62 protein-coding genes and 2 tRNA genes (1 of these 64 cut by a window edge) are annotated in these 54139 nt (G+C 60.3%); 32 read left to right on the top strand and 32 right to left on the bottom strand.

Features of this window, described 5'->3' with window-relative positions; translation table 11 throughout:
* The 4 genes from V5A26_RS05370 to V5A26_RS05355 form a co-directional block, all read right to left on the bottom strand.
* Nucleotides 1–115, bottom strand: partial view of a 50S ribosomal protein L15e gene (locus tag V5A26_RS05370; protein WP_332320144.1) — the 5' portion only. Its footprint begins 464 nt before the window's first position; 115 of the gene's 579 nt are visible here — the first part of the coding sequence; it begins with the start codon at nt 113–115; its stop codon lies beyond the left edge, outside the window.
* 145 nt (nt 116–260) lie between these two features.
* Nucleotides 261–1349, bottom strand: coding sequence for a restriction endonuclease (locus V5A26_RS05365; protein WP_332320145.1), 1089 nt, complete (start codon nt 1347–1349; stop codon nt 261–263).
* 93 nt (nt 1350–1442) lie between these two features.
* Nucleotides 1443–2417, bottom strand: coding sequence for an MBL fold metallo-hydrolase (locus V5A26_RS05360; RefSeq protein WP_332322259.1), 975 nt, complete (start codon nt 2415–2417; stop codon nt 1443–1445).
* Nucleotides 2414–4096, bottom strand: a complete 1683-nt coding sequence (locus tag V5A26_RS05355) for an ATP-dependent DNA ligase (RefSeq protein WP_332322258.1) — start codon at nt 4094–4096, stop codon at nt 2414–2416. Before V5A26_RS05355 ends, V5A26_RS05360 begins: the two co-directional genes overlap by 4 nt.
* Before the next feature lie 95 nt (nt 4097–4191).
* On the opposite strand from V5A26_RS05355, the gene rmuC reads away from it, so the two are divergent.
* Complete coding sequence (gene rmuC, locus V5A26_RS05350) at nt 4192–5115, top strand: DNA recombination protein RmuC (RefSeq protein ID WP_332322257.1); 924 nt, start codon at nt 4192–4194, stop codon at nt 5113–5115.
* Here the strand turns inward: rmuC and V5A26_RS05345 are convergent.
* Nucleotides 5112–5537: a hypothetical protein gene (locus V5A26_RS05345; RefSeq protein WP_332320149.1), complete on the bottom strand. Its 426-nt coding sequence runs from the start codon at nt 5535–5537 to the stop codon at nt 5112–5114. The two genes, rmuC and V5A26_RS05345, sit on opposite strands and share 4 nt — an antisense overlap.
* Before the next feature lie 134 nt (nt 5538–5671).
* On the opposite strand from V5A26_RS05345, the gene V5A26_RS05340 reads away from it, so the two are divergent.
* Nucleotides 5672–7081, top strand: a complete 1410-nt coding sequence (locus tag V5A26_RS05340) for a helicase HerA domain-containing protein (RefSeq protein WP_332322256.1) — start codon at nt 5672–5674, stop codon at nt 7079–7081.
* Between the two features lie 139 nt (nt 7082–7220).
* Here the strand turns inward: V5A26_RS05340 and V5A26_RS05335 are convergent, their stop codons facing one another.
* Nucleotides 7221–7346, bottom strand: coding sequence for a hypothetical protein (locus V5A26_RS05335; RefSeq protein ID WP_332320151.1), 126 nt, complete (start codon nt 7344–7346; stop codon nt 7221–7223).
* 61 nt (nt 7347–7407) lie between these two features.
* The gene (locus tag V5A26_RS05330; protein ID WP_332320152.1) at nt 7408–8310 is read right to left on the bottom strand and encodes a serine/threonine-protein kinase RIO2; all 903 of its coding nucleotides are present in this window, start codon (nt 8308–8310) and stop codon (nt 7408–7410) included.
* 192 nt (nt 8311–8502) lie between these two features.
* Here V5A26_RS05330 and V5A26_RS05325 point away from each other — a divergent pair, with 192 nt between their 5' ends.
* From V5A26_RS05325 to ncsA, 4 genes are read left to right on the top strand one after another with little or no spacing between them, the layout of a single operon-like run.
* Nucleotides 8503–9333 (top strand): deoxyribonuclease IV, encoded by an 831-nt coding sequence (locus V5A26_RS05325; protein ID WP_332320153.1) that lies wholly within the window; start codon nt 8503–8505, stop codon nt 9331–9333.
* Between the two features lie 24 nt (nt 9334–9357).
* Complete coding sequence (locus V5A26_RS05320) at nt 9358–10155, top strand: class I SAM-dependent methyltransferase (protein ID WP_332320154.1); 798 nt, start codon at nt 9358–9360, stop codon at nt 10153–10155.
* A gap of 33 nt (nt 10156–10188) precedes the next feature.
* Nucleotides 10189–11283: an aminopeptidase gene (locus tag V5A26_RS05315; RefSeq protein ID WP_332320155.1), complete on the top strand. Its 1095-nt coding sequence runs from the start codon at nt 10189–10191 to the stop codon at nt 11281–11283.
* 46 nt (nt 11284–11329) lie between these two features.
* Nucleotides 11330–12289 (top strand): tRNA 2-thiolation protein NcsA, encoded by a 960-nt coding sequence (gene ncsA, locus V5A26_RS05310; RefSeq protein WP_332320156.1) that lies wholly within the window; start codon nt 11330–11332, stop codon nt 12287–12289.
* Between the two features lie 38 nt (nt 12290–12327).
* Here ncsA and ftsZ read toward each other — a convergent pair whose 3' ends face one another.
* Nucleotides 12328–13500, bottom strand: coding sequence for a cell division protein FtsZ (gene ftsZ, locus V5A26_RS05305; protein ID WP_332320157.1), 1173 nt, complete (start codon nt 13498–13500; stop codon nt 12328–12330).
* A gap of 2 nt (nt 13501–13502) precedes the next feature.
* On the bottom strand, nt 13503–13676 hold the full coding sequence (locus V5A26_RS05300; RefSeq protein ID WP_332320158.1) for a ribbon-helix-helix domain-containing protein: 174 nt from the start codon (nt 13674–13676) through the stop codon (nt 13503–13505).
* Between the two features lie 409 nt (nt 13677–14085).
* On the opposite strand from V5A26_RS05300, the gene V5A26_RS05295 reads away from it, so the two are divergent.
* Nucleotides 14086–14159: transfer RNA gene (locus V5A26_RS05295), tRNA-Tyr, on the top strand.
* Between the two features lie 313 nt (nt 14160–14472).
* Here the strand turns inward: V5A26_RS05295 and V5A26_RS05290 are convergent.
* The 5 genes from V5A26_RS05290 to V5A26_RS05270 form a co-directional block, all read right to left on the bottom strand.
* Complete coding sequence (locus V5A26_RS05290) at nt 14473–14763, bottom strand: GYD domain-containing protein (protein ID WP_332320159.1); 291 nt, start codon at nt 14761–14763, stop codon at nt 14473–14475.
* 225 nt (nt 14764–14988) lie between these two features.
* Complete coding sequence (locus tag V5A26_RS05285) at nt 14989–15339, bottom strand: VOC family protein (protein WP_332320160.1); 351 nt, start codon at nt 15337–15339, stop codon at nt 14989–14991.
* A 40-nt stretch (nt 15340–15379) separates the two neighbouring features.
* On the bottom strand, nt 15380–15802 hold the full coding sequence (locus tag V5A26_RS05280) for an OsmC family protein (RefSeq protein WP_332320161.1): 423 nt from the start codon (nt 15800–15802) through the stop codon (nt 15380–15382).
* Nucleotides 15803–15869: 67 nt separating this feature from the next.
* A complete protein-coding gene (locus tag V5A26_RS05275) occupies nt 15870–16628 on the bottom strand; it encodes a ZIP family metal transporter (RefSeq protein WP_332320162.1) in 759 nt (252 codons plus the stop codon).
* 95 nt (nt 16629–16723) lie between these two features.
* Nucleotides 16724–16921 carry a DUF7535 family protein gene (locus V5A26_RS05270; RefSeq protein ID WP_332320163.1) on the bottom strand — a complete coding sequence of 66 codons (198 nt, stop codon included), beginning with the start codon at nt 16919–16921 and terminating at the stop codon, nt 16724–16726.
* 228 nt (nt 16922–17149) lie between these two features.
* Here V5A26_RS05270 and V5A26_RS05265 point away from each other — a divergent pair, with 228 nt between their 5' ends.
* Both V5A26_RS05265 and V5A26_RS05260 read left to right on the top strand, forming a co-directional pair.
* Nucleotides 17150–17923 (top strand): nucleotide-binding protein, encoded by a 774-nt coding sequence (locus tag V5A26_RS05265; protein ID WP_332320164.1) that lies wholly within the window; start codon nt 17150–17152, stop codon nt 17921–17923.
* Nucleotides 17920–18507, top strand: coding sequence for a hypothetical protein (locus V5A26_RS05260; protein ID WP_332320165.1), 588 nt, complete (start codon nt 17920–17922; stop codon nt 18505–18507). The genes V5A26_RS05265 and V5A26_RS05260 overlap by 4 nt, the downstream gene beginning before the upstream one ends.
* Here the strand turns inward: V5A26_RS05260 and V5A26_RS05255 are convergent.
* Together V5A26_RS05255 and V5A26_RS05250 are read right to left on the bottom strand one after the other, a co-directional pair.
* The gene (locus V5A26_RS05255; protein WP_332320166.1) at nt 18442–20286 is read right to left on the bottom strand and encodes a hypothetical protein; all 1845 of its coding nucleotides are present in this window, start codon (nt 20284–20286) and stop codon (nt 18442–18444) included. The genes V5A26_RS05260 and V5A26_RS05255 overlap by 66 nt on opposite strands.
* Complete coding sequence (locus tag V5A26_RS05250) at nt 20283–22388, bottom strand: hypothetical protein (protein WP_332320167.1); 2106 nt, start codon at nt 22386–22388, stop codon at nt 20283–20285. The genes V5A26_RS05255 and V5A26_RS05250 overlap by 4 nt, the downstream gene beginning before the upstream one ends.
* A 207-nt stretch (nt 22389–22595) precedes the next feature.
* On the opposite strand from V5A26_RS05250, the gene V5A26_RS05245 reads away from it, so the two are divergent.
* Nucleotides 22596–22680 (top strand) — tRNA-Ser (locus V5A26_RS05245).
* Between the two features lie 124 nt (nt 22681–22804).
* Here the strand turns inward: V5A26_RS05245 and V5A26_RS05240 are convergent.
* Together V5A26_RS05240 and V5A26_RS05235 are read right to left on the bottom strand one after the other, a co-directional pair.
* Nucleotides 22805–24322 (bottom strand): 2-isopropylmalate synthase, encoded by a 1518-nt coding sequence (locus V5A26_RS05240; RefSeq protein WP_442908729.1) that lies wholly within the window; start codon nt 24320–24322, stop codon nt 22805–22807.
* Between the two features lie 108 nt (nt 24323–24430).
* On the bottom strand, nt 24431–24784 hold the full coding sequence (locus V5A26_RS05235; protein ID WP_332320169.1) for a DUF192 domain-containing protein: 354 nt from the start codon (nt 24782–24784) through the stop codon (nt 24431–24433).
* Between the two features lie 53 nt (nt 24785–24837).
* Here V5A26_RS05235 and V5A26_RS05230 point away from each other — a divergent pair, with 53 nt between their 5' ends.
* The 3 genes from V5A26_RS05230 (at nt 24838) to V5A26_RS05220 (ending at nt 27844) form a co-directional block, all read left to right on the top strand.
* Nucleotides 24838–25347: a DUF7097 family protein gene (locus tag V5A26_RS05230; RefSeq protein ID WP_332320170.1), complete on the top strand. Its 510-nt coding sequence runs from the start codon at nt 24838–24840 to the stop codon at nt 25345–25347.
* Nucleotides 25348–25427: 80 nt separating this feature from the next.
* A complete protein-coding gene (locus V5A26_RS05225) occupies nt 25428–25979 on the top strand; it encodes a GMP synthase subunit A (RefSeq protein ID WP_332320171.1) in 552 nt (183 codons plus the stop codon).
* 2 nt (nt 25980–25981) lie between these two features.
* Complete coding sequence (locus tag V5A26_RS05220) at nt 25982–27844, top strand: DUF2070 family protein (protein ID WP_332320172.1); 1863 nt, start codon at nt 25982–25984, stop codon at nt 27842–27844.
* 72 nt (nt 27845–27916) lie between these two features.
* Here the strand turns inward: V5A26_RS05220 and V5A26_RS05215 are convergent, their stop codons facing one another.
* Together V5A26_RS05215 and V5A26_RS05210 are read right to left on the bottom strand one after the other, a co-directional pair.
* Nucleotides 27917–28156 carry a DUF3194 domain-containing protein gene (locus V5A26_RS05215; protein WP_332320173.1) on the bottom strand — a complete coding sequence of 80 codons (240 nt, stop codon included), beginning with the start codon at nt 28154–28156 and terminating at the stop codon, nt 27917–27919.
* Between the two features lie 2 nt (nt 28157–28158).
* Nucleotides 28159–28539: a prefoldin subunit beta gene (locus tag V5A26_RS05210; RefSeq protein WP_332320175.1), complete on the bottom strand. Its 381-nt coding sequence runs from the start codon at nt 28537–28539 to the stop codon at nt 28159–28161.
* Nucleotides 28540–28697: 158 nt separating this feature from the next.
* On the opposite strand from V5A26_RS05210, the gene V5A26_RS05205 reads away from it, so the two are divergent.
* Nucleotides 28698–29783 carry a S1C family serine protease gene (locus tag V5A26_RS05205; protein ID WP_332320176.1) on the top strand — a complete coding sequence of 362 codons (1086 nt, stop codon included), beginning with the start codon at nt 28698–28700 and terminating at the stop codon, nt 29781–29783.
* On the opposite strand, the gene V5A26_RS05200 is transcribed toward V5A26_RS05205, so the two are convergent.
* The 4 genes from V5A26_RS05200 to V5A26_RS05185 are packed head-to-tail and all read right to left on the bottom strand — an operon-like array spanning nt 29784 to nt 31274.
* Complete coding sequence (locus V5A26_RS05200) at nt 29784–30050, bottom strand: KEOPS complex subunit Pcc1 (RefSeq protein WP_332320177.1); 267 nt, start codon at nt 30048–30050, stop codon at nt 29784–29786.
* Nucleotides 30050–30184 (bottom strand): DNA-directed RNA polymerase subunit P, encoded by a 135-nt coding sequence (locus tag V5A26_RS05195; RefSeq protein ID WP_332320178.1) that lies wholly within the window; start codon nt 30182–30184, stop codon nt 30050–30052. Before V5A26_RS05195 ends, V5A26_RS05200 begins: the two co-directional genes overlap by 1 nt.
* Nucleotides 30184–30489: a 50S ribosomal protein L37ae gene (locus tag V5A26_RS05190; protein WP_332320179.1), complete on the bottom strand. Its 306-nt coding sequence runs from the start codon at nt 30487–30489 to the stop codon at nt 30184–30186. The genes V5A26_RS05195 and V5A26_RS05190 overlap by 1 nt, the downstream gene beginning before the upstream one ends.
* Before the next feature lie 59 nt (nt 30490–30548).
* On the bottom strand, nt 30549–31274 hold the full coding sequence (locus V5A26_RS05185) for a DUF2103 domain-containing protein (protein ID WP_332320180.1): 726 nt from the start codon (nt 31272–31274) through the stop codon (nt 30549–30551).
* 104 nt (nt 31275–31378) lie between these two features.
* Here V5A26_RS05185 and V5A26_RS05180 point away from each other — a divergent pair, with 104 nt between their 5' ends.
* Nucleotides 31379–32440 (top strand): hemolysin family protein, encoded by a 1062-nt coding sequence (locus tag V5A26_RS05180; protein WP_332320181.1) that lies wholly within the window; start codon nt 31379–31381, stop codon nt 32438–32440.
* On the opposite strand, the gene truD is transcribed toward V5A26_RS05180, so the two are convergent.
* Nucleotides 32441–33760, bottom strand: a complete 1320-nt coding sequence (gene truD / locus V5A26_RS05175) for a tRNA pseudouridine(13) synthase TruD (RefSeq protein ID WP_332320182.1) — start codon at nt 33758–33760, stop codon at nt 32441–32443. It abuts the gene before it with no gap.
* Between the two features lie 45 nt (nt 33761–33805).
* Nucleotides 33806–34144: a peptidyl-tRNA hydrolase Pth2 gene (pth2, locus tag V5A26_RS05170; RefSeq protein ID WP_332322255.1), complete on the bottom strand. Its 339-nt coding sequence runs from the start codon at nt 34142–34144 to the stop codon at nt 33806–33808.
* A 114-nt stretch (nt 34145–34258) separates the two neighbouring features.
* Between pth2 and dcd the strand changes: the two genes are divergently transcribed.
* Both dcd and V5A26_RS05160 read left to right on the top strand, forming a co-directional pair.
* Nucleotides 34259–34858, top strand: a complete 600-nt coding sequence (gene dcd / locus V5A26_RS05165; protein WP_332320184.1) for a dCTP deaminase — start codon at nt 34259–34261, stop codon at nt 34856–34858.
* Complete coding sequence (locus tag V5A26_RS05160; RefSeq protein ID WP_332320185.1) at nt 34855–35772, top strand: thiamine-phosphate synthase family protein; 918 nt, start codon at nt 34855–34857, stop codon at nt 35770–35772. The genes dcd and V5A26_RS05160 overlap by 4 nt, the downstream gene beginning before the upstream one ends.
* Nucleotides 35773–35808: 36 nt before the next feature.
* Here V5A26_RS05160 and V5A26_RS05155 read toward each other — a convergent pair whose 3' ends face one another.
* From V5A26_RS05155 to V5A26_RS05135, 5 genes are read right to left on the bottom strand one after another with little or no spacing between them, the layout of a single operon-like run.
* Entirely contained in the window at nt 35809–36564 is a 756-nt protein-coding gene (locus V5A26_RS05155; RefSeq protein ID WP_332320186.1) for a 4-phosphopantoate--beta-alanine ligase, read from the bottom strand.
* 35 nt (nt 36565–36599) lie between these two features.
* Nucleotides 36600–37436 carry a pantoate kinase gene (locus V5A26_RS05150; RefSeq protein WP_332320187.1) on the bottom strand — a complete coding sequence of 279 codons (837 nt, stop codon included), beginning with the start codon at nt 37434–37436 and terminating at the stop codon, nt 36600–36602.
* 3 nt (nt 37437–37439) lie between these two features.
* Nucleotides 37440–38744, bottom strand: coding sequence for an aspartate--tRNA(Asn) ligase (gene aspS, locus V5A26_RS05145; RefSeq protein ID WP_332320188.1), 1305 nt, complete (start codon nt 38742–38744; stop codon nt 37440–37442).
* Nucleotides 38745–38800: 56 nt separating this feature from the next.
* Nucleotides 38801–39499, bottom strand: coding sequence for a phosphoglycerol geranylgeranyltransferase (locus tag V5A26_RS05140; protein WP_332320189.1), 699 nt, complete (start codon nt 39497–39499; stop codon nt 38801–38803).
* Nucleotides 39500–39550: 51 nt separating this feature from the next.
* Entirely contained in the window at nt 39551–40510 is a 960-nt protein-coding gene (locus V5A26_RS05135) for a transcription initiation factor IIB (RefSeq protein WP_332320190.1), read from the bottom strand.
* Nucleotides 40511–40682: 172 nt separating this feature from the next.
* Here V5A26_RS05135 and rnhA point away from each other — a divergent pair, with 172 nt between their 5' ends.
* A complete protein-coding gene (gene rnhA, locus V5A26_RS05130; RefSeq protein WP_332320191.1) occupies nt 40683–41279 on the top strand; it encodes a ribonuclease HI in 597 nt (198 codons plus the stop codon).
* A complete protein-coding gene (locus V5A26_RS05125) occupies nt 41272–41841 on the top strand; it encodes a DUF7108 family protein (RefSeq protein ID WP_332320192.1) in 570 nt (189 codons plus the stop codon). Before rnhA ends, V5A26_RS05125 begins: the two co-directional genes overlap by 8 nt.
* A gap of 32 nt (nt 41842–41873) precedes the next feature.
* On the opposite strand, the gene V5A26_RS05120 is transcribed toward V5A26_RS05125, so the two are convergent.
* Nucleotides 41874–42224, bottom strand: coding sequence for a PadR family transcriptional regulator (locus tag V5A26_RS05120; protein ID WP_332320193.1), 351 nt, complete (start codon nt 42222–42224; stop codon nt 41874–41876).
* A 131-nt stretch (nt 42225–42355) separates the two neighbouring features.
* On the opposite strand from V5A26_RS05120, the gene V5A26_RS05115 reads away from it, so the two are divergent.
* The 13 genes from V5A26_RS05115 (at nt 42356) to V5A26_RS05055 (ending at nt 54095) form a co-directional block, all read left to right on the top strand.
* Complete coding sequence (locus V5A26_RS05115) at nt 42356–42889, top strand: inorganic diphosphatase (protein WP_332320194.1); 534 nt, start codon at nt 42356–42358, stop codon at nt 42887–42889.
* Between the two features lie 181 nt (nt 42890–43070).
* The gene (locus tag V5A26_RS05110; protein WP_332320195.1) at nt 43071–43199 is read left to right on the top strand and encodes a hypothetical protein; all 129 of its coding nucleotides are present in this window, start codon (nt 43071–43073) and stop codon (nt 43197–43199) included.
* Nucleotides 43200–43331: 132 nt separating this feature from the next.
* A complete protein-coding gene (locus V5A26_RS05105) occupies nt 43332–44678 on the top strand; it encodes an alkaline phosphatase family protein (RefSeq protein ID WP_332320196.1) in 1347 nt (448 codons plus the stop codon).
* Between the two features lie 60 nt (nt 44679–44738).
* Entirely contained in the window at nt 44739–45173 is a 435-nt protein-coding gene (locus tag V5A26_RS05100; RefSeq protein ID WP_332320197.1) for a DUF7310 family coiled-coil domain-containing protein, read from the top strand.
* Complete coding sequence (locus V5A26_RS05095; protein WP_332320198.1) at nt 45170–45643, top strand: DUF7311 family protein; 474 nt, start codon at nt 45170–45172, stop codon at nt 45641–45643. The genes V5A26_RS05100 and V5A26_RS05095 overlap by 4 nt, the downstream gene beginning before the upstream one ends.
* A 22-nt stretch (nt 45644–45665) precedes the next feature.
* Nucleotides 45666–47501, top strand: coding sequence for an ATPase, T2SS/T4P/T4SS family (locus V5A26_RS05090; RefSeq protein ID WP_332320199.1), 1836 nt, complete (start codon nt 45666–45668; stop codon nt 47499–47501).
* Entirely contained in the window at nt 47494–49011 is a 1518-nt protein-coding gene (locus tag V5A26_RS05085) for a type II secretion system F family protein (RefSeq protein WP_332322254.1), read from the top strand. The genes V5A26_RS05090 and V5A26_RS05085 overlap by 8 nt, the downstream gene beginning before the upstream one ends.
* A 26-nt stretch (nt 49012–49037) precedes the next feature.
* Entirely contained in the window at nt 49038–49505 is a 468-nt protein-coding gene (locus V5A26_RS05080; RefSeq protein ID WP_332320201.1) for a DUF7283 family protein, read from the top strand.
* The gene (locus V5A26_RS05075; protein WP_332320202.1) at nt 49486–49857 is read left to right on the top strand and encodes a DUF7285 family protein; all 372 of its coding nucleotides are present in this window, start codon (nt 49486–49488) and stop codon (nt 49855–49857) included. Before V5A26_RS05080 ends, V5A26_RS05075 begins: the two co-directional genes overlap by 20 nt.
* Nucleotides 49854–50351 carry a DUF7284 family protein gene (locus tag V5A26_RS05070; protein ID WP_332320203.1) on the top strand — a complete coding sequence of 166 codons (498 nt, stop codon included), beginning with the start codon at nt 49854–49856 and terminating at the stop codon, nt 50349–50351. Before V5A26_RS05075 ends, V5A26_RS05070 begins: the two co-directional genes overlap by 4 nt.
* On the top strand, nt 50348–53221 hold the full coding sequence (locus V5A26_RS05065) for a DUF7286 family protein (protein ID WP_332320204.1): 2874 nt from the start codon (nt 50348–50350) through the stop codon (nt 53219–53221). The genes V5A26_RS05070 and V5A26_RS05065 overlap by 4 nt, the downstream gene beginning before the upstream one ends.
* A 6-nt stretch (nt 53222–53227) precedes the next feature.
* Nucleotides 53228–53725, top strand: coding sequence for a DUF5791 family protein (locus tag V5A26_RS05060; RefSeq protein ID WP_332320205.1), 498 nt, complete (start codon nt 53228–53230; stop codon nt 53723–53725).
* A 25-nt stretch (nt 53726–53750) separates the two neighbouring features.
* Nucleotides 53751–54095: a hypothetical protein gene (locus V5A26_RS05055; protein ID WP_332322253.1), complete on the top strand. Its 345-nt coding sequence runs from the start codon at nt 53751–53753 to the stop codon at nt 54093–54095.
* Nucleotides 54096–54139: the final 44 nt, after the last annotated feature.

Here is a 54139-nt window from a genome sequence, read left to right as displayed (position 1 = left end):
CGATGGCGCCCTGGTCTCGCCACTCCTGTTTCCGTTGCCACTGCAGTTCAGCGAGTTTCCCGTTGCCGGGATCCCGCCATGCTTCCTTGATATACGAATAAGCGCTTCGTGTCATGCTGGTTGCCGCGGGCGTTGGTGGTTCAACCCGTGAGGGTCACATTCCGTCCCGATATCTCGGGAGCCCGCTGGCGCCCGCCTGCCAGCGAGTTATGAATATTTCTTTGTGAACGGCTAAAAACACTTCGAAGGCCGTTTTCCACTCACGCGTTCTCGATTTGGAATTCGAGGCTCCGATCCCGTTCGAAGGAGATGGGCGTTCTGTTGGCCCCTGGTAAGGCCAACAGTGTCCCAGATTCCGTGTCTTCGGGGACGGTGAAGACGAGATAGCCCGCTGTCGAGGAGCGTGCCGGAACGGTGATCGGCAATTGGCCCTCCGCACCGTCGAGTGGCTGTGGTCCGTACCGCTCCGCGCCACTTGCGAACCCGAAGGCCTCCGGTTCGAGAACGACTGTCTCGGCGGTTGGATTCGTCACGTTCAGTTGCGCGACGGCGAAGCTGTGGTTTTCAGGGGCGTCGAAAGCTGTTCCGTTCGGGCCGACGACCTCGTCTTTGGGTTTGGCATTCCAGCCAACACCAACCGGGTCGGTTTCCCCATCGACCAGGGAGACGGCCGTCACGCTGTAGCCGCCGCCTCCAAGGCCGATGTCGGGTATCGGGAGCCCACCCAGAACCCCCCCGATCGCATCGATGAGTCCGAAATCCGGGATCGGCAGCCCGGCAATGAGTCCGCCCAGACTATCGCCAAACGTGAATACGGTGAGAAGGCCGATAATTACCACCATGACGCCGAGTGCAACACTCAGTCCCGTGTTTCCACTGCTGAGACCGATCGACGGGCTACCAATACGTGGCGTTGGAATGCTACTGAGGCCTGGCATCGGAAGAGTCTGCACGAACTTTTGAACGATACTCCCACCCGAATACTGCTTGAGCAGATCTTCGAAGCCTTCCGCCGAGGCCGTTTCCTCGAGGGTTTCGGGGTCCACTAAGTGGATACCATTGACCTCGGCCATTTCCGTGGCCCCGTCGTCGAAGGAACTTCGTGTGGCCGCAACCGGCACATCGACCCCTTTCTCGGATTGGAGCGACTGGATCGTCTGCAGTTGGCCTTGGTCGACCGGACCATCGTCGCCTGGGGCAACGAGAATCGCCCCCCGTCGACCGTCGGCCATTTCCGCTGCGACCATGAACTGACCGCTTTGGTTGGTGACTTCAGCGTCCCAACCGTGGCGCTCCCAGACGGCCGCGAGCATCTCGGCGAATTCCCGGTCGCTTAGGTCGGCGACCATGTCAGCGTCCCCCGCCGGGAGCGATGACGGGACTCCGTTCCATCACGGTACACTCGGGGACCGTCCCGTAATAAATCATCCCACGTGGAGCCGTCAAAAATCACCCAAGGTGGTCTGGTTCGGTTTTACTGCGCGGGCCTGAATACCTAGTCGTGACTGAATGGCGCCAGCGAAGTCGTCGACGAAGCCATGGACTGTATACACCTGGTCTGGGTTGACTCTCTCGACGACTCCCAGCAGTTCCTCGAAATCGCAATGGTCCGAAAGGGGGAAGGCCACGTCGAGATCCCGGGCAAATCGATAGCTCTTGTCGATCGCCCAGCCGGAAAATCCGGCGAGGATGGCGCCTTGCTTCTCCCGTAAGCCATCGATGAATGACAGCGAGCCGGTTTGGGCGGGGAGCACCAGGGCGTCACCCGGCTCGGGGGTGAATTTCGATTCGACTGAGCCCGGAAACGGCTTGCCCCTTGCGGCCTCAATTGGGTCGTTGATCGCGTCGATGCTTGGTGTGTATCGAATCCGGTCTCGACCGGCCCGCGCTGCCAGTTCGATGAGTTCTTGGGCGCGTCCGAGTGCATAGCCGAGCAGGATGACGGGTCGATCCCGGGTGTCCTCTAGCCAATCCACGATTTCGGCTTCGATGTCTGACTGTGCAGGGAACGTGTACTCCGGTTTGCCGTATGTCGATTCGATGACTAACACGTCAGCTGATACCGGGTCAAACCCCTCCATTTCGAAGCGGTCGCGAGTCGAACAGTCGCCGGTGTAGAGGATCTGTTGGTCGCCATTCATTACGAAGGCCCTGGAACCGGGCACGTGTCCTGCAAACAGCTGTTCGATCCAGTCGACGTCGAGGCGGTCTGGGACCGGGCCATCGCGTCTCACGGCGGCCAGTTCCCGGGTTAGATCCGACGCGACGACCTTCCCTGGTGGGCTGTCGTAGAGATGGTCGCCGTGTGCATGACTGAGGAGCGGTACGTCACTAGCCGGGTCACCGGCGTCAGCCGCGATTGCACGTTCGTCATCGGTTTTGATTCGGATGCCGTCGTTCAATCGAACCTGTGTCATTGGGAGTGATAGATGTCTTCGACGCGCTCGAGCGTATCTACGCCCCGAACCGAAAGGTCATCACGGAAATCCACGAAGCGAGGGAATCGCATGGCATACCCCGAATCGTATTCCGGGGACCCCTGGAGTTCTTCGAACTCGACTTCGAGCACGAGTTTTGGTTCGAGAGTCACGTCCCGACCGTCGGTTTCGTGAATAAGTGGTTCAAGTCGCTCGGTGACAATTGCGAGTTCTTCGTCCGTAAAGCCGGTCGAAAGCCGGCCAACCTCCTCGAATTCACCTGTCTCCTCGTTTCGACAGCCGAGGTAGAGTCGGCCGAGTTGATTCGACCGCCGGCCTTCGCTGTAGGTCGCCCGCACGACTACCAGGTCTAACGTTTCCAGGGTCGGCTTGACCTTCATCATGTAGCCGACCCGGCTGCCGGGCTGATAGGTTGCCTCGGCGTTTTTCAGCATGAGCCCTTCCTGGCCCGCATCGAGTGCGTCTTGGTAGAACGTTTCGAGCTCCGAGCGGTTCCCAGTCCGCCTGTTTTCGGCTCGTTCGATGGCAGGTGGCTGCTCCGTGAGCACCGATTCAAGCACGGCGAGGCGATCTTCCAACCGGGATTCAAGGAGGGACTCTTCGACGTACATCGCATCGAAGAGATAGAGTGTCACTGGAATCGTTTCGATCGCCGCTTCGATGTTATTCTTGCGTTTGATGCGCTTAGAGAGTACCTGGAACGGGACCATTTCGCCCGTTTCGGGATTGTACCCGACGATTTCCCCTTCGAGAATGGCTCGCTCTGCATTCACGTTCTCGGAGACTGCCTCGACGATGTCCGGGAACTGAGTTGTGACGTCCGTCAACCGTCGGGTAAACATCTGGACCTCCCCGCCATCGACGTGAATCTGCGCTCGAACCCCATCGTATTTGAACTCCGCCAGCACGGCTTCAGGCTCGGCCGCGACCCGTTCGATACCCGTCTCGATCGACTCGGCTTTCTCCGCAAGCATCACGTCGATCGGCCGACCGATCGCAACTTCCAGTTCTGCAAGTCCGTCTCGCCCTTCGGTTCGAGCGGTTTGCACGACGACACGATAATCGTTTGTGACCTGATATGCCCGTTCGACAACCCCGACATCAGCTTCAGTTCCCGAAAGAAACGCCTCGGCGATGGCGTCCCTTATGACCCCTTCACCGACACCGATTCGAAGATGGCCGAGCACGGTTCGGACGAGGTATTTGGCTGTGGCCGGGTCCGCGTCGGAGAGCAATCCAGCGATTGCATCGACTTTCCGTCCCTGGCTGCCAGTCCCCTCGTACGCAGCGATCTGTTCAAGCGTTTCCTGGACCTGTTCGACCGTCAGCGACTGACCGAACAGCGTCTGTTGGCGCTCGTTTTCGACGGCTTTGGCCGCCGCACTTCCAAGATCGCCGGTTTCGCGCCACCAGTCTTCGATCTGGTCTTCTGACTGGCCAGTTGCCTTTGCGATGGCTGTTCGGGTCAAACTCGAGGAGACGCCGAGATCACAGTCCTCCCAGGCCACGAACGGTCGGCCTTGCAACAGCGTCACCAGGAGTGGCACCGTTTCCGGGTCAGCCTCGGATAGCGCCGTTGCGAGCTGCTCGATCAGGGCCGTGTCGGCATCGGTGGTTTCGAGATCCTCGTAGAGATCGACGAGGGCGCCGTACTCCATTGGGTTCTGCTTGACGGTGCCGACTCTTAAGCCTTCGAAACGGACTCGATGTAGCCGGGACGAACATTCATGGGCTGGCTCCCCGACATCGAGGTATGGCCACGAACGAGTTGCTCCTCGGTGGTGTTTTCCTCGCACTTCTCGTCGTTATTTTCTTGCTCGTGCAGGTTCGGCGGGCCGTGAGCACGGCTGAAAATGGTGTCGAGACCGACCAGCTGACCGCAGCCCTATCACAGACCCTGTCCTCGATGCAGTTCAGTGAAACCGTGTCCCGGATCGAGGACCGAGCGGGTGAAATAGAGTCACTCCATGGTGATTTCGATCGGCTCCTGCGAGCCCCTCGTGAACGTGGTGAGTTTGGGGAGGTGCAACTCGAAGTCATGCTCTCGGATCACCTCCATCCCGGCATGTACGGAATCAGGGAACAGGTCGTCGGCTCAAAGACGCCCGACGCGCATATCGAAACGCCCGATGGCATCGTTGCCATCGACTCCAAGTTTCCACTGGATCGCTACGAACAGTATCTGGACGCCGAGAACCCGGATGTTCGGGCCGAACACAAGGAGGCGTTCCGCACTGCCGTGGAGGAGCAATTGGCCAAAATCGAACGGGATTACGTCAGCCCCGAGAAGGGAACGACCGACTTTGCCTTTGCCTACATCCCTTCGGAGAGCGTCTACTACCATTTGATTACGGAGGAGTACGATCTTCTGCGTGAGTACACGAAACGCGGTGTCCAGGTCGTTTCTCCACTCACCCTCGGGCACAAACTCGAACTTCTCAAAACCGGCGCGCAGGCCAGAAAACTCTCAGAAGAAGCCGAAGCCGTGCTTGACCATTTGACTGAACTCGGGGCGCAGTTCGAGGCGGTCGAAGACGAGTGGTCGACGCTGGAACGACACATCGACAACGCCTCGAAACGGGCTGATGACGTTGATCGGCGCTTTCGTGGCCTTCGTGAGGCCTTTGACCGGATCGAACGTCCATCAACCGACCTTACAGAAAACGAGACTGACTAGCGGGTAAATTCGCGCCAATGTGAGATCGTCCAGTAGGCCAGGCCGCTTCCGATGAGGCCCGCTGCTAGAAGATACAAGATAAAGTCCGGTTGGAAGACTGCACTGGGATAGGCGAGTGCATACGCGATTCCTTCTCCGGCGAGGGTTACCACGACGAAAACGGTCACCGTGACGCCGATAGTCGCCATCAGCACCTGGCTCCCTTCGATTCGCGGCCGCTCGAGCACGAACAGCGCACTGACAAATCCGAGTGCCATCACCACGACGTAGTAGGGAAACCGGTTGGTAAATCCCTCCACCTCTCCTACGAGTAAGGCGAGTGCACCGAGAAATGCCGCTGTAAGCACCACGGTCGAACCGAGAACCGGTCCGATGACCCGGAGGAGGGTGTGATCGTTCAGCCAGTCTGGCCCCGATTCCATGCCCGGAGGGACACGGGGGCGTGGCAAAAGTCTACTGACACGGTATGGGATTTGCCACTGGGCGGGTTTTCGCCCGCAGGATCGGCGATCGACCGCGGCAGGTATTTACCGCCGGACGCCAAATTCCCGAGCGAATGGCTGGCGAAACGGAACGCATTGTCGTCTCCGACGATGGGCTCTCCCTTCCTGTGATCGAGGTGCTCACAGGTCGGGGGGCCATCTTCGGGAAAAGTGGCTCCGGGAAGAGTAACACTGCAAGTGTCGTGGTCGAGGAGTTGCTGGAAATGGGGTTCCCGATGCTCATCGTGGATATCGAAGGCGAATACGCCACGCTAACTGAGCGCTACGAGGTCGTCCATATTGGAGATGGTGACGGATACGACCACCCCCTGTTCGAGGTCGACCCTGGCCAAATCGTGGATTTCTGTCTCGACCAGCACCGGCCAGTGATCATCGATATATCGGAAGTACTGGAGATCGAACGGGCCGAACGAGTCATCACCGATACGCTGCAACTCCTGTTTTCTCGGGAGAAACACGAGAACAAGCCGTTTCTGGTCCTTGTCGAGGAGGTCCATGAATTTCTCCCTCAGCAAGGTGGACTGGGTGATTTGGGGGAGATGCTTATTCGGATCGCCAAACGGGGCCGCAAACGGGGCCTTGGCTTGTTGGGGATGTCCCAGCGACCGGCATCGGTCGACAAGAACTTTATCACCCAATGTGACTGGCTCGTGTTTCATCGGTTGACGTGGGAGAACGACACGCGGGTGGTGAAAACGATCCTGGGCAAGGAGTACGCGGAAGACGTCAAGGATCTCGCGACTGGGTCTGCATATCTCCTGGCCGATTGGGAGGAAACGGTGCGTGAAGTTCGGTTTCGGGCCAAAAAAACCGCCGACGCTGGAAATACGCCCTCTCTCTCGACCTCCGAACGACGCGATTTAACAGCAACTGGGGAGGCGGACGGATCGACCGGGGGCGCTGCTCTTGAATCACAGGAAGAGGCCACGGCACCTGTGGTTGAAGAGGGGTCCGAGGATCCCGCGCTTGACACAGAGATCGCCGAGCCTGAAGCGGCGGCGTCAGGCTCAGACTCAGTCGACCCAATCGAAGCGGATCCACCTCCGGTTCTGGACGAATCGGCAACCGAGGAGGACACGAAGACCGCGATTACGGAGCCACAGACAGCGTCAAATCCAAACCAGGCCGATTCTACCCCAGAGAGGATCGGCAGCACCGATCCCGCAACCCGGGACGAATCGGATTCAGATCCGACGCCGTACGATCCGGCTGTCGAAACGCTGTGGGAACTTGGGCAATTTGTCACTTTCGTCCTTGCTCGAGCGATCGGATCGCTGACTTACGGTGTTCGAGTCGCGTACGCGAGACTCATGGGTCACTCAAAGCCTGCGGACAGACTCGGTGTACTCTCTGTTGAGGACCCAGCGTCTCGATCCCGCCCATCACGGTTCGCCCTTCGGATCTTCGGGGTGCTCGTTTTGATCATTGGGTTGTTGATCGTGTTCGCACTCTTCGGGCTCTAGTGGAATGACTTAATTCGAAGCCGGGACGAAATTGGTTGTGCCCGCAAACCGCGTCTATATTTCTCAGGCCACGGGAACAGATCTGCAGGTCTATCATACCTCTGTGAAGTGTCCGGTTCTTCCCGGCGCATATCAGGAGTTAGACCGATCCCTTGCCGAGGAGCGCGGCTTGCGGGAGTGCCATCGCTGTCGAGAGAAACGCTTCGAGATTTTGGAGTTGTAACGGTTCGCCGAACGAAATTGTATCAGCACTCGATTTTTGCACACCCCGTTTTGCTATAGCGTTATATGGTTTATTTTTGCCCAGGCTTCCACCTAGAAACCGGTTATTCGGCGGGGAGTGTCGAAAAATTCCGCTCTTTGATTGCCCCAAACACGGCCTGGACATCGACTGAGTCAACCTCGCCGGGGTATTTCCGCTCGAAATAACTCGTGATGTTTTCGATATCCCGTTTGAGGAGCTCCGTGCTATTTTCGTGGTCGGTCGGGACTGCCTGAGGCCAGTCAAAAAGCGTAATCCCGCTTTCGGCCACGAAAACGTTGTATTCGCTGATGTCCGCGTGTATGTACCCCCCATCCGCGGCCGATTGCATCTCCTGTAGGACCAGTTCCAGCACCCCGGTGACCTGTTCGTCGGGTAGTGTGGCCTTTGCCAGTTCTACACCCGGGACTTTCTCCATGATAATCGCGTGTCGGTTCTGGTCAATCGGTTGGGGTACTGAAACTTCCGGATAGAGCCCTTTGAGCGCTTCGTACTCCCGTTCGGCGGCTTTTCGTGCCGTATACAGCCAGGAAACGTGCTCTCGATCGGCAGTGTACTCCCGCCCACGGTGGACTTCCCGAAAGTTCGAGAACCCTTCTCGGTGAAACTTCAGTGCGAGTGGCTTGTAGGATTGGACTTCGTGCACGTCTGATTCCTTACCGACGCCCAATGGAGCCCCGAACCCTTCGATCGTGTCCCGCTCGGCGAATGTATGCAAAGCCAGTGCGTCGTACCCCCGTTGGGTGAGTTTGATCCCCTCGTACTGGATCGTTTTTCGCTCGACGAACTCCAGATCCAGCATTCGATTCAGGTGAAAATCGACGTTTTCGGACGTTAGGCCGGTAAATTCGGGCAATTTCTCCCGATTGACCCACTCGGAGAACCGCATTCCTTGCTCGACGCCCGAGAGAAGATGGAAATCCTCGGGTTCGAGGTCGGCCATCACGTCGGCGACTGTTTCGACCATGCGGGACGTAGATTCTGTCCGGTTATAAGCGCAGGGACCTGACTTATCGGTAATATCACCCGGTAATAAACCATATATTGCTATACAGAAATTTACGACCAAGCGGTACTCGTACTTCTGTCCCTTGTCGTAAAACAGAAGCCCTTGCCGCGGACGGGAAAGGGACTTATTCCCGAGTAAAATACACGAAGTATGCGAATCGGTGCCCACGTTTCGATAGCAAGCGGCGTTCACAAGGCGGTCGGTAGGGAGCTCGACGTCGGCGGGACGTGCGGACAGATCTTCACCCATTCCCCGCAGGTCTGGCAATCGCCGAATATCGATCCGGAGGAAGCAGCTTCGTTCCTCGAGCAAACCGAGGCGAAACTCGACGGCCCATGGGTGATTCACGCCTCCTATCTCGTGAATCTGGCGACGCCGAAAGACGACCTCCGGGCCAAATCGGTCGAATCGATGCAGGAGGAGGTCGACGCAGCCGAGACACTCGGGATTCCCTACGTCAATGTTCATCTGGGGGCCCACACCGGGGCTGGCGTCGAGGGTGGCATCGAAAACGCTGCCGGCACGCTCGACGAACTTGATATTCCCGAGGACGTGACTGTCCTCGTGGAATCGGATGCTGGGAGCGGGACGAAACTCGGGGGCCAGTTCGAACACCTCGCCTCCGTGCTCGACCAATCTGATCAGGACCTCGAGGTATGTCTCGATACCGCCCACGCCTTCGCGGCTGGATACGACCTGTCGACGCCGGAGGCAGTCGATAAAACGGTAGCCGAATTCGACGACGTGATCGGCCTCGACAATCTGGCTTGCATGCATCTTAACGATTCGAAACACGATGTTGGCACCAACAAGGACGAACACGCCCACCTAGGCGAGGGACTGATCGGGGCCGATGGTATCGGAGCGGTACTCTCCCATGACGCCTTGAGAGATCGGCCATTCGTTCTCGAAACGCCAAGGGAAGACGACCGTGGTTTCGAATGGAACATCCAGCGGGCCAAAGAACTCCGGGAGGCTTAACCGGCCACCAGCCCCAACGAAGCTGTGCGTCGCTTTACGCCGGAGTATTTACGCGACACCCGACGAGGGCTTTGGGACGACCGTGAAATCCTCAGCCCGCACTTTGCCGGGTCACCTGCTCGTATTCTGGATGTGGGGGCGGGGACTGGTGAGTTCACCACCGTGCTTCGCGAAGAGTCGGGGGCGGATGTTCTCGCCCTTGACGCGGATAAACGGCTGTTGCGGACCGGATCTGTCCCAAACGCGGTCCAAGGTGCCGCGACACGCCTGCCATTTTTAAGTGGCACTGTCGACCTTGTGACCTGCCAGGCGTTGCTCGTGAACGTTGCCGACCCGACGGCCGTCGTGGCGGAATTTGCGCGCGTATCGGCCGATCGCGTCGGCGCCGTCGAACCGGATAATGGTGCAGTTACCGTCGAATCGACTGTGGAGCGCGAATCAGCGGTAGCACGCAGGGCCCGCAGGGCGTACAGGCGTGGCCTGGAAACGAATTCTCGAATCGGGACAGACCTCAAGCAGTTATTCACGGAGCAGGGTTTCAGGGACATTACCGTCTCGCGAATGGTTCACGAGCGCCGCATCGAACCGCCGTACACCGCAAACGCGATCGAATCCGCTCGACGCAAGGTCCGGGCCACCCGCATCGACGACCATCGAGAGACCATGCTTGCTGGCGGGTTGTCTGCCGCCGACTTTGACACCCTTCGCGACGACTGGCAGGCGATGGGACGGTCGGTCGTAAAACAGGTGAAAACGGACTCATATCGTCGGCGTGAAACCGTACCGTTTTACATCGCGACTGGCCGTTTAGCCGGAGCGTGACTTTTTAAGAGGCGGGGGCTCGAACCCAGGTGCATGGATCCCCGCATTCGGGAACACGCACGGATACTTGTGGAGCATTCGGCGGACATCAAACCCGGCGATAACGTCCTGGTGACCGCACCCGCAGTTGCCGAAGACCTCGTCATTGCACTCTACGAGGAACTCGGTAAACGCGATGCCAACCCGATGCAAATGGGGGGCAGTTCGCGGGCGAGCCGCGCGTTCCTCAAAGCCGCAGATCCCGACGCATTCGAATTGCCGGATCACATGTTTGCAGCTATTTCGGAGGCTGATGCGGCGATTCGGGTGCGGGCGGATCTGAATACAAACGAACAGGGCGATGTCGACCCGGAGGTCAATACGGCATTCCAGAAGGTTCGACAGCCGATTTCCGAAAAAATGATGGAGAAACGGTGGGTCCTCACTCAGCATCCCGCGCCCGGGAACGCACAGGACGCCGAGATGAGTACATCTGGGTACGCTGACTTCGTATACGAAGCCATCAACAAGGATTGGGCGGCCCAACGGGAGCATCAGGCCCAAATGGTCGAGATCCTCGAAGACGGCTCCGAGGTTCACATCCGCAGCGGCGACGAGACCGATCTCCAAATGAGTGTGGAGGGGATGCTAACCGAGAACGACGACGCCGAACACAACCTCCCGGGCGGCGAGGTGTTTACAGCGCCCGTCCCGGATTCGGTTGAAGGTACCGTTCTTTTCGACATGCCGCTAATGGCCCAGGGGCGGGAAGTAACGGACGTTTACATCGAGTTCGAGGATGGCCGCGTCGTCGAACACGGTGCCGAGAAAAACGAGTCGGTTCTCTCTGCGGTCCTCAATACCGACGACGGGGCTCGTCGAATTGGTGAACTTGGAATCGGGATGAATCGCTCGATCGATCAGTTCACGTATAACATGCTTTTCGACGAAAAAATGGGTGACACCGTCCACCTCGCACTTGGACGGGCCTACGAGGATACGGTGGGCGAAGATGGGGAGCGGAACGAATCAGCGATTCATATGGACATGATCGTCGATATGAGCGAGGACTCGGTGATTGAAGTTGACGGCGAGGTCGTTCAACGGGACGGGACGTTCGTCTTCGAGGACGATTTCGGCGCAAACTGAACCCGGGCCGAAACGGTGAAAGCCCCGAGTCGGTAATCCACACCCGATGGAGTGTGATCGGTGTGGCCGGGACGCCGTGCTCTTTGCCGCCTATTCAGGGGCTCACTTGTGCGATCGGCATCTACAGCAGTCAGTTGAGCGCCGCGTCAGACGCCGGGTTCGAACCGATGATTTGCTTCCGGCAGCAGCGACGCCCGAAGACCCGGTCACCTGGCTGATCGGGCTTTCTGGTGGCAAAGACAGCGCGGTCCTCACTCATATTTTGGCAGACACGTTCGGCCCGGACCCCCGGGTCGAACTCGTTGCGTTGTCGGTCCACGAGGGAATCGAGGGCTACCGAGACGACAGTCTCTCGGCGGCCGAGGAACTGGTCGCTGATCGGCCTGTCGAGTACATTGAGACGGGCTACGAGTCCGAATTCGGTCTGGAGATGGATCAGATTGCCAAGGACGATCCCTGGGATATGGCACCTTGCGCGTATTGTGGAGTGCTTCGCAGGGACGTGCTCGCAAACGTGGCTCGGCAGTACGATGCTGACGTATTACTCACCGGTCACAACCTTGACGACGAAGCAGAAACGGCACTGATGAACACCTTGGAGGGGGACGTCTCGCAGATGGCTCAGCATTACGATGCCAGTCTCGCCCCGCTCTCGGACCGTGCAACCGATGGCGTGTTCGTTCCACGGGCGAAGCCGCTTCGAGATGTCCCCGAATCGGAGGTCGCGTTATACGCCCGCGTCAGCGGTATTCCGGCCCACATCGCGGAATGTCCCTACGCGAGCGAGTCGTTTCGCGGGACGGTGCGTGACGTTTTACTTGAGCTCGAAGAACATCATCCCGGCACGCGACATTCGATTATGGCGGGGTACGAAGAGACAGCCCGGTTTGCGGCCGAAAACCGCCGTTCGGGGGCCTCTGGACCGTCGGGTGTCTGTGAGAACTGTGGCGCACCGACTGGTCGGGATCAGTGTCGGGCTTGCGAACTCAGAGCCGAACTCGGATAAGAAGTGTCAGCGGAGTGGTGCCCGTGAATCCACGTCAGTCACCGGATGACGTCGAGGCCGTTCTCCTGTTCTAACGCGTCCTGGCCACCGTCGGAGGTGGCACCGAAGGAGTCGGAACCTGAGTCGGCGGTTGAGCCGGGATTCTCGATTTGGGCCCTGGAGCGGTCCGCTTGCTCCTGCGTTGACGGCCCGAGGACCTGTGCGCTCTGCACGCCGGTCATGATGGCCATCACCCGCACTTTGCCTTTGTAATTCTCCTGGATCCGTGCGCCCCAGATGACGTTTGCAGAGGCGTCCAGACGTTCGGTGATGTTGTCCGCGATGCCCTCGGCCTCTTTGAGCGTGAGGTCCGGGCCACCCGTGATGTGAACGAGTCCGCCCGAGGCACCACGGTAATCGACGTCCAGAAGCGGGTGGTTCATCGCGTCTTTCACCACTTCCTGGGTCTTGTTCTTGTCCTGGGTTTCACCGACAAGCATCACAGCCACGCCGCCCTGGTTCATGATGGCGGTCATGTCCGCGTAGTCGAGGTTGATCAGGGACGGCTGGGTTATCGTCTCGGAGATACCCTTGACCGTCTCGGCGATGATCTGGTCCATCACCGAGAAGGCCTTCCCGATGGGCAGGTTCGGGACGTAATCCAGCAGTCGGTTGTTGTCGAGGACGATGATCGAGTCGGCTTCGTTGCGCAGGCGCTCCAGCCCCTCCTCGGCCTTGACGGTCCGTGCGCGCTCGACGTTGAACGGCGTCGAGACCATCCCGACGACGATAGCGCCCTGTTCTTTCGCGATTTGTGAGATGACCGGCGCCGCGCCGGTCCCGGTTCCGCCACCCATCCCAGCGGTGACGAATACCAGGTCCGCGTCGCCGAGCACTTCCTTGATGGTCCCCTGGGCCATCTCGGTCGCGCGCTCGCCCATATCGGGGTCGCCGCCGGCACCGAGGCCGTTGGTGAGGGACTTCCCGACTAATATTTTCGTGTCGGCCTCCACCATCTTCAGGTGCTGTTTGTCCGTGTTGATGGCGATGGTATCGGCGCCTTCGACGCCGATGTTGTAGAGTCGGTTGACCGTGTTGTTCCCCGCGCCGCCAGCGCCGACGATGACGATCCGCGGATCCCCGAACTCCTCGGCGTCCTCGTCGTCTGAATCCGGCATCTCCCTCGCCTCCTCTTCGGCGTTGTCAAGAGCGTCTTGAACGATGTCTTGCATTATTACACCTTCACGTAGGTCCGCGGACTGTTTGCTTGCTCAGTACTGTCCTCCTCGAGCATCTCGCGGACGGCAGATCGGATGGCTTCACTTCGATTGGGGTATTTCCCCGTCTCGACCATCCGCTCGACCGCCTCGATTTGCTGTTCCGGTATCCGGAGTGTCACACGCTCCATTGTTGTATTTCCCCGTTCCCGTAAGACGGTTTCCCCGACGATATCAGCGGGTTACGAGGGCCAATGTGGCAGGCATCCCCCACCTGTAAGACCCGCGTCTTACGTAGCTTGAACGACACCCCCATAGTATATAAAATTAACGACGATTGTAACACGTCGTGTATACACTATTGACTCATTTTGACATGGTAAACCAGAACAATCAATATTTCGGTCCAATAATCCCCTCATAGCGGACGGCTGGCTCTCCGGTCCCAACAGAGGAACAGCAAACAAGATCGAGAACCTTTGAACTGGGCGTTTACGCTGCCCCAAACGTGTCGGTAGGAAAAGGTGTCCTGGGGCCGCCGTGCTGGGCCGATGGAATAACAATCCTTAAATTCGGACGGGGCGCTACGTGAGAATGCGACCGCCCTTAGCTCAGCCTGGTAGAGCATCCGACTGTAGATCGGATTGTCCCCCGTTCAATTCGGGGAGGGCGGACTGCGAGGCCGACCGGATGGAGGCCTCGGTTTTGCGCGAACGGCGAACGCTGTGAGCCGTAAGCAATGCTGCGAACGAAGTGTGCAGTTAACATCCAACCGAGCCGATTTGAGCAGACGAGTCACAACCCGGAACGGCGAGCGTAGCGAGCCGCACGCCCGGACTGTCTCGGCGAGTTCAATTCGGGAGGGCGGACCCGGGGGGCCGAAGTAAATACTCGAATGTGTGGCACCCTCGAACAACGGAAGCCCAAACCGATTTTGCGAACGGAAAACAAATATGGAAAATCAGATCGTGGTGAGAACACAGTTCCTTACAATTTCTCAATGATCGAGACGTAGTCCTCCTCTTCAATCGCTTTCAGTGTCTTGGCTCCGTATTCGCCGCCTTTCGAGGCTTTGAGCGCAAACTCGGCATAGGATTTGTCGTCAGGGAACTCCGCGATCGTAACGAAGTCAAACTCACCGAATGTAAGGAACACGTCCTCGATGGTGCCCCCGTTTTCCTCGGCCATTTCCCGCATTTGGTTCGTTCGTTCTGTACTCTCGTGGATCTGTTCCTGCCCCTTCCTCGTGAGCGAGGTCAATCGGATGTACTTCGGCATGGCTGGGTTGGTTCTCGGGCTGGTATCCCTGTCCCATGGGTAGTTGGTGCTCACCTGATCGTGGTCCAACGGGTCACTTCCCTCCAACGGCAACATTCAAATATTATATTAATAGGATATTAAAAATTGGGAATATTGACACTCAAGGGACGTATCAGCGAGCAACGGTACTGCATCTCTCAACGGTGGCAGATAAAATATTTTACCTATCATAAATTTACCTTATCAAACCGGCTCGGTCTCTTGAAGGAACGTCTGAAACTCCATCGTCCGTCCCTCCGGATCGTCCGCGAAGAACTGATAGATATCGTAGTCCTCGTTTACCTTTGGCTCGCCCGTGGCGCGGTCGGCAAACTGTTTGTAAAACGCGTCGACACCCGCCCGACCTTCGGTGACGAAGGTCAGCACGCCGTTGGTGTCGGGTTCCTCGCTCGCACAGAAACCGAACAGGAGGTTGTCGTAAGACAGGATCCGACAGGCGGATTGGCGGAGCCACAATTCGGCCCCAACCTCCTCGACGTAAAACGACGCGATCGACTCGTAATTGGGCGAGCCGAAAAACACGATGCCTGTCATGCCCAGGGCCACTCGACCCCGGCCAAAAACAGTTCCGGGGTCAGTCCACCAGCGTCGCCGAAAGCGTGATTTCGACCCCGGTCAGGGCCTTCGACACTGGGCAGTTCTCCTTCGCCACGGCGGCAAACTCTTGGAATGTCTCCGGGTCGATGTCCGGAATCTTCGCTTGGAGGGTCAGATTCACGTGATTGATTTCGAGGGACTCGGCGTCGAGATTGACTGCCGCCTCGGTGTCCACGCGGTCTGGATCATAGCCGGCCTCTGCGAGTTCGTTCGCGAGCGCCATCGAGAAACAACCTGCGTGGGCAGCCCCGATTAATTCCTCTGGATTTGTCCCTGAACCATCTTCGAAGCGCGAGGCGAAAGAGTAAGCCCCTTCGAACGCTCCGCTTCCGAGTGACATCGTTCCGTCTCCGTCACGAAGGGTTCCGGACCATTCTGCTGTTGCATGTCGGACTGGCATTGGTACTAACCGGCATGATATCTGGCCCCAATCCGCAAAGGTTTGCCTGCTCCGGCGAGTCCCGTTGCTACCCGAGACCCTGACGGAGGAGTTTGATCCCGAGCATTAGAAGGATGCCACCGAGAAAGACAGCGAAATAGACCGCGGCCTTTCGGTGGTCCTCTTCGTGTTTGATCTCCGGGATCAGGTCCGAACTGGCAATATAGATGAAGTTCCCGGCCGCAAAGGGCAGGAGGAAGGTTGGGGTCCCCCCAAAGACACTCGTAAATCCATAGCCGACGAGCCCACCGACGATGACGACCGCTTGGGTGATGTAATTGAGGACGAGTGCCTGGAAGCGCTCGAATCCCCCGTACACGAGCACCCCGAAGTCACCGATTTCCTGCGGAATTTCGTGGAGTCCGATCGCGGCCGCCGTCACGAGACCCACGTCCACACCCACGAGAAACGAGCCCGCGATCACCAGTCCGTCGATGAAGTTGTGAACCGTATCCGAGATGAGGACGAGATAGGAGACGGCGTCCTTGTCATGGGTCGCGCCGTGGTGATGATGCCAGTGAATGAACTGTTCGAGCACGTAAAACAGACAGAACCCCGCGATCAAGTAGAGAAACATCGGGAGCGTGTTGTCGGCCCCGTATTTGTGGATCGCCCGGGGGAGGAGGTGAAGGAAGGCCCCGCCAATGAGCGCTCCCGCCGCCAGCGCGACGAGGACCAACAGAATCCGGTCCAGCATCGTGTCATTGACGAAAAAGGCCAAGATCCCGATCCAGGCGAGGAGACTGATCAGGAACGTCGTAAGGAGGATCCAGCCGAGCGGGTCCATTACTCAGTAGCGGGAGTTTCTCAGGGATATAGTTTCTGACCGTGAGTTCCTTGCGGGGGGTCCAAATTCGGACTCACAACCAACCGGTGAGACGCTTAGATCGGAATGTCGTCGTCGGGGTGCTTTTCACCGCGTTTCTTGCCCCGAGTGCCCGTTTTCCCCAAGATCCACATGATCGCGAGGAGGGGCCAGAGCGGCATGAGAATCAGCGCAATTCCGGCAGCCATCATCCAGCCGAACGCCGACATTTCCGGTGCGAAGTGCCCCGGTGTGGGCGGGGTGACGGTATCCATACCACGAAATTTGCAGGCCTAGGCAAAAGTCGTGACGATTCGCCCTCCGGGGGTCACTTGGGCAAACGTGACAGAGCGGTTTGGAGGCTATTGGCATTTGCCACACAAACTTGCAGTCTCGAGTCACCTCGTAACATAATTCAACCCCCAAGCCTGCTCTCGAATCGTGCACGTAACCCACACCGCTCACGATCGGGTCGGGACCCGGTCCCGAATGGGGAGGTTCGGATGGTAGAAGCACTTGCGGTGGCCTCAGGAAAGGGTGGTACCGGAAAGACGACGGCGACGTTAGCGCTCGGTATGAGCCTGGCAGAGCGGTATGACGTCACTGTCATCGACACGGACACAGGAATGGCCAACTTGTTATTTCACGCCGGTCTGGCCGACGTGCCGGTGACCCTTCATGATTTGTTGCAGGAGGACTCGACGGTCCCCCTCTCCGAGGCGGTCTATCACCGATATGGGATGGATATCGTTCCCTGCGGGACGAGTTTAGACGCGTTTAGCGATGCGGATCCCGCCCGATTACAGGCTGTCATCGCAGATCTGGCAGCACAGACTGACGTTCTCCTGCTCGATTCCCCGGCGACCCTCGGGAGTCGTGACGCCGTGCTTCCCATCGTCATCGCGGATCGGATCGTTCTGGTGGTCCAACCGACGATCCCGGCTATTACGGATGGGTTGAAAGTCCAGGAATATGCCACCGCGTACGGGACTGACGTTGCTGGGCTGGTTTTCAACAAGGTCCACGAACCGGCGGAGGTGTCGCGGATCAGCGAGCGAGCGGGGGACTACGTCGAGGGCCCCGTTCTCGGCACTGTTCCAATGGACGATGCGGCCCGGGAAGCGCGCAAGGCGGGGACGCCACTGGTAGCCCATGCTCCGGACAGTCCGGCCGGACAGGCGTTCAGTTCGATCGCTGATGAGCTATCGGTCGCAACAGCGGCGCCGGACCGGGTCGCCGACCGGTTCCGGAACGCCGTGATTCCTGATGGTCCATGAGTCGGCCTGATGGCCGGGCGCGCTTTGATCGCGTCGTCATGTCAGTCGCCGATCCACTCTGGGAGGCACTCGAAACCGAACTGGTCGGGTACGGGGAAATCGTTCCGCAGGCGGGTCTTCTTGGTGATGAAGCGGGGCACTGTGTCCTGTGGTTCGACAAGGGGGTCCCGACGCGTGCTCACCATACCGGTACCGGCCGTACCGGTTCGGAGGCGCTCGCGGACATCGCTGAAACGGGTCCCTACCGGGTCCGACTCGTGGAACTCTCCGATCCAGAACAGCTCCGGACCGGCGACCTGGCGCCGGCAACCCCGGCCGAGCAGGTACTCGGGGACGCAGAACTCGCCAGCCGAACCCGTGCGGTTGCCGACCCACCTGATTCCCCCGACCCCGGTGATGAACTCGACGCAGTTGAAGCGTTTCTTGCGGACGAGGACAAAATCGAGGCGATCCAGAAACGGGCGGCGATGGAGGCCAGACAGCGAGCCGATGAGTGGGGCCTTGACGTGAGCGCCTCCTCAAACGAGGCCCACCAGTCTGAACCCGGTCCAGGTGATCGCGACCAGCACGCCGGAATGGAGTAACGCCTCGTAGACACCGCGCCCAGAGAGGCCAGCGAACCACCCGCTCGTGAGCATCGTGGCTTGGGTCAGCACGTAGAAGAGGGGGCGTTCCCGTGTGGTACCGTCGACCGCCTCGACTGCGACGCCCGCGACGGGGCCAGTCGGAGTCGCTGTTTCGAGCACCATCAGATTCACCGCGATCACGATGGCGACAATCAACATGGCGACAGTCCAGCCGACGAGTATCATGACCGGGAGTCGACTTCGACGGGCCGATGCTGCGTGTTCGAGGCGGCCGGTTTCGGTCTGGAGGTGAGCGACGGCGGACTGGGCGTCGGCTCCGGCTTCGATGGCGCCGACCGCAAGCCCGATTGTCCGGCCCGCGAATGGGGTTCCGAGCCGCCCGACGAACCGTTCGAGCGCTCGCTTCCGACCGCCATTCGGCCCTTGCAACAACGTCAGGTCCGCCGCGAGTTTCCGGACTGGGTCATCGAGTTCTCCGAAATCTTCTTCCTGGGCGATTTGGGTGACTGCTTTGCGAAACGGGAGTCCACGTTCGAGGCGTTCTGCGAGGGCATGGACGAATCCTGGAAGGGCTCGATCGAGTCGGGTCCGACGGCGTGAGCGTCGCACGTCGATTAGCCCTGTCGGAATCGCGACAACCACGTAGGCCCCCAGAAGCCCCAACCCCAACTGCAGTTCCGAGAGGTGGCCCCACACGAGGACGGCGAGTCCGATTGGAAGTAGGAGGAGCAGGGCATTTGTCGGGTTCGTCGTGCTCGTTCGAATCGCACTCCGGAGACTCTGGGCTGGAGCGGGAGCGGCCCACCGGTGCCCAGTGGGTCGAACCAGGAACGCCAGGAGCGCCGCGGCACCGCCGAACAGGAGGATACCTGCGCTCCCAATGGCGGTCACGAATCCGCTGAGCTCAGGGACCGGGATGGGGGTTCGTGTGCCACCGAACTCAGGGAAGACGATGAGGCCACCGGCAACCCCCAGTCCGACCACCAGTGGGCCAACGAGCAGCAAAACGAAAAGACCGACGACTGTCCGCAGGTACGCCCCGTCGCGCCGGTGGCGACGCTCGTCTTCTACGGCCAAGAGCCGACTCTCGTCGGCCAAGAAGTTTCTCAGTGCCGCCTCGCCGTCCCTGGAGCGTTCGATGAACGAGAGCAGAAACGGGGCCAACAGTTCCTGGGAGGGCGTATCGCGAGCGCCCACTCTGATTGCGGTTTCCATGTTGCCGGTTATTGCGTGGCGCCGACAAATGGCCTCGAAGCTTCGGGCGGTCGCGCCGTGAATCCGTTTTCGTGAGGCCACAGCCTCGAACAATCGCCGGGGATCGACAGTCCCTGAGGCGGCGACGTGAAGGAATCTGACCGCTCCGGGAAGGGTCTGTTCGATGTCGGCTCGCTCACGCTTGTGGAGGTAGCCGAGTCCGACACTTGCAAGTTGGCGAACGAAGAGCGTGCTCATCAGGCTCACCAGCAGCCCTCCGAACAAGGCCAGGGTCTCGATCCAGATCTGTGATCGGATCTCGAACAGTATCCGTGGCCCTGGCAGTCCGATCGCGAGTGGTGGGTGCAAAATGACCGCTATTCCGAACGCAATCAGGCCACCGACTGGGAGCGCCAGGAGCCACGAAGCGAGATAAAGACGGATCAGAAACGTCTCGAAGGGGGGCGAGCGTGAAAGCGCCATGTATCGGGTACGATCCCGTTTGTGGCGGTCCGCTTCGACATGCCGTCCAAACAATCGATAGGCTATCGCGTCGAACCGATCGCGGAGGTCTCCGATCATTGGGTCTGAATACGTTCGATCGTCGCGGCCTCGTCGGTCCGGAGGTCCGCGAGAAAGCTCATAAGACTCTCCCGATCGGTCGACTCCGCTGCATCGAGGTAGTTCACGTATTGGACACGGCGAGAGAACGTCTGTTCGAGGTCAGTCCGATCAGTCGAATTGTCCCCAGCAAGACGGGAGACGAAGTGGGGAGACAGAGCCGGTGTCGTGGACTTTGCATCCGTTTCCCGGAATCGAGTCCAGGCGATTCCTGCTGTCGTCTCCACCTGGCTGGGACCATCCGTCTGTTCCTCCATAGCCCCGGCTCGCAGCGGGAGCCACCCGGTTGCAGGTTCGTCCGACTCCGGTGGGGGAAGTTCCACGACGAGATCAACCTGAGTGCCGAATTGGTGCTCGACATCGGCGGTTCGAACGAACTGGGAGAGCAACCCCCGTGTCGCAGTCCGGGCGGCGGCAATGACTGGCCGTCCACTGGCGATACTCGTTGCCAACTGCCCGATTCCTTGATGTGTGTTTATCCCAGGTAACAATGCGACGTCAGGGTGAAGGGCGTCCTGTTCCAGGCTGCTTGCCCCCTGAGTGTCGGCGGATTCCGATTGGGTGACGGACAGTGCGGTTTCGTGAGGGATGTCGATCCCGGTTATGTCTTGGCCGATCACAACGGGTCGCTCACCGACCGGGATGAATGGTGTATGGGCTTCGAGCGCGACGGTCGGTTCGGCGTCGACCGGGCCAAGGAACACGACTGTGCCTCGATTCACGATGGTGGTCCAGATCCCGGCAACCAGTGGTGGGGTAAGTTGGTTCTGCTTTACGAGTCCAATTGGTGACGGTGGCCGTTCCCGTTTGGCGGTGATAGAGACGTGGCCCGACTCGGTTTTCGTGGGGAGCGAGACCGAACAGTGGAGCGTTCGTTCGGCCGCGGCCGTTTCCCGCGTGACGGTCACGGTTGCTGCGGGACGCGTGACGCTCAATTCGACGCCACCATCGGCCGAAAGCGCTCGGGCGATATCGACGAACTCGGTCAGCGTGTCGATGGCCAAGGTTGTCGGCATCCTCGTGTTCCCTACGGGCTCGCCCCGGTGTGTGACGATGGCGATCCGATCCCCGACTCGGTTGGCCTCGATGGACCGGACCGCCGGATCACGCATGGGGACTGTCAATTTCCCATCCCCAGCCAGGTCCCTAGTGACGTAATACGCAAGCGCGTCGATTCGTTCACTCCGGGACCAGGAGGTTGTCAAATTCGGTCGGGTGACCCAGGGTAGCGGAAACTGACCCAGGAGGTTGGAGAGGTGGTCGCGGAGTCTCGCGACGGGTTGGTATTTGAGCCGTCGGGCGAGGAGGGCCCTGGCCCGTTTTCGAACACTCTGGCCTTCGTCCTCGAGCACATCTTCAGGCGGCGCCTCGAGAATGCGGTTGCCGACGGTTTCGATGAGCGCCTCGTCTCCCGGCAACACATCCGGTTCGTCGATGACGTAACTGACTTCGAAGGTATCAGCCCCCAGGAGATGGCCACGCACGACCGTGACCGGAACGTCGAACCCGGCAAAGGGAATCGTTCGTCGGGTAACCCGTTCACCGAGAAATCGTTCGAGATGGGGGGTTTCGACGGGGAGTTCGGTTTTTGCTGGGGCGAAATCGCGTGTATGAACGACGAGTTGGGCCTCGCTTGTATCCGCGATTTGTACTCGATCGTCCAACGCGAGGGGTGTCAGCGGACCCAGCGACCGCAACGACGCGAGTACGTGATAGCCCAAGCGGCGTCGCCCATCAGGTGACTGGTCGTCGAGTTCCTCAATCCGACTCTGGAAGCGCCCGGGCAGCCCGTTCTGTACCCGTTCCACCGCGCCGGCCCGGGTTCGTGGGCGGGAGAGGTGGGCGTCATTGAACCGCGATTCGACCTGCTCCAGGGCCGATCGCTCCCGTTTGTGCAACAACGGTTCGCGGGTCCGGTAGTGATACCCGTCCGCCGTTTCCGTTACGGTCGCCACGATTCCGTTCGTGACGGGGTACTGCGACCTGACTGTTGGGGCGTACCAGGCCCGGTGATCGTCCGGAGGGACTGGATCCCCCACGCTCGCCGACAACTCATCGCTCATGTCCCTTCGTAGCTCCGTCCTGGTTTGTAAACGCTCGGACCTGGGGCCAAAAACATACATCATTTGACTCGTATTCGATGTTGAGAACCGAGTGGTACGGTTGTGGTAAAAGATGATACGGTCTGAATGGTTTGAAATCTAACCATCAACCACGGGGACCGACGAACCGAAACGGACAAATGGCGCCTGTCAATAAAGATAATCTGCGCCGAGGTAGCCTAGCCCGGCCAAGGCGGTTGCTTCGAGAGCAACTGTCCGTTAGGACTCGTGCGTTCAAATCGCACCCTCGGCGCTTTTCCTACAGAAGACCCGGTAGCCGATCAAGCACCTGGAGCACCCTCTTTGACCCCCCAATTCCGCGAATCAATTGTGTCGGGTCAAATTCGAACGGTGACGGCGCGAATCCGAACCCCCACTCAGTCGTCCGCGGGGACTGCTGTGCCGTCTTCGTTCGCTAACAACCGATCGAGGCCGTCGACGATGGCGTGAACGCTTCCGAGGGTAATGTCTGCCTCGCTCCCCGTCGCGGTCACCGACCGATCACCTCTCGACAATGTTACCTCAACCGTGACGACGGCGTCGGTTCCGCCGGTGATGGCGTCGACGTGGTATTCCTGGAGATGGAACGTGAGGTTCCCCAGCGCTTTCTTGACCGCCTTCATCGCGGCGTCGACAGGCCCGCTCCCGGTCCCACTCGCGACTCGTTCGGCGTCACCCACTCGGAGGCGAACACTTGCAGTCGGCGTGCCAGAGCCGCTTGCCGCGGTCAGATCGAGCAGTTCCACCTGTCGCTCGCGGTCGACGTCAGTGACGTCTTCCGCGATGGCCATGAGGTCGGTGTCTGTCACTCGCTTTCCGCGCTCGCCCAGGGCCTTGATCCGCGAGGCGATTTCTTCGAGCTGATCGTCCTCGACGGAGACGTTCTGTTCCTCCAACGCGGCTTGAACCCCTGCTTTGCCGGCGTGTTTGCCGAGCACGAGCCGCCGTTCACGCCCCACTGTCTCGGGCGGGTAGGGCTCATACATCCGCTCGTCCTTGAGCGTGCCGTCGGTGTGAATCCCGCTCTCGTGAGCGAAGGCGTTCTGTCCGCTCACTGCTTTGTTTGGCGGCAACTCCAGGCCCATCGCGTCTGCGACCAGGACGGAGAGCCCGTAGAGGGATTCGGTGTCGACGGTCTCCATATTGTACCCGTGGAACAACGAAATGACGACCTCTTCAAGGGCAACATTGCCCGCTCGCTCGCCAACACCGTTGACCGTTCCGTGAACTAACTCCGCACCCGCGCCTACGCCTGCGAGTGCGTTCATGAGCGCGAGGCCGAGGTCGTCGTGGGTATGGACGCTAACCGGACCCAGGGCTGCGAGTCGCTCGACTGACTCGGCTACTTGATCCGGACTCGCGTGACCGACTGTGTCGGCATAGGCGAATCGATCGGCCCCAGCATCGTGTGAGACCGCCGCGAGGTCATCGAGGAAGTCCTCGGTCGCCCGACTGCCATCCTCACCGATAACTTCGACCCAGAGGTCGTGGTCCTTCGCATATTCGACGAGTTCGGCTGTCGTCTGTCGAACGTCCGCTTTCGACGTGCCGACCTTCGTCTCGATATGGCGGTCGCTTGCCGGTACCACGAGGTTGATGCCGTCCACACCGGCGTCGATTGCTAGATCGACGTCGTGTTGGACTCCGCGGGCGAAACTCGTGACCGTGGCGTCAAGTTCGAGTTCGGTGACTCGTTTGATCGCCCGCTGTTCACCCGGGCCGGTGCAGGCACTTCCCGCTTCGATGACGGAAACTCCCGCCTCGGAGAGGGCTCTCGCGATTTCGACTTTCTGCTCGGCCGTGAGCGAGACACCTGGCGCTTGCTCACCGTCCCGCAACGTGGTATCGAGGAGCTGTACGTCGTCGTTGGGGGGTGCGCTAGTTTGCACCCGCAATAAATCGATCCGTGGTCATCTCTGCCACACGTGGCCGAACGGGATGGGGCTATATAAATCACTCCAGTTCAGTTCGAATTCGCCCCCCTTTTGGCTGGGGGCTCACGTTCACTCCTGAACGACTACCCGGTCCCCGACAGAAACGTCGGTGGCCGTACCCGCCGAGAGTTCTATGATGCGGTCCGCTTGGTTCCGGCCGTAGCCGGTCCATGGTTTGAGTCGCCCTACGGCAGTCACCTCCTCGTCGACCGTCCAGATGACGTCGATCGGCACCCGAACGAACAGCATGTGAACGCCACGGTTTTTGGCCGTCTCGAAGGGAAAGACGAGCCCGTAGCCCGACGGGAGCGAGGACCTGAACATCACACCCTGGAGTTGTTTGCGGGTGCTGTCCGCCCGCTCGACATCCCTCGCCAGCACGTCCTGCTTGGCCTCTGTGACGTGGACTACCTGCACGCCCATCGTTCGCACCCGGGTGGCGAAAAGGATTCCTCTCCGCAGCGCAATCGATAGATGTGAAACGAACGCCCGCGGGGACGAGTGTGGGAGTTCAAGACCCCTATGCCGTGGCGCGCCGGTGTGACCACGTCACGAGCGAGGGTAAGTGCCGATTCCCGTTGGACCACCCTGATCGGGACCCGAGCTTTGCCTCTCAGCGACGGGCCGCGGACTTTGCCTGTCCAGTAGCGAGCGGTGACTGGGACTGGCCGGACTGCCCCCACTACCGCGATACGAGTGCGGGTGAGACCTGTGTCCGCTGTGGCCTCGAGGAACGTCGCCAGGCCCATGATGATTCCCGGCCGTTGCTGGAGGAACACCATCTCGTGTACCCGGACGAACGGGACGTCTCTCACGAAATAACGGTCACGCTGTGCCGGTGGTGTCATGCGACCGTTCACGAGTCCTGGGGCCGGATCGATGACGACGTCAATCCGGACCCAGCGGGCCTTGCCGCCGCGGAAGCCCGTCGTAGCGAGGAACTCTCGGAATTCAAGTTCGAGACGGCCGCTGATCGGTGGGAGTGAACCGATTCTGGAAACGCCAGTGCTGTGTCGCCTGGTCCAAACGGGTGGGTTTTTGAGTCCGTCACGGATAGACTTCGCCAATGACCGACATCCATGTGGTGAACAATCATGGCCAGTTCACCCATCTCGAACAACGTTTGCTTCGCGATCTGGATGGAGTTGACACGGAACTGATCGACAACGAGACTCCACCGGCAGAGATCGAGGCAGACGGGTTGGTGCTTTCCGGCGGCCCGTCGATCGAGGAAACGGGTAACTCGGCCGCGTATCTCGAATTGGACATTCCCGTGTTGGGAATCTGTCTCGGGCATCAACTCATCGCGCAGGAACTTGATGGGGAGGTCGCCGAAGGTGAGTACGGTGGCTATGCGGACGTGGAAGTGACCATTCTCGACGATTCGGACCCATTAGTCGGGTCACTCGCTCCGTCAATTCGGACCTGGGCGAGTCATGCCGACGAGGTCGTCGAGGTGCCGCCCGGGTTCGAACGAACCGCTGAGAGTGAGGTGTGCGGGGTCGAGGCGATGGCAGACACCGAGCAGGACCACTATGGGGTCCAGTGGCACCCGGAAGTCGCTCATACCGAACGGGGCGAGGAACTGTTCGCGAACTTCCGCGATCTCTGCGAGTAACGATGACAACGACTCAGGGCGAACTGGCTGGTCTTTCCCGCTACATCTTCCGGACGCCGCGGTGGTACTCCACGATGGCAGTCGGGATGGTGATCGCTATGTTGGTTGGAATCGCTGCCTTTGACTCCCGGTACGTGCTCGAAGACGCGTGGCTCGGCCTGTTCTATCTGGGGATACCGACCGTCATCGCGAGTGTGGTAACCGGACCGATCGACCGCGCCCTCGGCGGCCAGTTCACGTTCAACCGCTCGACACTTTTAGCAACGGTGAGTCTGCTGATCGCGGTCGCCGTGCTCCTGGTTGCCGGTGTCGTGGCCACGTTCACCTCCCTGGGTCAGAATTTCGTCTATGACGCCCTTATCGGGGTGCTGGCGTTGATCTTCGCCTTCCGATTTTTGGTCGTACATGCGGTTTCCCGAACACATCCACTGTCTTCGGTCGTTCCCGCCAGCATTCAGACGCTGACGGCCGGTGTCTTCCTCATTGTGTACAGTGGCACGATGAATTTCCTGATTGTTGGAGATCTACCCTACTTTCGGGCACTCTTGTCCCGCTCGGCCCAGGCCCCACCGGAAATTACGAATGCCTTTGTCCCTGGCGATTTTGCCCTTCTGGTCGGGATGTCGGCGCTGTATACGGGTGTTGCCTATGCGTTTCTCCGCATTCTCGATCGGCCATGGCGGAACAGTCTCGATGTTAGTTCCCTTGATTTCCTTCGGGGCTTTATTGGACATCTTGCGGAAGGGTCCCGGGAACTCGAGGACTTCTTCGAGGAGATCGGCGAGGAAGCTATCGTTCCCGTCACAGTCCTCGCGTTCCGACGTCTGGATGGCTCGGAAAAGGCCCGCTGGGTGCTTCCGATGATTCACCCGGGGCCGATGGGCGATATCGGGGGCGGGAACCTGCCCCAGCGCGTCGCTGAATCGGCTGAAGGCCTGGCGTTTCCCCCACACGCAACCGCAGGACACGATTTCAATCTCGTTACCGAACGCGAGGTCGATACCCTCATCGAGGCCGCTGATTCGGCTGTCGACCAAATCAATTACACTGAGTTAGGATCCAGGCCGCTCCGAGTCGAGAAAGGCGAAGCGTCCGTTCTCGGGCAGCGAGTCGACGGCGACGGCATTTTCATCACTTCGTTTGCCCCAGGCTTCGCCGACGACATCGAATACGCCGTCGGCCTGGCTGCTGGTGCCGAGGCTCGGGTCGAAGGACTCGAAGATATCCTGATCGTTGACGCTCACAACAGCAATAACGGCCTTCAGGGGGACGACATGGGCCACGTCGCTCCCGGGAGCAGTCGATCTTTCGAGATGATTCAAGCCGTCAGCGATGCGGCTGCCCAACTCGAAGACACCGAGCCCGCCCCGCTGGATCTCGGAACAGCCTGGATCCCCACGAACTGGAAACCGGAGGAAGGTATCGGCCCGCTCGGGATCCGGGTTTCCGTGATCGCAGTTGATGGGACTCGAGTGGCCTATGTGCTGGTCGACGGGAACAACATGGAACCGGGCCTGCGCGCTCGGATCGTCGAGGCTATCGACCCTGTCGACGAGATCGAAGTCATGACGACGGACACCCATATCGTGAACACCGTCCAGTCGTCGAACCAGGTGGGAAGTGCCATCGATCACGACGAACTTATCGCCCGTATTTCCGAATTGGTCGACCGGGCAATCGCCGACCTCGAACCGGTCGAATCGGGAATGGCCTCGGAAACAGCAGAGGTCACTGTCTTCGGGAACGACCGGACGGAAACGCTTGCGAGCCAGGCAAATGCGGTCATTTCGATGGGGGGTGGCCTGGCTGCGGCGGTTATCGTCGCAACGGCGGCCGTCACCTTGTTGATTTTCTTCCTGACGTAAGCGGGTTTGCGCTGATAGACGACAATCTGAGAACTGTTGATCTCGAATCGGTCCTGAGAACAGCCCAAGTGGCTACTCGGCGTCGAACAGGTCGTCGACCGCCTCCCCGGCGACCCGAGCCGCGTCCTGTGCGATATGCTCAAGGTCGGCGTCTGCTTCCGGAGCGAAAATCGAGACTTCTACGTCGAGAACTTCGTCCTCAAAGGTAACTGTCACGTCGATGTCTTCGACCGTAGAGTTCGCTAGACGGGAGAAAACGTAGCCGTGGGCCGCATTGCTTGCCGTTTCGACGACCGTCGCTGAATCGACCATCCTTACATGTCGGGGGACGGCGGCCCGCCCGCTGCGCCGCCACCGGAGAGCATTTCTTGGAGCTCCTCCTGGAGTTCCTCGAACTGCTCTCGAACGCGGTTTTCCTGCTTCTCAAGGGTCTGGACGCGAACTTCGAGGGTGTCTGCCTTCTCGTCGAGTTCGTCCTCGGCTTCTTCGTAGTCGGTCTCCACGAGGAGTTCGCCGACTTCCCGGTACATTGTGGTCTCCGAGTCGATGGATTCGAGCTCTTCAAGGGCCGTCTCCGTATCGGTGAGTTCGGTCTCGGCCTGCTGTTTCTGCATTGCGACCTTCTGTGCAGTCTCTTGCAGATCTTCGAGTTCATCGACTTTCTCTTGTGCTTCCGGGGGAAGATTGCCCTGCATGGTCAGTCGGAGGAGGTGCCGACTAAAAAGTCCCCCGTTGTGAGTTCGTCGGCAGAAACGGGTTCACACCTGCAGAACGGCTTGGAAATCGGAATTGGGGTGTGTGACCATTTACCGTGCCGACACGTTTGAAGGCGTGGCTCGTGTAGCGCACAGCAATGCGACCAGTCGTTGCCTTCGTCGCGGTGGCAGTCTTCCTCGGAAGCGTGGTCGGTGCAGGTGCTGGAGTCGTGGTGTTTGGGGCAGATACGGGCCCATCAGTGGATGCACCAGGGTCGGCTGACCCCGTTCCGACCGTCTCAAATGGCACTGTCTTCGAAGGGAATCTGACTGGGCTGTACGAGTATACGGTCGATTCCGTGGTGACTCTCCGGGTGGAAACTGCAGCGGGGAGCTCTCAAGGCTCGGGCTTTCTCTATGACGACCGGTACATAGTGACTAACGAACACGTTGTGGCCGACGCGACAGCGCTTTCGGTGCAGTTCTCAGACGGGGTCTGGCGGACCGGCCACGTGGTCGGTATGGATGCTTACACTGACCTTGCCGTGGTCCAGGTCGACTCACTCCCAGTATCGACCGAACCACTTCCCGTGGCCGAACGGGAGCCGGAACCCGGACAGTTCGTCGCCGCATTTGGTAGTCCGTTCGGGTTGCAGGGAACGATCACCCACGGAATCGTGAGCGGAGTCAACCGGTCGATGGACGTCAGCGGTGGCTTTTCCATCCCCGATACCGTGCAGACTGACGCCGCAATCAATCCGGGCAACAGCGGGGGCCCCCTGATATCGATGGACGGGGCCGTCGTTGGTGTGAACCGGGCCAAAGGTGGGGACAACGTTGGCTTTGCCATCTCCGCACATGTGGTTGAGCGGGTCGTTCCCGAACTGATCGAGAACGGACGGGTCGAACATTCATATATGGGTATCCGGTCAATTCCGGTGACTCCTGACGTCGCTGCGTCACACGACCTCTCGAAAGCGTCCGGTATTGCTATCGTCGAGGTCCTTGAAGATGGGCCATCTGAGGGAGTTCTTCGGGCCGGAACGTGGGATGAAAGCGGAGGGGTGCCACGGGACGCCGACGTCCTTGTGGCCATCGACGGAACGCCGGTGCGGAGTCACGAGGATTTGAGCCGCTACTTACTCCTGCACACATACCCTGGCGACACTGTTACGCTGACTGTGTATCGTGATGGGGAGCGGACCGAACTTGATCTCGAACTCGGAGCACGACCTCCGGCCTGATCAGCGGTCGACCGTCGCCGCGAATTCATCGCCGATCGAGTCCATCGCCTCGGCGACTTCAACAAAACCTAGCCACGTGTTTTGGCCGGCTCGGAGTGCGACTGGATCGCTCGCTTGGATTTCCACCTGGAGCTCGCGCTCGGATCGAGTGATAGAAACCGTGGTTCGATCGCCGGCGATGTCCCCGGCTTCCGGTTGCAGTGCTGCTTCGATTCGAGCAGCCGTTTTTGCTGCCGGATACCAAAGAGAGAGGACCGTCTCGTGCACTACTCGACTGGGACTTCTTTGATGTCCCGACTGCGCTCCTTCAGCAGCACGCGATGCCCACAGTACGGGCAGCGGACGCCACCGTACTCGTCGAGTTCGACGTCACGTTTGCACCTGGAGCACTTGTAGGACATTATTCCTCGGACTCCGCTTCTTCCCCGTCTCCCTCGGAGAGGGCGGTTCTGATGGAGCGGGTGACGGCCTGGCCACCAGGGGTCTCCGGCCGGTACGCGCCTCCGGCGTACTTGTAGCCACAACTACCACATTCCCAGATGCCACTTCCTTTGCGGTCGACGGCTTCCGATCCACACTCCGGACAGACGTGATCCGCGTGCATGTCCGCCTCAATCTCGGCTACCCGTCGGCGGGCCAGCCGACCGTAACGGGCCCCAAATCGGCCCGCACTGCCGGTCCGTCGACTCCTATCGGATTCGCTCATGCTCCGTGGTAGTCAAAGCGCGGTTAAAAACGTGTTGTGTCCGACCCAGCAATTGTACCTCATTCGGACCGTAGTTCTTGCTCGACAAGCCCCTCGTTCAAGTCCTCACGCACTCGCTCACCGGTCTCGTGATCCCGGGCGGTCGTCACGACCCGGTTTTCCTGCACACTCGACCCGTCTCGCAGAACGAGTCGCAAGTTCCCGTTCGCGTCCGCTCGACTCACCTTGGCCCGCATGCCAGTTCGCGACCCGCTGCCACCGGCGTCGATCGGGCCCGGAACGACCTTCTTTACGTTCGGATGGCCGGCGACGGTCTCGACGGCTCGCATTCCGTCTCGGCCGCCGATGACGGTCGAATGGGCGCCACCGATTTTGTCCCTGGGTCGGGTTTCGATCACCTCTAGATCGGCCTCGCCACGCCGGTCCAGGACCGATTCGACCGGCTCACTTTCGGGAACGCGATAGACCGGGTATCGGATCGCGGATCGCATCGCCTGGATGACAGGCAACTCCCCTGTCACGTACACGGCATCTGGACGTTTCCGCCGGATTTCGTCGGCGATCCGACCGGCGTAGTTCCGGATCTGGGTCGTGGAGAGGGTTGGCTCCGATTCGGGAGTGGTCGTGATGTCGGTGACCCCGAGCACCCGATCCTCGAAAAGCATCGTCAGGGTCCCCCGTGTGGAACCGATCTCGACAACAACCGCATCCGCGTTTTCGGTGTCACAGGAGAGACAGTAATCTCCTGGTCGGTCGAGTGGTCTGCCACACCGGCGACACGCCATGCCCTGATTATTTCTCGGGCGAGTAAAGGCATGCTGATCCGCCCCGATCTCCGAACCGGGTCGGCCCGCCGTTTGATAATGAATCGAACCGTTGTGTGACATAGATGGACGATTTCGAGATCGCGCTTCGAATCGTCGCCGGGATCGCGCTGATCCTCGCCAACGGGTTTTTCGTCGCCATCGAGTTCGCACTGACTCGGGCGCGTCAGTACTCGAAAGGACAGTTCCTCACGGAGGGGAGCCGAGGCCTCGAGCGGGCCTGGGAGATGACGCAGGATCTTGAACTGTACCTCACGACCTGTCAGGTCGGGATTACCGCTTCCAGCATCGCGGTGGGAATCGTTGCCGAACCGGCACTCGCGGCGCTGTTTGAGCCGTTCTTCCGGAACACCCTCCTCGCGTCGATCGGGTCTGGCGGTATTCTGGCGTTTCTCATCATCAATCTGGTTCATTTGACCCATGGGGAACAGACACCGACCTATCTTGGTGTCGAACGCTCACGGTTCGTGGCTCGGTACGGGGCAATTCCGCTCTACTGGTTTCACTACCTCTTGTCTCCCGTGATCGCGCTCGGGGACGGCATTGCGAAACTGACACTCGAACTCTTCGGTATTGAGATGACTGGGGCATGGCTCGAAGAACGGGAGGAGATCGAGTCCCGGGCCGACCTTCGGGCGGAACTGAACTCGATTCTCGTTCGAGGCGGCCTCACCGACGAACGTCGCGAGGAGGTGCTGAATGCTCTGGACGTTGGCGAACAACCGGTGCGAGAAGTGATGGTCCCACGTGAGACAATCAATGCGCTTCGGACGACTGATTCCTCGGAGGTCAACCTCGATCGGATCGCTGCCCATCCACACACCAGATATCCGCTGGTCGGGGAGACGCTCATTCACTTTCGTGGAATCGTATACACCCCGATGCTCTTTGAGAATCGAACGGCAATCGCGAACGAAGACCTGGATTTTGAAGCCGTGGCAGCGCCCCCGGTGACCCTTACGCCGGACGTCGACGTGAGCGATGCTATCGATTTGTTTCAGGCGGAAAACCAAGAATTAGCCCTTGTGATCGAAGACGGCGAAGTCGTTGGGTTGGTGACAGTCACAGATCTGCTCGAATCGGTCATGGGTGACATTGAGGACCCGATCGATGTGGCACTCGAATAGTCACATCTCCCGAGGAGATACCTTGAGATATTCCCGAAGGAAGACAGTGGCGTAACTCCCTTTTGGCAGTCCGAACTCGAAGGTCAGCGGATCGCGTTCGATCGTCGGATCCACCCGAACCAGAATCGCTCGTCTCGTGCCCGTGGAATGGTACGGGTCCGGAAGGTCGAAATCGGCCGGCTCGATTTCCAACTCCTCGAGGACTGCCCGTTCGATTTCACCCGGTTCCCCCTCGGCCAGTTCCGTCTCAGTCCCAACAAGGGGAGCCGTGACGAACGCTCGATCCCGCTCGCAGTGGCTGGCCATGATGGTTGTTTGACTTGCATTGACCCGCTGGGCGCGGTCGATGTCTGGCAGTGGAAAATCAGCCGGTGCGTCCTCGTCCGCGAATGCGACGACATCACCTGCCACGGGTTCGTGAAACGGCAACCCGGCTTCGAGTCGGCGGCTCACGATCCGGTTGAACACCAGGGACTGGGCCGCGTGGATGAAAAGCCGTCTGAGATTTTCGGGAAACGTTTCCAGCGCGTCGCGGTAGTCCGCGGACGTCTCACCACCCGATTCTTGCAATTCGTGGAGCATCGACCGCTCGTATCGCAGGCGATTGGGGAATTCGTCGAGTGCGGCCCCCCAGTCACGCGTCTCGGTGACGAACTCGCGGGCTGCTTGCGAGCCCTCTGGCTCGTGGGCGCTGGGATTACCGAGATAGGCCATCACGGCCCCCTCCCAATCTCCCCGCAGGATCTCGAGCCCGACCTCATGGGTGATCGACCGATAGCTGCCAAAACGCTGGTGGCCGAAGAAATTCGGAACGCCCGCTCGGCCGCCGAACCGCGCTTCGAGTTCCGCGGTGATGTCTGCAACCCGGTCAGGGGCCTCTGGTTCGCGGACCACGATCTCGAACTCGTTCCCTAATAGGTCCCCGAATCCGAGCCCGCGACCCGCCCGGCCAACGACCTCGATGGATGCACCACCGATCGATGGGAGGGCCTCCGTATCGATCCCACGAACGGAGAACAGCTGGGTCGAAATCGCGCGCTTGTCCTTCGTGCCGGCCCAGCCCACCCGCTCACGACTGATCGAGAGTCTGTTCGAGAGGTCCCGTGCAAAGTCATTCGTATCCGTGTTTTCGAGGGTTACTCGACACACGATCCATGGGTAATCACCCGGATCGCCATCCACCGGTTCGATAGCGAAGCGCTCGCGCTCACGCACACGGAAGTCCTCCGGCTGATCACGGAGGCGTCCGCCGATCCCGGCGGAGTCACTCGCGTACCAGTCGATTCCGTAGGGCACTTCGTCCTCGTGGGCCGGTCGCATCTCATTTATCGTTCGAGGGCCCCAGTCAAAACAGGCTCGTTCGCTTCAGTAAAGAGAGAGCGATCCGGTGATCTGATCGACTGCCTCGTCGCTCGCAGGGCCAACCGCTACGGTCGTCGGGGTGTCGGGGTCGAGTTGGGTCCGGCCAGCGTCCCTGATCAGCCCAGTCGGGAGGCCAGCGGTTTTCGCCTTCTCCTGTATCTCGAAGAGGGCCCGCTCACCGTCGATTTTCAGGACGACCTTGCGCTGTCCTTCGCGTTTCCAGTCCCTGAAGGTATCGGAGTTCGCGTGTTCAACCGCCGAGAGGGCGGCGTGGGCGACCTGGGCTGCGAGCTTTCCTGTTCCCATCCCCAGATCCGATCGGACGACGATCGCCTGTTTCATGCGCCGATGGAACAGGCCCGGCCTCTTAGAGGTGCCCCCTTGCGGTGGTAACCTGAGCCATTCCCCGAACGGGGACCGGGTATCCTTAAGGCCCTCAGGGTCGGGGGTATTGGCATGATCCTTTCGGACCGCGATATCCGTTCCCGGCTGGATGACGGCGACCTCGTCGTCGAGCCGCTGGACGATCCCGAACTCCAGATCCAGCCGGCAAGTGTTGACGTGCGACTCGGCCAGGAGTTCCTCGAGTTTCGGCGGACGAACATCCCGAGCATCCACCCCCAGGAGGACGAACAGGTCGGGGAGTACGTCAGCGAGACCGTTATTGATGAGGGCGAGGAGTTCATTCTTCATCCGGGCGATTTCGTGCTCGGGACCACCAAAGAGCGGGTGGAAATTCCAGATGATCTAGTTGCCCAGGTGGAAGGTCGATCTTCACTTGGCCGACTTGCCGTCGTGGTGCATGCTACTGCTGGATTCGTCGATCCGGGTTTCCGCGGCCGTATAACACTTGAACTGTCGAATCTCGGAACTGCACCGGTCGCACTGTCTCCCGGAATGCGGATCTCGCAGATTGTATTAACTGAATTGACAAGTCCGGCGGAGTCTCCCTACGGGAGCGAACGTGGCTCGAAGTACCAGGACCAGGGTGGCCCGGCGGCATCGAAAATCGGCGACGACGTCGAATTTAACTCTGAGGAGGGTGAGGAGCCGTGAAGTTTCGGGCCGAAGTGATTGCGGAGTCGGTCCTCCCGACGATCAGGGTACTTCTGGCCAGCGAATTGCGGGACCGTGGCCTCACGCAGCGGGCCGTCGCGGAGAAACTGGGGCTCAGCCAGAGCGCGGTGTCAAAGTACGCCCAGGGCGACATCTCGACCCGAGAGGTCGTTGCGACTGACGAGCGAGTGCAAGAATTGGTCGACGAACTTGCCCCCGGCCTCGCTTCGGGGGATATCCGGTCCGTCCAGGCCCTCATCGAGATCGAACGACTGCTCCAACAGCTTTCGGGACCTGGGGATCTGATCGCCGAACTGCACGCGGCGGCTGTGCCGGAACTTCGCACCGTGGACTACGACCTCAGCGGCCTCGAGCCGGACCAGGGGGCGCTCGAACGCGAACGGGTCCGGGCATCGGTGCGGCGCGGACTTGGCATTCTGGAACACGCCTCCGGGTTCGCGACCCTCGTCCCACACGTCGGTTCGAATCTGGTCGAATGCGTCGATGCAGCCGAAGAACTGGAGGACGTTGCTGGGGTCCCAGGCCGCATTCTCGACGTGAACGGGCGCGTGGAAGTGCCAGGTCAGCCCGAATTCGGTGTCAGCGAGTATGTCGGGGGGGTGTTGCTCGCAGCCCGAGCGGCCGGGAGCGAGTCACGGGCAGGACTCAACCTCGAGTTCACGGACATGACGCGAGATGCCCTCGTCGGGACTGGCGCCGAATCGGCTCATCTCGACATCGAGTCCCAGTCACTCGAAGCAGCAGTTAGTGGGGCGCTCGATGCGGATCGGGATGCAACTGTCCTCTATCACAGAGGGGCAGTTGGCGTTGAACCGATTGTCTACCTCCTTGGCCCGTCAGCGGTTGCTGTGGCACGAACGGCCCGGGATGTCGCGGAAGCGCAGGGACTGTAATGAGTCTTCGAAATACGGCTCGACGCAGGTCCCGTTTCAAGGAGCGCCGAAGTTGTCTCGCAGTGCCGCCTCGGCCGTTTTGCGTGTTTCTTCGGGGTCAAATTCACGTTGCACGGCTGCCAATTTCTCGGGACTGACTCCACGCAACTCCTGTGCGTGTTCGGTCATTCGGGGCACTGCCCGAATGATGTTGTCGACGATCGGAATCGGCGAAACCTGAGCGGACCGAGACAGGGGATTCAGATCGATGACGATCTCGGTTTTCCCCATGTCGGAGAGGGCTTCCGCCCGGTCACCGTCCTCCAGCGGGACGAGAACCACGTCGGCGGCATATATCCCATCGGCGTCGACTTTCGCTCGCTCGTGGGAGAGCCCGGGTATTCTGGCGTCGGCAGTCAGCCCTTTGACCTCGGTGGCTCCGTGTTCCCGGAGGTGGGCCTCGATGGCAGCCATCCGATCCTTGCCCCGGTTGAAGAGGTTGATTTCGAGGGCTGCATCGACCGCGTCGGCGAGGTCGACTATCTCTTCGGGAACGAGTGCCGCTACATTCCCGTTAACGCTCAAAACGGGCTGGTCGGCATCAAGTAGTGCGGCCGCGGCTGCCCGAGCCGCCCGGTCCGCACTGGGAATCGTTTGTTCACCAAGCAAGTAATCGAAGGCTTCGCCCCGGCCCTGCGCGATCAGGCCCTGCTGGCTCGTGATCCCGGCCTCGACACCGGCTTCGATGCGGTGTCTGGTCACCAGCGAATCGTGTCGCGGGTGATCGGCGGGGATTCCGGCGGCATCAGTCATGGATTGGTGTAGGCAATCGGGTGGGAAAAACTTCGCTACTCGCAGACATGGGCCCCGCTCGGGTCGATTTGGGAGACCGTGGGTTCGTAGCCAGCCTCGCTCAGATCGTGGCCGAAGGCAAACACCGTCTCACCGAGCATCGCCATCGATGCGACGCCACCAGCGGCCTCGACGTCGGCAAGAATCGATTGCAAACGGGGCGTCGCAAGACCGACCTCGGCGCTGAACTCACTGGCGGTTTCGATGAACTGCTCGCTGGTTGGATCGGACTGGAGTTTCTCGAGCGCACGGGTCCCTGCATTGGTGATCGTCTCTGGGTGGTCGGTCAGCACAGCGGGCGTCGACAGCTCCCCGAGTGTGAGGAACTCGACACGTTCGGTCCCTGGAATCCCGTCCAAGCGTCCGTGTGGGGGTGACCCTGGGTCGAGACGGAGGACGATCCCGCCCCTTGCCTGGGCGACCACGTCGCCCAACCCAGTTCCGGCCTCCACGTCGGCAATATGGGCAACTCGTATCAACTCTGTTTCCGTTCGCCCTAACTCGAAGCCTTCGTTTGCTGCAAGTGCAGTTCCAAGCCCCATTCCTCCGGAAAGTCCGAATCCGGTGCCGATGGGAAGATCGGTGACGATTTCGACTGCCGCATCGATAGCGAGTTCGTCGAGAACTCTCCTGACTGATTCGATATCTGTCGGTTCCCCGTCGAGAGAGAGGGATCGCTCGTCGGCCGGTCGAACGGTAACGGTGACCCCATCTGTGAGCGTGAAACCAGCCCCTCTGGAGCCGGTCGTGGCTGGATCCGCTGTTTGATTTACCGTAAACAGCCCGGTTATGTGACCCGGGACGAACGCTGCGGCGACAGTCCGGTCGGTCATCCCCTATGGCGACAGCCGCTTACGGTCTCGCGGGAAGAGGACGGCCTCCCGGATGTTGTCCAGGTCGAGCATTGTCACGAGGAGTCGCTCGGCACCCATCCCCCAGCCTGCGTGGGGTGGCATGCCGTACTTGAACATCTTAGTGTAATAGTCGAAGGCGGCCGGGTCGAGGCCCTGAGCCTCGAAGCCCTCGACGAGCTGGTCATAGCGGTGTTCGCGCTGCCCACCCGAGACGAGTTCCATGCGGGGATGGTTCAGGTCGAAGCCGGTGGAGACCTCGGGATCGTCGTCCTCGTCTTTGATGTAAAACGGCTTGACTTCCGCGGGCCAGTTCGTGATGAAGTAATGCTGGTCGATTGCCTCGCCCAGCGCCTTCTCGGCCTCAGTCGGGAGGTCATCGCCCCAGGTGAGTTGCTCGTCGACGACGCCAGTGGCGTTCGCCCGTTGGATCGCTTCCTCGTACGTGATACGGGGGAAATCGGCCTCAGGAACGGTAAAGTCCGCAGCGAGACCGAGCGTTTCCAGTTCGTCCTGACAGTTCGATTCGACGGCCTGGTAGACTGAGCGAAGGAAGGTTTCGGCCACGTCCATGGCCTCCTCAGCGTCGATGAACGCGCTCTCGAAGTCGATACTCGTGGCTTCGTTGAGGTGTCGGGGCGTGTTGTGCTCCTCGGCTCGGAAGATCGGCCCGATCTCGAAGACCCGTTCGAGGCCGGAGGCTGCCAGAAGCTGTTTGAAGAGTTGGGGCGATTGGTTCATGAACGCCTCGCGACCGAAGTAGGTGATCGGGAAGAGTTCCGTACCGCCTTCGGTCCCGGTTGCGACGATCTTCGGCGTCGTGATCTCGGTGCCACCCAATTCGCGGAACGTGTCACGAGCGGCTTCGAGTACGGCACTGCGAATCTCGAAGATGGCGCGGGTTTCCGCCCGGCGGAGATCCAATGTTCGGTTGTCAAGTCGGGTCGAGAGATCCGCGCCGACCTTTCCGGAGGGATCGAGTGGCAGTTCTGGGTCGGCTTCCGCGACGATTTCCAGGGAGTCGGGGACGATTTCGACACCCGTCGGGGCCCGGTCTTCTTCGAAAACCTTGCCGGTTACCTGAAGGACGCTCTCGCGATGGACCGAGAGGCCTCTTTCGACGAGTTCGTCGTCGAGGTCGTCCTTTTCGAACTTGACCTGGATTCGGCCGGTTCGATCGCGCAAAATGAGAAAGGCGATTCCGCCGAGGTCACGGATCTCGTGTACCCATCCGGCTATCGTCGCCTCCATGCCGGGTTCGGCGTCTGCAGCATGTGTCCGGTCTCGCATGAAGGCACCTAGGCAACGGACCGCTTTTAAACATCCGTATTTCGCCTGGGTGGAACTCAGGCGTCTTTTGCTCCGCGGACGGTCTCCTCGACGGCCTCGACACCCGCTTCGTGAACCAAATCGCCCACGACGACGACGTCAGCGACCGCCCCCATCTCGTGGGCCGATTCGTAATCGTGAATGCCCCCACCGTAGAACGATGTCGACTCGGAGAGTGCCTCGGTGGCAGCCAACACGGTTTCCGGGTCGCCCAACATTCCCGAATACTCCAGATAGATGATATCCTGGCCGAAAAGGCGCTCTGCGATCGAGGCGTACGCAGCCACCTCTTCAGGGCCGAGGTCACAGTTCGCTTCGGTGTATGACGCGACCGATGCGTCAGGATTCAGAACGATGTAAGCTTCGGTGTGCGTTCTCCCCCATTCCACCTCGCCGATACGGGCCCATTCCTTGTGTGCGCCAGTGATCCAGAACGGGTCACCGGCATTGAAGACAGTCGGGATGAGATATCCGTCCAGACCCGGGTCTTCGATGACCACTCCCGGGTTCGAGGGCTCTTGATACAACGGGATATCGTACTCCTTGCAGGCACTTACGACCCGTTCCATCTTTTCTTCGGTCATGCCGGTCGTTCCACCGATTTCGATGGCGTCCGTCCCGCTCGTACAGACGTCTTCGAAGGTGTCCCCAGCCACGAGTTCTTTGTCGGGATCGACCTTGAGGACGTGATCCCAGTGTGTCCACGGCCCGCTCATGGTCCACTGGACTCTTGGCCCGGCTAAAATGGCTTCGCTTCAGTCTACGTCCTAGTGATGGATTCCCATCGCTTCGATCTGTTCCTGGTACCGATTCCGGATCGTGACTTCAGTGACCTGTGCCACGTCGGCAACTTCTCGTTGGGTCTTTTTCTCGTTACAAAGCAGAGAGGCAGCGTAGATCGCGGCGGCGGCGTAGCCTGTGGGTGATTTCCCGGAGAGCAGGCCTTTCTCCGCCGTCGTTTCGATGATCTCGTTGGCTTTGGACTGGACCTCTTCGGAGAGTTCGAGTTCGGAGCTAAAGCGGGGCACGTATTTTTTCGGGTCGACCGGTTTCATTTCGAGCCCGAGTTCCTGAGAAATATAGCGATACGTTCGACCGATTTCTTTGCGTTCGACCCGCGATACCTCCGATATTTCTTCGAGGCTTCGAGGAATCCCTTCCTTTCGACAGGACGCGTAGAGCGCCGATGTGGCGACCCCCTCTATCGAGCGCCCGCGGATGAGATCTTCCTTGAGTGCACGTCGATAGATGACGGATGCGACCTCCCGGACAGACCGGGGAACGCCGAGTGCGCTTGCCATCCGATCGATCTCGGAGAGGGCGAATTGCAGGTTCCGTTCGCCGGCGTCCTTGGTCCGAATCCGTTCCTGCCATTTCCGCAGTCGATGCATCTGGCTGCGCTTTTTCGAGGAAATAGACCGGCCATAGGCGTCTTTGTCCTTCCAGTCGATAGTGGTTGTCAACCCTTTGTCATGCATCGTCTGGGTTGTGGGGGCCCCCACGCGGGACTTCTCCTGGCGCTCCTGGTGGTTGAAGGCACGCCACTCGGGGCCTGGGTCTATCTTCTCCTCTTCCAGCACGAGCCCGCACTCGTTACAGACGAGCTCGCCCCGGTCGGAGCTTTTGACCAGATCCTCGGAGCCACATTCTGGACACTCCCTGACGTCCTCTTTAGACTCCTCGGTCTCGGCCGCTTGTTGTTCCCGCTGGCGGGTAGACCGTGTCATCGCATTTAAGTAGTAGTTTACTCGATTGACTTAAACTCATTGCCTCAATTGTAACCTCTGGTAAACGACAGAATAAAACATACCGTTAGTATCCCTGATAGATAGGTCGCTTTCCGGTCGTTTTCGGGCTTTTTCGAGGATTACTTGAGCATCGGTGCCCGAGATACTTCCAATGCCGGTTTTGGATTGTGATGTCGAGGCGGCGCGGGCAGCTCTCGAAGACGAAGGTGCGGAGATTACGCCGGGCAAGACGGAGCACGAACGATACCACGCCGACCTCGGAGGGGCACATGCTGTGGCCTACGATGACTCCCTCGTGGTTCAGGGGACTCGCCCAGTCGATATCACGGCTGTAGTCGCTGATGACGGGAGCGGCCGCGTTCATGTCTATTTCGACGGCGCGTGTCGCGGGAATCCCGGCCCGTCATCGGTGGGTTGGGTTCTCATTGACGAGGATGGAATCGTCGACGAAGGCGGGGAGACAATCGGCCGCGCAACGAACAATCAGGCCGAATACGAGGCTCTCATCCACGGTCTGGAAGTCGCGGTCCAATACGGGTACGACGAGGCCGAAATCCGTGGGGACTCGGAACTCATCGTCAACCAGGTGACGGGGGCCTGGAATGCAAACGATCCAACACTACGGGAGTATCGGGTCCGCGTCCACGAACTACTCGCCGAGTTCGAGGATTACTCGATTACCCACGTTCCCAGGGAGACGAACGACCGTGCCGATAACCTGGCAAACGAAGCCCTGGACCATGCCTGACCTTCCTGATTCAGTCGTCGAAACCGCTCGGGCTATGACTCTGGCGGCACGACGGGACACCCATCCTGATTCGAGTGCGCTTCGCTCGAGACGTGACTCACTCTTGGAATCGTATGGCTATTCGGCCCGTCTTCGTGCAGACGACGACGGTCCGGTGCTGATCTGTTATCCAGAATCGTGGCTCGAAAAGGGGGTCTTCCAACCCGACCAACTGGAATCGACGGCGAACGCTGTCGAACGGCCACTGTTCTCTGATCCCCCTGCTGATGGATGGGACGCGATTCAGGCCCACAATACCGAGTTAGCCGCGAAAGTGACGCGGGAGTTCGGTGACACGCACGGCGCGAACGCCGCAGCGTTTGGAACGTACATGGCGAATCACCACAAGGTACGGGTCGAGGCCGCGACGGCAGCAGCGGTCGACCACTTTCTATCAAAGTACTATCCGCGAAACACGTGGCCGCCACCAGCCCAGGCGGCGGTGATCGAGTCCTCTATCGAGAAACTGTTTGCCGTCGCTGGCGAATCCTACCCTGAGCCTGTCGATACTGATAATCGCTGAGTTCGCACTCGCCGACCCGGAAACCTGTTCAGCTATTCGTCCTGGAGCATCGACTCGACGAAATCGGCTCGGTTTCCGTCCGTCAGGAAGTGCTCAAGGGACCAACGAAGATCATCACGCACGGCCTCATGCCCGGCCTCGGTGAGCCCGTATTCGTTTGTTCGCTTGTCGAGAGCACTTTTTTCGACAAAGCCCTCCTCGACAAGATCGTCTAGATTCGGGTACAGACGACCGTGGTTTACATCATCGTCGTAGTACGATTCCAGTTCCCGCTTTATGGCGAGCCCGTACCGGGGCTCTTCGGCCAGGACGGTAAGGATGTTCTTTTGAAAGGCCGTCAGCTCGCGTGCAGCCGTCAGACTAACTCGGCGTCCCTTTGACATGAATGGCCGAAAGCCAGTGACTCATTTAACCCTTCCCAAATGTACTGAGAGCCGATTTCTGGTCATTGGGTTCGAATTGTTCAGCGCTGGAAGACGAAAAATCTATGTCCCGGACCACAACAGGTCTGGGTATGGCGAATCTCTTCGAAGACCTGGAAACGGGACCGAACCCGCCAGAGACCATCTATGCGGTCATCGAGTGTCTCGAGGGCGAACGGAACAAGTACGAGTACGACAAGGACATTCCTGGTGTGGTTCTCGATCGGGTCCTTCACAGCAACGTCCACTATCCAGGTGATTACGGGTTTATCCCCAAGTCCTACTACGATGACGGTGACCCCTTCGACGTGCTCGTACTGGTCGAAGACCAGACTTTCCCAGGGTGTGTCATCGAAGCCCGACCGATCGCTTTGATGCGGATGGACGATGACGGCGAACAGGACGACAAAGTCCTCGCCGTCCCCGTCGAGGATCCGCGCTACGACCACTTTGAGGACATCGATGACGTGCCCCAGCAGACCCTCGATGAAATCTCCGAGTTCTTCGAGACCTACAAGAACCTCGAGGAGGGCAAGGAAGTCGAAACCCTGGGGTGGGAAAACCGGGAGGCAGCCTTCGAGGCTATCGAACACGCCCAAGACCTCTACGAAGCTGAGTTCGAATAACGGCCAAAATCGGGTTTTTGGGTCGGTCAAGACGCCGAAACCCCGGTGTCCTCACACCGGAACACTGGGTGTCACGACGCCGAAACGCAGGGTGATGAGTCGTGGACATATGCGTTCGACCCTCCGATGTATTATGCGTATGGGTAATTACATGGGGGTCGGTCACATAGGTATAATTGTGATGGCCGCACGATCACCGCAAGTCGGGATCCGTCATTTGACCGTGGTCCCGACGAACTTCGAGCCCGGAATCGAGGCCGAATCCGCGGACGATGAGTCGGACTCGGATTCCGAGACAGCGGAGCACTAGGGATTTTTCGGTCGGCCGGTTAGGAGTGACCTTCGGTTCGGTGCACCAGTGGGATTCTTCGTTCGATGCAACCACTGTCTCGGACGCGGATACGAAGTTTCTTGGGTGTCAAAGCGGAAGTCCCAGCCTGATATGGGTCTGTTCGACCGGTTACGCGGGGACGAAGGTCCACGCGTCGCGTTTCTGGGCATCGACGGCGTTCCGTGGTCGCTCATCGAGGACAATCCTGAGCGGTTCCCGAACCTCACCGAGTTGGCGGAGGGAGGCGCTGGCGGGCCGATGCAGAGTATCGTTCCGCCGGAGTCAAGCGCGTGTTGGCCCGCGTTGACAACGGGCACGAATCCGGGGAAAACTGGCGTGTACGGCTTCCAGGACCGGGAAGTCGGTTCGTATGACACCTATGTTCCCATGGGGAACGACGTGCAGTCGACCCGACTTTGGTCCCGCGTCCAAGAGGCGGGTCGTGACACGACGGTCATGAACGTGCCCGTGACTTTCCCGCCGGACAGAGAACCGAATCGGATGGTGTCAGGATTTCTGTCACCATCGGTCGAGAAGGCAGCTGTGCCCGAGTCCTTCGCGTCGGAACTGGAGTCCATGGACTACCGGATCGACGTGAACGCGAAACTGGGCCACGAAGCGGACAAGTCGGCGTTCATCGAGGACGCTCACGAGACCCTCGATGCACGGTACGAGGCCTTCAAGAATTACCTCACAGGAGACGACTGGGACCTGTTTTTCGGCGTCTTTATGACGACCGATCGGGTCAATCACTTCCTTTTCGAACACTACGAGGCGGACGGCGAGTACCAGGCGGAGTTCCTCGAGTTCTACGAGACTGTCGACCAACATTTGGGCTCCCTTCGCGATGAACTCCCGGATGATGCCACGATGCTCGTCGCGAGCGACCATGGCTTCACAACGCTCCACCACGAAGTCCATCTGAATGCGTGGCTTGAGGCGGAAGGCTGGCTCTCGTATTCGTCCCACGACCCCGAAGACCTCGCGGACATCGACGCAGAGACGAGGGCATATTCGTTCATCCCCGGGCGCTTCTACATCAACTTGGAAGGGCGCGATCCATGTGGGTCGGTTCCCGAGGCCGAGTACGAGTCGGTTCGAACGGAACTCAAAGAGGCGCTCGAGACCCTCACTGGGCCGGACGGTCGGGAGGTCGTCGAACGTGTGGTTCCCAAGGAAGACGCCTTCTCGGGCCCGCACGACGACATTGCACCCGATCTGGTGGCCATTCCGAACGACGGCTTCGATCTGAAATCAGGCTTCTCGGGCCACGATTCCGTCTTCGACTCGGGGCCCCGGAACGGCATGCACACCTTCGCTGAAGCCACCCTGTTGATCGATGATTCGGATCTCAGTGTCCCGGCTGACACCGATCTGCTCGACATCACGCCGACGATTCTTGACCTGATGGAGATAGACTACGAGTCGGGCGAATTCGACGGCGAAAGTTTGGCGTAACTCGTTCCCAGTTCGCCCCGTCCTGACCTTTATCCCGGAGCCCCGGCCCACCTTTGAGCGATGCCAGAGCGACGGAGTATTGACGAGCGGGTGGGCGCACTGGAACGACGGCTGTCTGCGGAGCCGGCAGACACGGCCAAGACAACCGGGAGTGAGCCACCGGCCGGGGAATCGGGGACACGTTCCGACCACGCCGACCTCCGCGACAGAATCGAGACCCTCGAATCAACGGTCGCCGAACTCGAAGCGGGTCTCAAGGCTGTGCGAGGGTACGTCGGGACCGTCGAACATGTCAATGAGACCGTCGAACGGCGGGCGGATGCCGCGCTTGCAGCCGTCGAGCGACTCGAATCCGCCCCGAAAACACCACCGCCGATCGCCACAGCCAAACAGCAATCTGCCGAATCAGCGTCCACGGCGACCGCTGAACCTGACGAGGACGCTGAAACGCAACCGGAGTCCAGCCTCATCGACCGCCTTCGATCACTCCGATGAGTCTCCGGCTCCTGCTTGCGGTTGTTCTCGCGGGGGCGCTCGTCGCGGCATCCATGCCGGCGATCCAGGCCGCCCAACGGACACAGGCCGATCGCCAGCTTTCGACGACGGTAGATGACCTTAATACGGCGGCAATGGCCCTTGTTCGACAGAGTGACCCAGTTCCGCCTGGGGTGCCAGCAGCCACTCGCCGGGTGCGCGTTTCGCTTCCTGACAAACCGGCCGATGCAGGAATTACAATCGGACCGCCTGCGGATGGCAACACCTCGGGGCGCAGTCAGATTCGGACGATGGTTCCTGGTGACCCACCTGGGCACACAGTGCTCAACGAGACGATCAGACCACATGGACCCGACGGAGCCGTCAGCTGGAACGATTCACTCACTGTTCGGGAATCTACCGAACTGACCCTTCACTATCGCCGAGTCGACGGCACTGCTGTCATTACGGTTGCCCGAGGGTTCAAGTAGGGGGACCAGCCCACCCGTGTCCATGTTCGGCCGATCCGACTCAGAGAATCCCGAATGTGGGTGCACTCCCACTGTTCGGGGAACCACGCTGGAGGTGGACACCGCGGAGTGCCCATTGGATGGAATCCTGAAGGAGCACAGTGCGTGTCGTCGAACGGTCATCGAAGCCATCGGCTCGGCTCCAATCGAACGCATTACGCTCAGCGCTCGTGGCGTCGACCGGTTGTACGAGGGTGAGGCCGTCGACGTGCTTCGAGCAGCAAGCCACTTCGCCAGCCGGGTCTCCGGCCGTGCTAACCGACTTGCTACCCTTGCACGTGAAGACCCGATTGGCGCGGCTGCGGAAGCAAGTGGCCGGGCTGGACTTGTTGGGGAGGTCGCCAAGACGACCGGGCTCACGCGCTTTAACGATCGTTCCGAAACCACCGCGGCCTTCCTCGAACCCCGACGAATCCCGCGGATAACTGCCAGTTACCTCGACACCGTGCCACCGGAGGATGGACAACTGCGGGTCTCACGAGTCGTCGACTCCGGGGCGACTGTTCGGATTTACGACCGACCGGACCAACGCTCGGTATACCAGCTCGAACCGCTCGAATACACCCTTGACGACGACGCACTCGCCACACTTGCAAGTGCAAAAGATCGACTGGTCTCCACGGAGGCGGGCTCTCCGACAGACTATCGCGCCGCCATTTCGGGGGTTGCGGGCTCGAACTGCCCGGTCGATACGCTCACGGAGGTGTTGAAAAAACACACCGCCGGATACGGCGTCTTCGAGGACCTGTTCAGCGATGACCGCCTTTCAGAAGTCTTCGTCAACGCCCCGGCGACCGAGAACCCACTCTACGTCCGTGTCGACGGGGCGGAACTTCGAACGAACGTCACACTCACTGAGCGCGGGACTGATCGGCTCGCGGCCGGGCTACGGACGGTAAGTGGAGTGGCGTTTTCCCGTGCGGCGCCAACCATCGACGCCACACTGTCGGGAATCGGCCAGGCTGATTCGATTCGCGTGGCTGGTGTCAGGGAACCCGCAAGCGACGGGTACGCCTTCGCGCTCAGAGCTGAGGGAACGGCTCAGTGGCGGTTGCAGCGACTGGTCGACAACGGGACGGTCTCAGCTGAGGCCGCAGCACTTCTTTCGGTCGCAATGGCTCGCGGGGCGGCTATGCTCGTTGCCGGGCCGCGAGGGGCGGGCAAAACCACGATGGCTTCCGCACTGCTCTGGGAACTTCCGACAGAAACCAGACTGCTTGCTATCGAAGACACGCCAGAACTGCCCGTCCGTGCTCTCCAAACAGCCGGGCGGGACGTGCAGCGACTCGAAGCCGCCTCCGGCCCGGACGCTGCTATCGATCCGGCGACGGCGCTCCGGACGGCACTCCGATTCGGGAACGGTGCGCTAGCGGTCGGCGAGGTCAGGGGTGAAGAAGCAGCCGTGCTGTACGAGGCGATGCGGGTTGGGGCGGCCAGTGATACGGTCATCGGGACCATTCACGGTGACGGATACGATGGCGTGAAAGAGCGGGTCGTGGCCGACCTCGGTGTTCCAGAATCCTCGTTCGCGGCGACGGATCTGCTGGTGACCATAGCGCCGGCCCCGTCGGGCAAACGGGTTACGAAGATTGAGGAAGTTCTCGAGGGCGGCAGTGCGACACTCTTCGAGTACGATGACGGGGCGCTCGACGCTTCGCCGCGACTCGAGCGGGGCAATAGCCAGATCGTGACCTCGCTCACTCGGCCAGACGAAACCTACGCCGACACGAGACAACACATCGAAGAACGAGCAAAGACCCTCCAACGGTCTACACTCCATGGCGGCCCATCACCACAGGAGGCACATGCGGATGGGTGAGCAGTCGACCGACCGAGCCTGGGTCCGCCATGTTCGAGCACGGCTTACACTGCAGGTACTCTGTCCTCGTGGTGCTGAGTTGCTCGAAACGTTCGCCCGCAGTCGTGCCGTCGGCCGCGCACCTGACCTTTTGGCCTTCGCGATCCTCCAACTCACACTCACACCGTCCCTGGAACGGGCAGCGGATTTCGCGACGGAGGCCGTCGAGGGGCGTTTGAGCCGTTCGCTTCGTGCGCATCGTGTCGCAGCGGTTTCGGGCGAGCGGGCGTTTGAAGCCTTTGCCGCCGAGTGGGTGAGTGAGGACCGGTCGCTGCAGCGGGCGGTCACACTCATGGCCGTTGCAATGGACGCCCCGCGCGAACGGCGCGAGGAAACGTTGGAAGATGCGCTCGACGCCGTACTCGAGGGCGCTCGCGAACGGGTAGTCGAATTTTCGACGGCCATTCGTGGCCCGGCAATGGGGATCTACGCGTTTGGAGTGATGCTTCCCCTCGCGCTGGTCGGATTGCTCCCGGTGCTTGCTTCCTCGGGTGGTGGCGTGTCCACGGTGGCTCTTGGGGTCATGTACGACTTCCTCATCCCGATCGGATTGGCCGGGAGCGGATTCTGGCTGTGGGCCAGTCGTCCGGCCGTGAGTGATACGGCGTTCGACCTTGGGTTGCTTTCCGACGCGAGACCCGTTTCCTGGGCTATTGGGGCCGGGTTTGGAGCAGCCGGTTTCGCGGGGGTGGGAATCTCGCTCGTTGCACCTGAGTGGACCGCACCGATCACTGCTGTCGGTGTCGGCATTGGAACGGGGGTGTTCGTCTGGCTCCAGCCTGTTATCGAAACCCAGAGCCGGCTGGACCGTCTCGAAGCCCGACTTCCAGACGCGCTGAGGATAGTCGGCCAGCGCCTCGAAGAAGGGAATCCCGTGGAAACGACGGTCGCCTCGGTTGCGGACCGCTTTGACGGCCCGATCGGAGCGCTCTTTTCCCGAGGCGCAACTCGACAGCAGCAATCGGGCGAACCCATGGCGACGGTGTTTCTCGGCGACGATGGGCTTTTGACGGACGTTCCGAGCCAACGGGTAGAAGCGGGACTCGCCCTCGTGATGACGGCCGGGGACTACGGGAAATCCGGCGGCCAAACTCTCGTGTCGGTCGGGACGTACCTCGACGAACTGCTCGCTGTCGAGCGGGTTGCGCGACGTGAACTTGCCCAAACCACGAGTACGCTTCGGCAGACCGCCGTGGTGTTTGCCCCGGCAATTGCCGGAGTCACGGTGGCGCTTGCAACTGGAATGAAGGCCGTAGACGGCTCCGGGCAGGCCCTGGATGTCGCAGCATTGGGCCAGGTCATCGGCGTCTATGTGCTCCTCTTAGCTGCAATCCTCCCGTCGCTTTCTGTCGTCCTCGCTCGCGGATTTGACCCGGTTCGGATGGGCTATCAGAGCGCCATCGCACTGGCTGTCGGCGGGCTTGTGTATCCGCTCTCCTTTCTCGCCGCCCGGTCGCTGGTGTACCTTTAAGTACCAGAACCGGACCAAGCCCGCCCATGTTCGGAATGCCCGCCGAAACGACCTGGGTTTGGGTCGGGTTGGCGGTTGGATCGGCAGTGATGTTGGGTGTCGTATTGGGCGTCCCAACCGCCGCACCCGATGCAGATCGAGCAGCAACGGCCATCGAAGACGTCGCAGTCAGCGAGCATGGAGGGGAAGCCGTCGTGGATCTCAGGGCGCAGACCGTTCGGCTCGGTCCCGAGCGGATCGGACTCCGCGGCTCGGGCGGTAGGTCACATGCATCGATTCGCTACGGCCCTATCACACCGGTGCCCCCGAACTCCTCGCTGGGGTACGTTCTTGATGGACACTCGCCCAAGTCCGTGTTCGTGAACCCGGGACGGTTCGGCGCAGCGATGCATCAAGCCCGGATACAACCGCCAGAATGGCGGCCTGCCGGTGAGACACTCCGGATCAAACAGGTCCACTATGGGGAGGTGAGCGGTGTTCTCGTCGCCACGTAGGGCCCAAGTCGAACCGCTCCCTGCGCTTCTGGGGCTTGCCGTCTTTGCGATCGGGGTGTCACTTTATGGCGGCACGCTGGCAGACCAAACACTCCCCACGGATACCAGGATTTCGGACGCGACGATGACCCGGACTGTGGGGATCCTGAGCGAGGGCTCCGTGGTCGTGCCCGACCGATTGGATGACCTCGACGGTGCGTTGCCACAGGAAATGGCCGTAACCCTTCGGGCAGATGGGCGAACTTGGCACTGGGGAACACCACCGGACGATGCACAACGGACCCGCCTGCGGCACGTCCTCATCCGAAGCGAGCGAGGCGAAGTTCCAGGAGTCCTCCGGGTGGATGCATGACCGCCGATCGAGCCATCAGCACTCCAATCGACGTGGTGCTGGGATTACTCTTGGTTGGGATCGCCACCGGTGTCGTCGCGACAGCGGTCCCGGCGCCGATCGAGACACCTTCTGATGGTGGGCAAGCTGCTATCTTGGGCAGTTCACTCACCGTCGAATTCGAGAGTGAGGGGAGTAATTGGACGGTGCATGAAACGGTCGGGGGACACCTTGCAGATGCAGCACTCGCGGGAGATGGAGCGAACTCGAGCAGGAAGGTCGCATACCGGCAGGCAACCAGAGCCGCGATCACCGATCACGTCGAAACACATGGCGCACCCGTACAGGTGATCGGAGTTTGTCGGGGCACTCAGGAGGCCGACCCCCTTCTCGCAGGGCGAACGCCGCCTGGCGACCGACCAATTCGGGCAACTGTGTACGAATTGCCACAACCGATTGGGATTAACGAGACTGAGTGCCAACCGGTCGTCGTCCTCAGACGGTGGTCGCCATGACCTTTGCCAGTGACAAGCGAGGCCGGATCCCGTTTGCATTTCTGGGGGCCTTGCTGTTACTTTCGAGTTCGTTTTATGCTGTTTCGTTTGCACCACCGCCGGCGACGGAACCGGTGACGGATGAGGTGGTGTCCGACGTCGAACTGGAAGCACGGCTGGCACTTGATGCGGCGGTGCGAGACGCAGGCCGTGCAGCCGCGGCCGAACCGGTACTCGAACCCAGTGACACGGGGTACGGCACGATCCTTTCGAACGAGAATACCTTTCGTGACGCATTGGAACTACGAATCGCCAGTGGTGCTCGGACGGCACTCGCCGAGACGAACGCCAGCCGCGACAGCGTCGAGGCAACCGTGACACTGCCGCCGATAACGGATCCTCAAACGGCCCGACAGGCGCTGTCGAACGTTTCGGTTCGGTCAGTTTCGGCGGATCGGTATCGGGTTCGGGTCGAGGGCCTGCAGGTAACCGTGACCCGTCACGACCGGCTTATCGACCGCTTTCGGTACAACGCCACGCTAACAATGGCGATGCCAGCCCTCGAACTCCACGACAGAACGAACCGGTACGAAAGCCGACTGAACGCAGGGATCACCAAATCGGGCCTGACCCAGGACCTGACTGCGCGACTCTTCCCAATCGTTTGGATGCGTGGTTATGCGCAGTACGGGGGCGCACCGATCGAGAACGTGCTGGCGAACCGGCACGTGGAGGTGATGGCGAACGACGCCTTGCTTGCCCAGCAGGCGGCAGTTTTCGGAGTTGAAGACCCGGACGGGCGGAACGGAACAACAGTGGCTGCCACGGAAGTCGCTGCTCGGGACGTGTTCCTCGGGGCCGAGGAAACCGTGAAGTCCCAGTTAGGCAAGCCCCAAGGCGAGCCGACAGGAGCAGGCGAGCCTGCTGGTTCGCCGGACGTTCCGATCCCGAGTGTCGTCGATTCTGAACAGTCAGTCGACGCCGATCATGCTGCTGACACTGCCTATTTGGCATTTGTCGATGGGCGAGATGGCCGCAGTCTCGCAGACACGGTCGAGAGGGTGTACCGTGGGGACGTGCGTGTCCAAAGCCGAGCATCGCGTCAACAGACAGAGTATACGTCCTTCGGATCGCGCCCAGATAACGCGACTGAACTGTTTGCGGACACGAGCACGGAGCGATGGCACGATGGTGGGGACTTTTGGCCCGGGCACGGTTCGACGCTGCGGACCTACCGAGGGCGAGTCATTGAGGAACAGGTAACGACTCACTACTGGTCCGGCAACGGAACCCTCGAAACGACTCAGGATTTGAAGCGGACGACTTACCAGGTTACTCTCGATCTGGACTGTCGGTACCAAGCCCCCGGGGTAGCCCCGAACCGGCCCGATGGTCAGTGTCCGTTTGGAGAGGTAGCGACGGACCGCCTGCGGTCCGCTGGGACGGCCCGACTTCTCTCCGGATCGGCGGTGGAGGAGCGGTCCCTGGCGGCCGTGTCTGGGGGCGGTGATTCTGGGTGGCGAACCGTCCATGTCGAGCCCCCGGAGGCGGTAACGGATCGGGCGACCAGCCGAACAGCCGACCTCCGACGGGCCGTTCAGGAGGTCTCGGTCTCGGTTGAAACCCGGTCGGTCGCCAGTTCCACGAATCCTGCGGCGGAACTCGCGAGTGCCATCCAAACAAACCGTCACGATCTGCTGGACACACCGAACCGATACGGGTCAGCCGCTGAGCGCGCTGTCACCGCGGCCCGACACTCGTATTTCGATCGGGTCACCGAACAACTGGAATCTCGAACACCGCTGGTGCAACGGGCTCAGAACGCGTTCGCGGACCAACTGCAGTCCCAAATGGTTCCGACCGACCCTCCTGAACGCTCCCAGCCCTCAGCCGATGCCTATGTTTCGTCGGTGGACGGTGGCCCGGCGTATCTCTCAGTCGAACCGCCAAGCGGACACGACCCCACACTCGCCGCCAGGAACGTGAACCTCTTTACCGTGCCCTACGGTGATGCGGCTGATGGAATCGCCGAGCGGGTCGGTGCTGGTGACAGCCAGTCGGTTTCGATTCGGACGGGAGCACAGACACTCGCAGCATCGGAGCGGACAGATCACGGTGACCGACAGGCGGTTCGGTCGTTGCGACGGGACCTTGACCGATCGGTCGATTATGCGAACGACCGGTTCCGCTCGGTGCTTGCCCCGTCAGTGGGGGTCGGACAGGCCCACCAACTGGTTCAGTCGGCGAATACCGAGTGGTCGGACGTCCACTCGCAGGCGCTGGCTGTGGCCGACGGAAGGCTGGCGGCTGCTGTGGCGGAGCGGCTTCCCCGGAGCCTCCCAGCAACTGAGCGAGACCGGCTTCGGGTTGCGCTTCGTATCGCGAGTGCCGAAGCCCGCTCCGAGACCGACGTTCAGGTGTCCCAATCGCTTGTCGAGGCTGCCCGGACCGAGGTCACCACAGAGACCAGTGGGGTGGTTGAGGAATCGGCGAAAGCAGCGGGCACGGCCGCTGGCAAGCGAGCCTGGAGTGGGGGGACAGGAAAGACCGTCGGAAGCCTCCCAGCCGGATTGCCGCTCCTGCCTGTTCCGGGGTCTTGGTACGCGACAGCTAACGCGTGGACGGTCGAAGTTCAGGGGACATACGACCGGTTTGCTGTCCGTAGCCGCCGGGCAGCGCCAGGCCGTGGAGCAAACGGTACCGTCGAGTACGTTAGAGAGAACACGCATATCAGGACTGACATCGATGCCGACGGAACGCCAGAGGTTCTGGGGACGAACCGGGCACTCTCCCTCGAGGCTCGAACGGGAGTCGTCATTGTGGTCCCGCCAGGCGGAACTGGCGTTGGTGATACAGATGGACAGGCCGTCGAAACCTCTCCAGGGTGGTGAAGCGCGATGACGCGGCCATTGATTGCCAGGTTTCTGGCCGCTCCCGAATCCCAGGTGTCAGACGGAAATCGAACCAACGCTGAGTGGGACGAGGTTACGAGACTGAAACGTCGATTGGGGGCCGTTCTCGCACCGATTGTTCGTTCGGAAGGGGTGGAGCAGGTGGCAACAGCGACCGGACTCGAACCCGAACAGGTCGAAGCCATTGGGGAATTGCCAGCGAGTGGGACCGACCCGATCGACGAGCTATCACTTCGGACGGTCGCTGCCATTCTCGCCATCGAATCGTCCTACAGGCCTGTTTCCGTTCGAGGACGGATTCGCGATCACCTCATCGTTCAGATGAGTCGGGGTCCGATTGACGTCGATACAGTCGCCTCTCGGTACGGGTTCGGCGATGCGGAAACGTTGCGCTCCAAAATCGAGGCCGAGGCGCCGTTTCCGGTCCGGGAATACGTCCGATTGCGGGTGGCTCTGTCGGACGGACCGAATCGCAAACCTTGATGGGCGAGATGGGTAAATCAGAACTGTGCAGCCTCCGGAATCGGACGTCGTCGAACGTCAACGTCTGCAGGTTTTCTCCTCGCTTTTGGTGCTGGTTTTTCTGGTCAATTTCGGCCGCGTGGTCTTTGCCCCGCTGCTGGATCAGTTCATTCGGGTGTTTGACACCGGCCAAGCGACTGTCGGGCTGATCGCGACACTCGCATGGCTCGGAAGCGCGGTGCCGCGGCTCCCTACAGGGTATCTCCTCACCCGGTTCACTCGCCAGCGAGTCATCTTCGGAACCGGACTGCTACTAGCCGGAGCAGCAATGTTCACCGCACTCGCCCAAACCATCTGGCACATTGGCGTGGGGGCTTTCCTTATGAGTTAAGCAGGCGCAAAACCTCGCCCTTCAGGGCGGGGATACGCGCCGTC

Origin of the sequence: Halodesulfurarchaeum sp., assembly GCF_036626455.1 — an archaeon.
Lineage (GTDB): Archaea > Halobacteriota > Halobacteria > Halobacteriales > Halobacteriaceae > Halodesulfurarchaeum.
Note: the sequence above shows the minus strand (reverse complement) of the source record. Positions and strands in the feature narration are given on the sequence as shown.

Bases quoted from the DNA above. Each gene is read 5' to 3' on its own strand.
- V5A26_RS05365 (WP_332320145.1), bottom strand. From the start codon at position 1,349: ATGGTCGCCGACCTAAGCGACCGGGAATTCGCCGAGATGCTCGCGGCC.
- V5A26_RS05360 (WP_332322259.1), bottom strand. From the start codon at position 2,417: ATGACACAGGTTCGATTGAACGACGGCATCCGAATCAAAACCGATGAC.
- V5A26_RS05355 (WP_332322258.1), bottom strand. From the start codon at position 4,096: ATGGAGTACGGCGCCCTCGTCGATCTCTACGAGGATCTCGAAACCACC.
- rmuC (WP_332322257.1), top strand. From the start codon at position 4,192: ATGGCCACGAACGAGTTGCTCCTCGGTGGTGTTTTCCTCGCACTTCTC.
- V5A26_RS05345 (WP_332320149.1), bottom strand. From the start codon at position 5,537: ATGGAATCGGGGCCAGACTGGCTGAACGATCACACCCTCCTCCGGGTC.
- V5A26_RS05340 (WP_332322256.1), top strand. From the start codon at position 5,672: ATGGCTGGCGAAACGGAACGCATTGTCGTCTCCGACGATGGGCTCTCC.
- V5A26_RS05330 (WP_332320152.1), bottom strand. From the start codon at position 8,310: ATGGTCGAAACAGTCGCCGACGTGATGGCCGACCTCGAACCCGAGGAT.
- V5A26_RS05325 (WP_332320153.1), top strand. From the start codon at position 8,503: ATGCGAATCGGTGCCCACGTTTCGATAGCAAGCGGCGTTCACAAGGCG.
- V5A26_RS05315 (WP_332320155.1), top strand. From the start codon at position 10,189: ATGGATCCCCGCATTCGGGAACACGCACGGATACTTGTGGAGCATTCG.
- ncsA (WP_332320156.1), top strand. From the start codon at position 11,330: ATGGAGTGTGATCGGTGTGGCCGGGACGCCGTGCTCTTTGCCGCCTAT.
- ftsZ (WP_332320157.1), bottom strand. From the start codon at position 13,500: ATGCAAGACATCGTTCAAGACGCTCTTGACAACGCCGAAGAGGAGGCG.
- V5A26_RS05300 (WP_332320158.1), bottom strand. From the start codon at position 13,676: ATGGAGCGTGTGACACTCCGGATACCGGAACAGCAAATCGAGGCGGTC.
- V5A26_RS05290 (WP_332320159.1), bottom strand. From the start codon at position 14,763: ATGCCGAAGTACATCCGATTGACCTCGCTCACGAGGAAGGGGCAGGAA.
- V5A26_RS05285 (WP_332320160.1), bottom strand. From the start codon at position 15,339: ATGACAGGCATCGTGTTTTTCGGCTCGCCCAATTACGAGTCGATCGCG.
- V5A26_RS05280 (WP_332320161.1), bottom strand. From the start codon at position 15,802: ATGCCAGTCCGACATGCAACAGCAGAATGGTCCGGAACCCTTCGTGAC.
- V5A26_RS05275 (WP_332320162.1), bottom strand. From the start codon at position 16,628: ATGGACCCGCTCGGCTGGATCCTCCTTACGACGTTCCTGATCAGTCTC.
- V5A26_RS05270 (WP_332320163.1), bottom strand. From the start codon at position 16,921: ATGGATACCGTCACCCCGCCCACACCGGGGCACTTCGCACCGGAAATG.
- V5A26_RS05265 (WP_332320164.1), top strand. From the start codon at position 17,150: ATGGTAGAAGCACTTGCGGTGGCCTCAGGAAAGGGTGGTACCGGAAAG.
- V5A26_RS05260 (WP_332320165.1), top strand. From the start codon at position 17,920: ATGAGTCGGCCTGATGGCCGGGCGCGCTTTGATCGCGTCGTCATGTCA.
- V5A26_RS05255 (WP_332320166.1), bottom strand. From the start codon at position 20,286: ATGATCGGAGACCTCCGCGATCGGTTCGACGCGATAGCCTATCGATTG.
- V5A26_RS05250 (WP_332320167.1), bottom strand. From the start codon at position 22,388: ATGAGCGATGAGTTGTCGGCGAGCGTGGGGGATCCAGTCCCTCCGGAC.
- V5A26_RS05235 (WP_332320169.1), bottom strand. From the start codon at position 24,784: ATGGGCGTGCAGGTAGTCCACGTCACAGAGGCCAAGCAGGACGTGCTG.
- V5A26_RS05225 (WP_332320171.1), top strand. From the start codon at position 25,428: ATGACCGACATCCATGTGGTGAACAATCATGGCCAGTTCACCCATCTC.
- V5A26_RS05220 (WP_332320172.1), top strand. From the start codon at position 25,982: ATGACAACGACTCAGGGCGAACTGGCTGGTCTTTCCCGCTACATCTTC.
- V5A26_RS05215 (WP_332320173.1), bottom strand. From the start codon at position 28,156: ATGGTCGATTCAGCGACGGTCGTCGAAACGGCAAGCAATGCGGCCCAC.
- V5A26_RS05210 (WP_332320175.1), bottom strand. From the start codon at position 28,539: ATGCAGGGCAATCTTCCCCCGGAAGCACAAGAGAAAGTCGATGAACTC.
- V5A26_RS05205 (WP_332320176.1), top strand. From the start codon at position 28,698: ATGCGACCAGTCGTTGCCTTCGTCGCGGTGGCAGTCTTCCTCGGAAGC.
- V5A26_RS05195 (WP_332320178.1), bottom strand. From the start codon at position 30,184: ATGTCCTACAAGTGCTCCAGGTGCAAACGTGACGTCGAACTCGACGAG.
- V5A26_RS05190 (WP_332320179.1), bottom strand. From the start codon at position 30,489: ATGAGCGAATCCGATAGGAGTCGACGGACCGGCAGTGCGGGCCGATTT.
- V5A26_RS05185 (WP_332320180.1), bottom strand. From the start codon at position 31,274: ATGGCGTGTCGCCGGTGTGGCAGACCACTCGACCGACCAGGAGATTAC.
- V5A26_RS05180 (WP_332320181.1), top strand. From the start codon at position 31,379: ATGGACGATTTCGAGATCGCGCTTCGAATCGTCGCCGGGATCGCGCTG.
- truD (WP_332320182.1), bottom strand. From the start codon at position 33,760: ATGCGACCGGCCCACGAGGACGAAGTGCCCTACGGAATCGACTGGTAC.
- pth2 (WP_332322255.1), bottom strand. From the start codon at position 34,144: ATGAAACAGGCGATCGTCGTCCGATCGGATCTGGGGATGGGAACAGGA.
- dcd (WP_332320184.1), top strand. From the start codon at position 34,259: ATGATCCTTTCGGACCGCGATATCCGTTCCCGGCTGGATGACGGCGAC.
- V5A26_RS05155 (WP_332320186.1), bottom strand. From the start codon at position 36,564: ATGACTGATGCCGCCGGAATCCCCGCCGATCACCCGCGACACGATTCG.
- V5A26_RS05150 (WP_332320187.1), bottom strand. From the start codon at position 37,436: ATGACCGACCGGACTGTCGCCGCAGCGTTCGTCCCGGGTCACATAACC.
- aspS (WP_332320188.1), bottom strand. From the start codon at position 38,744: ATGCGAGACCGGACACATGCTGCAGACGCCGAACCCGGCATGGAGGCG.
- V5A26_RS05140 (WP_332320189.1), bottom strand. From the start codon at position 39,499: ATGAGCGGGCCGTGGACACACTGGGATCACGTCCTCAAGGTCGATCCC.
- V5A26_RS05135 (WP_332320190.1), bottom strand. From the start codon at position 40,510: ATGACACGGTCTACCCGCCAGCGGGAACAACAAGCGGCCGAGACCGAG.
- rnhA (WP_332320191.1), top strand. From the start codon at position 40,683: ATGCCGGTTTTGGATTGTGATGTCGAGGCGGCGCGGGCAGCTCTCGAA.
- V5A26_RS05125 (WP_332320192.1), top strand. From the start codon at position 41,272: ATGCCTGACCTTCCTGATTCAGTCGTCGAAACCGCTCGGGCTATGACT.
- V5A26_RS05120 (WP_332320193.1), bottom strand. From the start codon at position 42,224: ATGTCAAAGGGACGCCGAGTTAGTCTGACGGCTGCACGCGAGCTGACG.
- V5A26_RS05115 (WP_332320194.1), top strand. From the start codon at position 42,356: ATGGCGAATCTCTTCGAAGACCTGGAAACGGGACCGAACCCGCCAGAG.
- V5A26_RS05110 (WP_332320195.1), top strand. From the start codon at position 43,071: ATGGCCGCACGATCACCGCAAGTCGGGATCCGTCATTTGACCGTGGTC.
- V5A26_RS05105 (WP_332320196.1), top strand. From the start codon at position 43,332: ATGGGTCTGTTCGACCGGTTACGCGGGGACGAAGGTCCACGCGTCGCG.
- V5A26_RS05100 (WP_332320197.1), top strand. From the start codon at position 44,739: ATGCCAGAGCGACGGAGTATTGACGAGCGGGTGGGCGCACTGGAACGA.
- V5A26_RS05095 (WP_332320198.1), top strand. From the start codon at position 45,170: ATGAGTCTCCGGCTCCTGCTTGCGGTTGTTCTCGCGGGGGCGCTCGTC.
- V5A26_RS05090 (WP_332320199.1), top strand. From the start codon at position 45,666: ATGTTCGGCCGATCCGACTCAGAGAATCCCGAATGTGGGTGCACTCCC.
- V5A26_RS05085 (WP_332322254.1), top strand. From the start codon at position 47,494: ATGGGTGAGCAGTCGACCGACCGAGCCTGGGTCCGCCATGTTCGAGCA.
- V5A26_RS05080 (WP_332320201.1), top strand. From the start codon at position 49,038: ATGTTCGGAATGCCCGCCGAAACGACCTGGGTTTGGGTCGGGTTGGCG.
- V5A26_RS05070 (WP_332320203.1), top strand. From the start codon at position 49,854: ATGACCGCCGATCGAGCCATCAGCACTCCAATCGACGTGGTGCTGGGA.
- V5A26_RS05065 (WP_332320204.1), top strand. From the start codon at position 50,348: ATGACCTTTGCCAGTGACAAGCGAGGCCGGATCCCGTTTGCATTTCTG.
- V5A26_RS05060 (WP_332320205.1), top strand. From the start codon at position 53,228: ATGACGCGGCCATTGATTGCCAGGTTTCTGGCCGCTCCCGAATCCCAG.